Raw genomic sequence first — 57671 nt, 5'->3', positions numbered from 1 at the left:
GTATCACCCGGACGGAAGGAAGGTACGTCCTGCTTCATCTGCTCTTGTTCAATTTGCTTAATGATGTTGCTCATAATTTAATCTCTTATCCTGGGTAAACTGATATTTGGAGGCTTACGCCATCCCATCATGTATTTGCTGCTGTTGTGCGTGCTCTTTTCGGAACTCCGCCAGCAGCTTTGCTTGCTCTTCAGTCAGAGCCAGGTTTTCCAGAAGTTCAGGTCTTCTAAGCCAGGTGCGGCCCAGCGACTGTTTCAGACGCCAGCGACGTATCTCGGCATGGTTACCCGACAGCAGAACCGCCGGAACCTCCATGCCTTCTAACACCTCAGGACGGGTATAGTGTGGACAATCCAGCAACCCATCGGCAAAGGAATCTTCCGTTGCCGAAGCCTCATGCCCCAGTACGCCTGGAATAAACCGGGCAACCGAGTCAATCAGCGTCATTGCTGGTAACTCACCACCGCTGAGCACGTAATCGCCGATAGACCACTCTTCGTCGACTTCGGTTTGGATCACACGCTCATCGACCCCTTCGTAGCGCCCGCACACCAGAATCATTTTCTGATTCGTTGCCAGTTCGCTGACGCCCGCTTGATCAAGCTTGCGTCCCTGAGGTGACAGATAGATCACCTTTGCGCCTTCACCCGCCGCGGCTTTCGCTGCGTGGATGGCATCCCGCAAGGGCTGAACCATCATGAGCATCCCCGGTCCGCCGCCGTAAGGACGATCGTCCACGGTACGGTGCCGGTCATGAGCGAAGTCACGTGGACTCCAGCTCTGGATGCTCAGCAGGCCATTTTTAACGGCCCGGCCAGTTACCCCGTAATCGGTAATGGCGCGAAACATGTCAGGAAACAGGCTAACTATACCAATGAACACAAGCCAATCCCCATCGTGCCGTGCCTACCGTTTATCCGGAGGTTTAAAAACCAGGATCCCAATCTACTTCGATTGTGCGAGTAGTGAGATCGACTTTCTTGATAACCTGTCCATCGAGGAACGGAACCAGCCGCTCCTTGATACCAAACGCATCTTTCAGATTTGCCTTGATGACGAGAACGTCATTTGACCCGGTTTCCATCATATCGATGACTTTCCCCAGGGCGTACCCCTCTGTAGTCACTACCTGGCAGCCCATAAGGTCTTTCCAGTAGTAGTCACCCTCAGTGAGCGGCGGCAACTGCGACGAATCCACGACAATTTCACAATTAGTCAGCGCATTCGCAGCATCACGGTCATCAATGCCTTTCAGCTTAATGACGATGTCCTGATTGTGGTGACGCCAGCTTTCCAGCTCGACCATCTGCCACTTACCGGCCTTCTGGATAAACCAGGGCTGGTAATCAAAAATGCTTTCAGCGTCTTCAGTGGAGGAAAACACTCTGAGCCAACCACGGATCCCGTAGCAAGAACCCATTTTTCCCAATACGATCGGTTCAACAGGTGCTTTAATGCTCATCATGACCACCGTGACAGATTAAGCTGCTTTGTTTGCTTCTTTGATCAGCGTAGCAACGCGATCGGAAACGGTAGCGCCCTGGCCAACCCAGTGAGCGATGCGATCCAGATCCAGGCGGGTGCCTTCTTCTTTTTCGCTAGCGATCGGGTTGAAGAAACCAACGCGCTCAATGAAGCGACCGTTGCGTGCATTACGGCTGTCAGTAACAACAACCTGGTAGAACGGACGCTTTTTAGCGCCGTGACGAGCTAAACGAATAGTTACCATAACATCCTCTTGTGTGAATAAAACACCAGGCCCCGTCGAGGAACGGAGCCCGGTGTCATATTAAAAGCCCGAAAATTTTACTCGTTTCCCGGCAAAAAGCAATCAATACATCGAAATCGCAGGCAAGTAAGCCAGGCCATATCAGCGCTTCGGGAAACCTGCGGGCGGCATCATCCCCTTCATGCTACGCATCATTTTTGCCATCCCGCCCTTCTTCATCTTTTTCATCATGCGCTGCATGTCATCGAACTGCTTCAGCAGACGGTTGACGTCCTGCACCTGCATGCCGCAGCCCGCCGCGATACGGCGCTTGCGGGAGCCTTTGATGATGTCCGGGTTGGCGCGCTCTTTCAGCGTCATCGAGTTGATGATCGCCTCCATACGCACCAGAATTTTGTCGTCCATCTGGGATTTAACGTTGTCCGGCAGCTGGCCCATGCCCGGCAGCTTGCCCATCAGGCTGGCCATGCCGCCCATGTTCTTCATCTGCTTGAGCTGCTCAAGGAAGTCGGTGAGGTCAAAGCCGTCGCCCTTCTTCAGCTTGTTCGCCAGCTTCTCTGCCTGAGCGCGGTCTACCTTGCTCTCGATATCTTCGATCAGCGACAGCACGTCGCCCATACCGAGGATACGGGAGGCGATACGATCCGGGTGGAACGGCTCCAGGGCTTCAGTTTTCTCACCCACGCCGAGGAACTTGATCGGCTTGCCGGTGATGTGGCGAATAGAGAGCGCCGCACCGCCGCGGGCGTCACCGTCGACCTTGGTCAGCACCACGCCGGTCAGCGGCAGCGCTTCGTTGAACGCCTTCGCCGTATTGGCGGCGTCCTGACCGGTCATGGCATCGACCACGAACAGCGTCTCTACCGGATTAATGGCGGCGTGGACGTGTTTGATCTCGTCCATCATCGCTTCGTCAACGTGCAGACGACCGGCGGTATCCACCAGCAGCACGTCGTAGAACTTCAGCTTCGCCTCTTTCAGCGCCGCGTTAACGATATCAACCGGTTTCTGCGCCACGTCGGACGGGAAGAAATCGACGCCGACCTGTTGAGCCAGGGTCTCAAGCTGTTTGATCGCCGCCGGGCGATAGACGTCGGCAGAGACCACCAGCACCTTCTTCTTGTGCTTCTCGCGCAGGAACTTACCTAGCTTACCGACGCTGGTAGTTTTACCCGCACCCTGCAGGCCCGCCATCAGCACCACCGCAGGCGGCTGCGCGGCCAGGTTAAGCACCTGGTTCTCTTCGCCCATCGCCGCAACCAGCTCGCCGCGTACGATTTTGACGAACTCCTGACCTGGGGTCAGGCTTTTGTTAACTTCATGACCAACCGATTTTTCTTTTACGCGGTTAATGAACTCGCGTACAACCGGCAGGGCGACGTCCGCTTCCAGCAGTGCCATTCGCACTTCGCGCAGCGTCTCTTTGATGTTCTCTTCGGTGAGGCGTCCACGGCCACTGATATTGCGCAACGTGCGCGACAAACGATCGGTTAAATTATCAAACATTGTCTTTCACCTGGGGTGGAAACGGTTGGCCGCCTGAGCGACACATAAATACGATTTTGCGGCAGTATAACATGAAGCCGCTGCTGTTGGGATGCAAGGGTTGGAGGTAAGGTCGCGTAACGCTATACTGCCTCTCTTCTATCTACTGCAACTATCGACATCACTATGCCCGTTTTTGCCCTGCTTGCGCTTATTGCTTACTCCGTCAGTCTGGCGCTGATTATTCCCGGCCTGCTGCAAAAAAACAGCGGCTGGCGACGGATGGCTATCATCTCTGCGGTCATCGCCCTGGTGAGCCATGCGCTGGCCCTGGAGGCGCGCATTTTTCCCGACGGCGATACGGGACAGAACCTGAGCCTGCTCAACGTCGGCTCGCTGGTCAGTCTGATGATCTGTACGGTAATGACTATCGTGGCCTCGAAGAATCGCGGCTGGCTGCTGCTGCCTATCGTCTACGCCTTCGCGTTGATTAACCTGGCCTTCGCCACCTTTGTACCTAATGAGTTCATCACCCACCTCGAAGCGACGCCGGGCATGATGGTGCACATTGGCCTGTCGCTGTTTGCCTATGCAACGCTGATTATCGCTGCCATGTACGCCCTGCAGCTGGCGTGGATCGACTACCAGCTGAAGAACAAGCGCCTGGCCTTCAGCAGCGAGATGCCGCCGCTGATGAGCATCGAGCGCAAGATGTTCCACATCACCCAGATCGGCGTGGTGCTGCTCACCCTGACGCTCTGCACCGGCTTGTTCTACATGCGTAATCTGTTCAGCATGGAGAACATTGATAAGGCGGTGCTCTCAATCATTGCCTGGTTTGTCTATATCGTTCTGCTGTGGGGGCACTATCATAAAGGATGGCGCGGCCGCCCGGTGGTCTGGTTTAACGTGGCGGGCGCAGGCCTTCTCACGCTGGCCTACTTTGGCAGCCGCGTTGTTCAGCAGTTTGCTGGCTAAGCACACCCGTTAAGACGTAAGGAACTCTCTTGGAACACATCTCCACCACCACGCTGATTATCACGCTGATCGTCATGGTGGTGATCTCCGCCTACTTCTCCGGCTCTGAAACCGGCATGATGACGCTGAACCGCTACCGGCTGCGTCACATGGCGAAGCAGGGCAACCGCGCAGCAAAGCGCGTTGAAAAATTGCTGCGCAAGCCTGACCGTCTCATCAGCCTGGTGCTGATCGGCAACAACCTGGTTAACATCCTCGCCTCCGCTATCGGCACCATTGTCGGAATGCGTCTCTACGGCAACGCCGGGGTGGCGATTGCGACCGGGGTACTCACCTTTGTGGTGCTGGTCTTTGCCGAGGTGCTGCCGAAAACTATCGCCGCGCTCTACCCGGAAAAGGTCGCCTTCCCCAGCAGCGTTCTGCTCGGGCCGCTGCAGATCGTCATGATGCCGCTGGTGTGGCTGCTCAACACCGTGACCCGCCTGCTGATGCGCATGGTAGGCATCAAGGCCGACGTCGTGGTGAGCAGCGCCCTGAGTAAAGAGGAGCTGCGCACCATCGTGCATGAATCGCGCTCGCAGATGTCACGCCGTAACCAGGATATGCTGCTGTCGGTGCTGGATCTGGAGAAGGTCAGCGTTAACGACATCATGGTGCCGCGCAATGAGATTGTCGGTATCGATATCAACGACGACTGGAAATCCATTGTTCGCCAGCTAACCCACTCTCCGCATGGGCGCATCGTGCTCTATCGCGAATCGCTGGACGACACCATCAGCATGCTGCGGGTGCGCGAAGCCTATCGCCTGATGACCGAGAAGCAGGAGTTTACTAAAGAGATGCTGCTCCGGGCGGCGGATGAGATCTACTACATCCCGGAAGGCACCCCCCTCAGCGTTCAGCTGGTGAAATTCCAACGTAACAAGAAGAAGGTTGGGCTGGTGGTAGATGAGTACGGCGACGTGCAGGGCCTGCTGACGGTGGAGGATATTCTCGAAGAGATCGTGGGCGACTTTACCACCTCAATGTCCCCTACCCTCGCAGAAGAGGTCACGCCGCAAAACGATGGCTCGGTGATCATCGACGGCACCGCCAACGTGCGCGAGCTAAATAAAGCCTTTAACTGGCAGCTGCCGGAAGAGGAGGCGCGCACCATCAACGGCATGCTGCTGGAGGCGTTAGAGGAGATCCCCGCCGCAGGCACGCGGGTACGTATCGCCCAGTACGATATCGATATTCTCGACGTGCAGGACAACATGATTAAGCAGGTGAAGGTGCTGCCGGTTAAACCGCTGCGGGAGAGCGTGACAGAGTAAAAGATGTAGGCCGGGCAAGGCATGAGCCGCCGCCCGGCATAGCAGCCTCAGCACAGTAACGCCCGGTGGCGCTTCGCTTACCGGGCCTACAAATTACACCGTGCTTACTGTGGTGCTGATTAGCCCTTCGCTTTCGCGACGGTGACCATCGCGGCGCGCAGGGTGCGGCCGTTCAGGGTGTAACCCTTCTGCATCACGCCCAGTACGTTGCCTGCTGCAACATCTTCAGATTCAACCATGGCAATCGCCTGGTGAACGTTCGGATCCAGCGGCACGTTGGTGTCGGCAACCACGTCAACGCCAAACTTGCGCACGACGTCCAGCATCGACTTCATGGTCAGCTCGATACCTTCCACCATCGGTGCCAGCTCTGGGTTAGCTTTATCCGCCACTTCCAGCGCGCGATCCAGGCTGTCGATCACCGGCAGCAGCTCATTGATAAACTTCTCCAGCGCAAACTTGTGCGCCTTCTCAATGTCCAGCTCGGTACGGCGACGCAGGTTCTCCATCTCCGCTTTGATGCGCAGGACACCGTCACGCTCGCGATTTTGCGCCTCAACCAGCTGTGCTTCGAGGTTCGCAATTTTCTCATCGCGCGGATCCACCTGCTCAACAGAAGCGTCAGGCTCTACTGCCTCAACCTCTTCATGCTGCTCCGTGATAATTTCTTCCGGGGCTTGCCCCTCAGGCGTTTTCTGTTCTTTACTACTCATGAATTTCTCCGCGTTTTTTTGCATTGATCTCGCTAACTTCGCTTATTATGGGGATCAGTTTTACGGTTTCAAGAGAAGCCTTAAGATTGTCACCCTTCATTTGGCAAAAGGACTCCAGATAATGAGTACTCATTTCACGTGTATTGGGATTGTCGGCCACCCGCGTCACCCTACGGCGCTGACCACACATGAGATGCTCTGGCGCTGGCTGTCCAGCCGGGGATATGACGTTATCGTTGAGCAGCAGATTGCCCAGGAGCTAAAGCTCACCAACGTGCGCACCGGCACGCTGGCGGAGATTGGCCAGCAGGCGGATCTGGCGGTGGTGGTCGGCGGCGACGGCAATATGCTCGGCGCGGCCCGCACCCTGGCGCGTTACGATATTAAGGTCATCGGTATTAACCGTGGCAACCTCGGCTTTCTGACCGATCTCGATCCGGACAACGCCCAGCAGCAGCTGGCGGACGTGCTCGAAGGGCACTACATCAGCGAAAAGCGCTTTTTGCTGGAGGCGCAGGTGTGCCAGCATGACTGCCAGAAGCGGATCAGCACCGCCATCAATGAGGTGGTTCTCCATCCGGGCAAGGTAGCGCATATGATCGAGTTTGAGGTCTATATCGATGAGGTGTTTGCCTTCTCCCAGCGCTCGGATGGCCTGATCATCTCCACCCCCACCGGCTCTACGGCCTACTCGCTGTCTGCGGGCGGCCCAATTCTGACTCCGTCGCTGGACGCCATTACCCTGGTACCGATGTTCCCGCATACGCTCTCAGCTCGCCCGCTGGTAATCAACAGCAGCAGCACCATTCGCCTGCGTTTCTCCCACCGGCGTAACGATCTGGAGATCAGCTGCGACAGCCAGATTGCGCTGCCGATCCAGGAGGGCGAGGATGTGTTAATCCGCCGCTGTGACTACCATCTCAACCTGATCCATCCGAAAGATTACAGCTACTTTAATACCCTGAGTTCCAAACTCGGCTGGTCAAAAAAATTGTTCTGAAATCGACGGCGGGTGCTTTACTGGATATAAAACCTGTTTATACTGTACGAAAACACAGTTATGGTTTTTCATACAGGAAAGCGGCTATGCTGGCACAACTGACCATCAGTAATTTTGCAATTGTTCGCGAGCTGGAAATTGATTTTCACAGCGGCATGACCGCCATTACTGGCGAAACCGGCGCGGGTAAATCCATTGCCATCGATGCGCTCGGGCTGTGCCTCGGCGGGCGTGCGGAAGCGGACATGGTTCGCACCGACGCCGCACGCGCCGATCTCTGCGCCCGCTTTTCCCTGAAAGATACCCCGGCTGCCCAGCGCTGGCTGGAAGAGAACCAGCTAGAAGATGGCCGTGAGTGCCTGCTGCGCCGCGTCATCAGCAGCGACGGCCGCTCCCGCGGCTTTATTAACGGCACGGCGGTGCCGCTCTCCCAGCTGCGCGAGCTGGGCCAGCTTCTCATTCAGATCCACGGCCAGCACGCGCATCAGCTGCTGACCAAATCCGATCACCAGAAAACCCTGCTCGATGGCTATGCCGGTGAGTATGCCCTCACCCAGCAGATGGCAGAGCACTACCGCCTGTGGAACCACAGCTGCCGCGAGCTGGCCCAGCATCAGCAGCAGAGCCAGGAGCGCAGCGCTCGCGCCGAGCTGCTGCACTACCAGCTGAAAGAGCTGAACGACTTCAGTCCGCAGCCGGGCGAGTTTGAGCGCATCGACGAAGAGTACAAGCGTCTCGCCAACAGCGGTCAGCTGCTGAGCACCAGCCAGCACGCCCTGACGCTGCTCGCCGACAGCGACGACGCCAACCTCCAGAGCCAGCTCTATACCGCGCGTCAGATGGTCACCGAGCTGGTGGGCATGGACAGCAAACTCTCCAGCGTGCTCGATATGCTGGAAGAGGCCGCCATTCAGCTGAGCGAGGCCAGCGACGAGCTGCGCCACTACTGCGACCGCCTCGACCTCGATCCGAACCGCCTCTACGAGCTGGAGCAGCGTATCGCGAAGCAGATTTCGCTGGCGCGCAAGCACCACGTCACTCCGGAAGAGCTGCCGGCGCACTATCAGGCACTGCTTGATGAGCAGCAGCAGCTTGACGATCAGGCCGACTCCCAGGAGACGCTCTCCCTGGCGGTGCAGAAGCACCATCAGCAGGCGCTGGCCACCGCGCAACTGCTGCATGCGCAGCGAGTGAAGTATGCCCAGGAGCTGGGCGGGCTAATCACCGAGAGCATGCATGCCCTGTCGATGCCGCACGGTCGCTTCCACATTGACGTCAGCTTTGACGAGCGTCACCTGACGCTGGAAGGCGCGGACCGCATTGAGTTCCGCGTGACCACCAACCCGGGCCAGCCGATGCAGGCCATCTCGAAGGTCGCCTCCGGCGGTGAGCTGTCGCGTATCGCTCTGGCGATCCAGGTGATTACCGCCCGTAAGATGGAGACCCCGGCGCTGATTTTCGATGAGGTTGACGTAGGTATCAGCGGCCCGACCGCGGCCGTAGTTGGTAAGCTGCTGCGCCAGCTCGGCGAGTCCACCCAAGTGATGTGCGTAACGCACCTGCCGCAGGTGGCGGGTTGTGGTCACCACCACTTCTACGTCAGCAAAGAGACCGACGGTGCTATGACAGAGACGCACATGCAGCCGCTGGATAAAAAGGCGCGGTTGCAGGAGCTGGCGCGTCTGCTGGGCGGTAGCGAAGTCACCCGGAACACGCTGGCTAATGCGAAAGAACTACTCGCAGCCTAAACTTTTCGGCTAATTCCGGGTCATAGTGAGACATAAAATCGCCGCTGGATCCAATAGCAGAGGTTTCAAACTCGCTAAAGGTCTATTATTATCGGCATATTACAAATGAGCCGCGTACTACCAGGCCCGAAAAGGAACCAAATCACTATGCGCTGTAAAACGCTGACTGCTGCCGCAGCGGTTCTTCTGATGATGACTGCTGGCTGTTCCACTCTGGAGAAAGTGGTTTACCGCCCAGATATCAACCAGGGGAACTATCTGGCACCTAACGACATCTCTAAAATTCGTATTGGCATGACGCAACAGCAGGTTGCCTATGCGCTGGGTACCCCGATGATGAGCGATCCGTTTGGTACCAACACCTGGTTCTACGTGTTCCGCCAGCAGCCTGGCCATGAGGATGTCACGCAGCAGACGCTGACCCTGACCTTTAACAGCAACGGTGTGCTGACCAACATCGACAACAAACCGGCCCTGACCAACTAGGTTCCGCCAGGTAAAAAAACAAAAAGCGCTCAGTGAGCGCTTTTTTTGTGCCAGCAAGGACGCTATTCGTCGTCCGCTTTTTCTGCGCGCTTACGCCGCAGCTCTTTCGGATCGGCAATCAGCGGGCGATAGATCTCTACCCGGTCACCATCCTGCACCGCGTCGGCCAGCTTTACCGGACGGCTGAAGATACCGACTTTGTTTTTCGCAAGATCGATATCCGAGCGCAGCTCCAGCAGGCCAGAGGCGTTAATCGCCTCTTCTACCGTTGCCCCTTCGCTCAGCGTCACGCGCTGCAGGTACTGCTTCTCCGGCAGGGCGTAAGCCACTTCAACGCGAATCTCATCCGGCACTGTAAACCTCTTTGGCGCGATGGGTAAACGCCTGCACCATGTTTGAGGCCAGCTCTTTAAACACGCGGCCGAAGGCCAGCTCGATCAGCTTGTTGGTGAATTCAAAGTCCAGATTGAACTCGATACGGCAAGCATCCGGACTCAGCGGCGTAAACCGCCAGCCACCCATCAGCTGCTTAAAGGGACCATCCACCAGCTGCATGAGAATGCTTTGGTTGCTGGTAAGTGTGTTACGGGTGGTGAACGTCTTACTGATGCCCGCCTTCGAGACATCAACGGCAGCCGTCATCTGCGTCGGGCTTGCCTCCAGTACCCGGCTGCCGGTACAGCCTGGCAAAAATTCCGGGTAGGACTTTACGTCGTTCACTAATTGATACATCTGTTCTGCGCTGTAAGGCACTAAAGCAGTTCGGCTTATCTGCGGCATAGCGTTATCCTGAGGTCTACACCTCATAAATAATAACATTTCCTGCCCAGGAAAGGAAAACGCAAAGCCAAACTCATGCTAATATAACGCGTTACACCTCGCAGGATAGATGGGGTATTTTTCAACAGCTGATTACCGACGATTTACGATACTTATGACAAAGAAAAAAGCACATAAACCGGGTTCCGCTACCATTGCGCTAAACAAGCGCGCCCGTCACGAATATTTTATCGAGGAAGAGTTTGAAGCGGGCCTCTCTCTCCAGGGTTGGGAAGTGAAGTCCCTGCGCGCCGGGAAGGCAAACATCGGCGACAGCTATGTGATCCTGATTGAGGGCGAAGCCTACCTGTTCGGGGCCAACTTTACGCCGCTGAGCGTTGCCTCGAGCCACGTCGTCTGCGACCCTACTCGTAACCGCAAGCTACTGCTCAACCAGCGCGAGCTGGACACCCTCTATGGCCGCGTAAACCGCGAAGGCTATACCGTTGTCGCCCTGTCGCTCTACTGGAAAAATGCCTGGTGCAAAGTGAAGATCGGCGTCGCCCGCGGTAAGAAACAGCACGACAAACGCTCCGATGTGAAAGAGCGCGAGTGGCAGGTAGATAAAGCCCGCATTATGAAGAACGCCGGACGCTAATCTCTACGCTTGCAGCACCTCCCTCTCCGCTGGGGAGAGGGTGTGCGTACAACGGATTATCTAGCGCTCGCGTAGCGCCTCGTTGACCTTGTTCAGCGGCTTGATCAGGTAGTCCATCACCGATTTCTGCCCGGTTTTAATCTCTACGTTCGCCACCATGCCCGGCAGGATCGGGAAGCGCTGGCCACTCTTGTTTTGTAGCTCGGCACTTTTGGTCCGCACATAGACGCGGTAGTAGAACTGATCCCGACGCACCTCATCCTGTAGCGTATCCGGCGACACCACCTCCACCTGGCCGGTCAGGTTACCGTAGATTGACGAGTCGTAAGCCGTGACCTTCACCGTCGCGGGCAGGCCTGGACGGATATAGGCGATATCCCGCGGGTTAATGCGCGTCTCCACCAGAAGCTGATCCTCCAGCGGAACAATCTCCATTAGCTTGCCACCCGGCTGCAGGACGCCGCCGACGGTAGTGACCTGAATGTCTTTGACGATGCCGCGCACCGGTGAAAAGAGCGTAGCGCGATCCACCTGATCTGCCTTACCGCTCATCGCCTGGATCTGCGCGTCGAGATCGGCATTGGTTTTCACCTGCTCCTCGCGGGCACGTACCGCAAACTGATTTCGCGCCTCGTCGATTTTGCCCTGCAGCTCGGTGGCCTGTCGCTGGAGGCGGATCACCTCCACCTCGCTTGCCGCCCCCTTCGCCACCAGCGGCTGGGTCATGCGCAGCTCCGACATCACCAGCTGATACGTTTTCTTCAGGTTGGCCACCGTCTCGTTCAGGTTGCGCCGCCGGGACTCATACAGCTGACGCTCACGCGCCACCAGATCCGGCTCACGCATCGACTCTTCGCTAAAGCGCAGCGGCTCCCCGGTCAGCTCCGAGCGCAGGCGCTCGCTGGAGGCCCGTAGCGCACGTACCCGGGCCGCCGACTCGCCGTAGTTAGATTGAAAACGGGTGGGATCGAGACGGGCCAGCATCTGCCCGCGCTCGACGATATCCCCCTCGCGCACCAGCATCGCGCTGACGATACCGCCGTCGAGGCTCTCGATCACCTGAGCGTGGCTTGATGGCGTGATCTTGCCGGTGCCTACCGTCACCTCATCCAGAATGGCCCACCATGCCCATACTACGAAGATCAGCAGCCCCGCCAGTGCCAGCCAGATCACCGACGAGTAGAACCGCCCCTGACGGGCGAGATCGTCCTGCATACTCAGTTGACTCATTACTCGCTCCTCAGGCTACCGATGCCACGTTGCTGTTGCGCGCCGCCTGCTGCAGCAGGGTGTCGCGCGGCCCGTCGGCAATCACCTTGCCGTTCTCCATCACCACAATCCGGTCCACCAGGTTCAGCAGCGCCGGGCGGTGGGTCACCAGCACCAGGGTGCGTCCGGTGAGCCACTGCTGGAGCTGGCGGATCACCCACGCCTCCAGCTGCTCATCCATTGAGGCGGTGGGTTCGTCGAGCAGAACAATCTGCGGGTTACGCACGATCAGGCGGCTGAGCAGCACCATCTGCCGCTGACCGCCGGAGAGGCCGCGTCCGCCCTCGTTGATCAGTCGGTCGAGGCTGGCGGCATCCTGCTGCACCATGCCGATCGCCCCGCTGATGCGCAGGGCCTGGATCAGCTCCGCCTCGGTGGCGTGGGGGTGGCCCAGCATCAGGTTCTGCCGCAGGGTGCCGAAAAAGAGGCGCGAATCCTGGGAGAGATAGCCCACCTGGCGGCGAACATCCATGGGATCGATGTGCGCCATGTCGACGCCGTCGATAATCATCTTGCCTTTGCTGGCCTGGGCCTGGCCCGAGAGCAGCTTTAGCAGGGTCGATTTACCCGCCCCGGTCTTGCCAAGGATCGCCACCCGCTCGCCGGGCTTGATCTCCAGACCGTCGATCTGCACCGCCTGATCGCCCTTCTCGGGATCGTAGCTGTACTGCACCTTCTGCGCCTGGTAGTGACCGGCCAGCACCGGACAGTGGGCCATCTTCTGGTCGGCGCTCTTATCCAGCGGCTTCTTGAGCAGATCGTCGAGGCCGTTCATCGCCATTTTGGCATGCTGCCAGCGGGAGAAGACCATGGTCAGCTGCATCAGCGGCGCGATGGTGCGCGACGAGAGCAGGCTACAGGCTACCAGCGTACCGGTCGTAATGTTGCCTTCCATGACCAGATAGCAGCCGAAGACCAGCATCCCGGCATAGGTGATCTGCTGGACGGTAGAGGCCCAGCCGCTCAGGCGTGCACCCCAGACGCGCTGCTTCATGCCGATGTTAGCCCCCACGGCATGGGTGTGCTCCCACTGACGCTGAAAATAGGGCTCGGCCTGTAGGGCTTTAATATCTTCAACACCCTCGATGGACTCCACCAGCACCGCGTTGCGGATCGCGCTCTCACGCATCCCCTCTTTCGCCAGCTTCGCCATCGGCCACTGGACGAGGATCCCAGGGATCACAATCAGCGGAATGGCGATCAGGGGGATGATCACCAGCGGGCCGCCCACCAGCGCCATGATGCCGAGGAACAGCAGTACAAACGGGATATCCATCGCCGCGCCGACGGTGGTCGAGGTGAGCAGCTCGCGCACCTGGTCGATCTCACGCAGCTGGGAGATGAACGAGCCAGTAGATTTGGGGCGAGAATCGTTCTTGATCGCCATCGCCCGGGCAAAGAAGAGCGAGGAGACGTTGAGATCGATATGTTTGCCCATGATGTCGGAGACGTGGGTACGCGCCAGGCGGATCATAAACTCCAGCAGGGCGGCGAACAGCACGCCGATAAACAGCACCCACAGGGTGGGGATCGACTGAGCGGGAATGACGCGGTCATAGACCTGCATCGAGAAGAGGATCCCCGCCAGGGCCAGCACGTTGCCCAGCACCGAGGCCAGGGCGATCTCCGAGAGCTTGCGCTTGGCATGGCGGAAGTGCCGCCAGAACCAGTGCTCCTCCCAGGGACGGGTAAAGTCGTCGATGCGAGAGTCGCGCCCGCGGGCGGCGATGCCTAACATCACCACCTCCGGCTTGACGCGGGTCAGCAGCGTCTCCAGCGCCTCCTCGCGCACCAGATCGCCCCCCTCGCTGAGCCAGTAGGCCACCAGCCCGTCAGCGTCGATAGTCTCCAGCAGCATCAGCTCGCCGGACTCAAGTTGAACGATGACCGGCAGGTTCTGCGCGTTCCAGCGCATCTTCTCCAGCTCCACCACGCGCACCTGCAATCCCATCAGGCCACTTAATCTCTCCAGCCGCGCGTTAAGCGGCAGACTCTCAAACCAGCGCATCTGCTGGCGTACGGCAGGCGCGTCCGCTGGCAGGCCAAATCGCCCTGCCGCACGCACCATGACATTGATCCAGCTCTCGGTATCCGGCTGTTGCATAACTACTCCTTGGCCGTTAGCGCTTAAAGTGATGGCAGGGTATCGCCGATGGTGCGGCTACGCTCAATGCCTAACATATCCAATAGATTATCTGCGGCGGCCGCATAGCGTACCGCGGCATCCCAGGCGTCATAGCGGGCGGTAATCGACGCGGTATCGGCCTGAAACACGTCCTGCTCAATGCTGAGCAGATCGTTAAGGCTGCGTTTGCTCAGGCGATACTCATCGCGGTAGACCCCCCGGGCGCGATCGGCGCTCAGGTACTGGGCATCCCCTGCCCGCTGACGCTGCTGCGCCCCGGTGAGGTCGGCCCACGCGGTAGCGGCGCGCTGGTTGATCTCCAGCTTGCTGGCCTCCACCTGCGCCCGGGCGCTGGCTCTGTCCCCTTCGGCGGCATCAACGCGGGCGCCCACGGCCCCGCCCTGGTAGATAGGGGCATCCACCACCAGCTGCACCTGGTCATCCCAGTAGCTGTCGTCGTCGTTCTGATAGCGCGTCCTGCCCGCCTGCACCGAGACCGTCGGCCAGTGCTGGGCCTGGGCCTGGCGAATGCGATCGTCCGCCGCCAGCTGTCTCGACTGGGCGCTGCGCACCGCATTGCTGCGTTCGTAGGGGAGCGAATTAAGGGTAATTTTCTGCTTCATCAGATCTTCAGGCAGATCGGGGAGCGTGTCCGACATCACGCCGGTGAGCACGCTCAGCGCCGCCTGGGCAGAGCGGGTCTGCGCCTCGTACTGGGCGAGGGAGGCGTTCAGCCCGGCAATGCGCGTTTGCGCCTGTAGCACGTCGGACTGGGAGCTTAGTCCCGCCTCTGCGCGCAGATCCGCCATCTCCTGCACGCTCTGCAATGAGACGATATTTTTGCGCGCCGCCTCGGCCAGCGCCTGGTAGCGCTTAACCTGTAGATAGGTTTGCAGCGTCTCCATCCCTACCTCATTGAGTGAGTTATAGAGATCGTAGCGGTAGGCGTCGGAGAGGTTATGTTGCTCATCGATGCTGCCGCCGGTTTTACCAAAGTCGTAGATCAGCTGCTTAAGGCTGACGCCGCCGGAGCCGTTATTGTTGAGGGAGCCTGCCGAGTCGTTGCGGTGCGAACGCCCAACGTTACCTTGCAGGGATATCTGGGGAAACCAGGCGCTCTGCGCCTCGTCGAGATTGGCCTTTCCAACATGGATCTGCGCCGCCGCCTGGGCAATTTTGGGGTTGCGGGCGAAGGCACGTAAAATTGCTTCTTTGATGGTCAGCTGCGCCTGGAGCTGCTCTCCGGGTGCGGCCTGCCAGTTAAACTGCTCTTCTCCATATGCTGAGGTCATCACGCTCGCTCCGAGCGCGGCCAGCAGAACAACATACAATGCCTTTGCTTTCATCTATCCACCCTGACTGTCCCTGGTGATATTTTTATAATCTTTTATGCCTCATCCCTGAGGCATAAAGGACAGGGATAACGCTATACCATATTGACGTGCAGCCCTTGCTGGACCAGCACATCGCCTAACGTCGTGTTTTGTGCACTGTTGTGATAGACATCGAACTGCATTCCGTCCACTTCGCGCTGTCCGCTGATGGCCCAGATGTCGTTCGCCCCATGCACCAGGTTCACCTGATCGCCGTTACTGCCTTTAATTACCAGATCGTCTTCCGGCTTATCGGTCACCGTCAGCGCTTCGTTCAGATCGAGCGTCAGGCTGTTAGTACCCGATTTACCAAGGTCGATGATCTCGATGTTGTGAACACGGCTCGCGGTATCAATAAGGTTAAGGATCATATTGACGCCATCCAGCACCAGGGTATCGGTGCCCGCCCCGCCGTTGATATCGATAAAGCCCAGCGTCGAGAGATGGATCGTGTCGCTACCCTCGCTACCCTGCACGCTGTCACCGCTCTGCTGCGTTCCGTCAGCCAGCGTGATGCTCAGGCCGCCAATGGTGAAGGCATCCTCAGCCGTCGCGCTCTGGTCGCTGGCGTCAGCGGTATTCTCCTCACTACTGGTCGCCGCAACACGGCTCACGGCGGCAGGCGCGGTGCTGCTCTCCTCCGTGGTCTGCTGGGTGGTATCGCTGCTCTCTATCGCGCTTGCCGACAGCAGCGAGAAGCTGGTGGCTTCTGCTGCCAGGGCCTGCGCACCGACTGGCGGTGTGGTGGTGGGGTTGCTGCCGTTGAGGCCAACGTTCAGGTATCCCACGTTCCCAGCAGCATCTGCTGCATAGAGATTGAGGACGGTGCTTAGCGATAAAATCCTTGCTAAATCAAGCCCTACATCAAGCGTAGTTGACCACCTGCCATCTGCACCGGTTATTGCCGTCGCCTGCGCAAGATTGAGCAGGTTCAGGTGCACCAACGCGCCCTGACCGAGGTTGTTTGAGGTCCCGCTGATGGTCAGCTTCGCCGAGCCGAGCAGGCCGGTAAGCACGCCACCCAGTAAGCCCAGCAGGTTGGTAACCGGGTTGATAGCCAGCGTCGGCTGGGTCAGCTTGACGCTAACGTCCGCCTCGGTTGCCGTGGTGTTACCTACCCGGTCCGTTACCGCTACGCCGACCTTCAGCGCCCCAGTGGCGAGGTTTTGCAGCACCGAGTTGCTGACCGTGGCCGTCCAGTTACCCGCCGCGTCGACGAGAGCGTTGATCGGCGTCCCACCAAGGGTAACGACAACCGACGCCCCTGCCGGTACACCGCCGATTTTACCGCCGATGACCTGGCCCGACGCCGCCTCATTAATGTTGAGGTAGCCGTCGTTACCAAATAGCGAAGTCAGCGAGATGGTCGGCAGGTTGTGAGTGATCACATCCAGCAGCGAGGTGGCGGTGGCGTTTTTGCCTGCCGGGTTGACCAGGCTGGCGTTCACCGTTAGCGTCCCATCCAGCAGCGCCGCAAGGTCGGTTTTTGGCACCGAGACTGACCAGTTGCCGTTGGCCGCCACCGTTGACTGGTAGGTTTTACCGCCAAGGGAGACGTTGACCAGCGAACCGGCCGCGTTGGTACTGGTCCCGGTAATCACCTGCGCGCTGAGGATCTCCGCCGCGTTCAGACCGTTGCCGCCGAACAGGGTGTTGATCAGCAGCGACGGTGCCTGCTGGATAGCGACCGTCAGATCCTGTGCGGTGTTAGCAACGTTACCGGCCACGTCGCGGGCGGTGGCGGTGACCTGCAGCAGGCCGTCAGCCAGTCCTTGTAAGGAGGCAGTCGGCACCGGCAGCTGCCAGGTCCCGTTGGCTCCCACGGTGGTGGTCAGACTCAATGGCCCGATTCTGACGTCGATAATTGTTCCGGCCGCCAGGTTACTACTGGTGCCCGACAGCAGCGGCGTAGAGAGCAGATCGCCCAGATCCAGCGTGCCGTTACCAAATAGCGGATTCAGGCCCAGGGTTGGCAGATTCTGTACGATGGCATTCACCACCTGGTTGCCGGTCACCACGTTGCCCACTGTATCCACCACGCTGGCGGTAACGTTGAGCGCACCGTTAACTACGCTACCCGCTAACGCGCCTGCTGGCACCGTTACCGACCAGACGCCGTCAACGACGTTGCCGACAAAGTTCTGGCCCGCCATGCTCAGGTTAACGACCCCGGAGGCGAGGCCAGCCGCCGTACCACTGATGGTCTGCGCTACGTCAAGATCGGCAAGGTTGATGTAACCATCGTTACCAAACAGCGTGTTGATCACTACCGTCGGCAGGTTAGCCAGGCCTACCCGCACCTCGACCGGGGCGGCGATCTGCGCGCTGTTGCCGTCCGGGGTGACAATGGTCACCTGCGGCTGGAAGGCACCGTCCAGCAGGCCGGTCAGATCGGACGGAGCCAGGTTGATAGAGAACGCACCGCCCGCCGCGACCGAGCCGAGGAAGGTTTTACCTGCCACCTGCACCTCGACGCGGGAGCCTACCGGGGCGTTGCCCACGACGCCGCTGATAGTCTGGTTCAGCAGCGAGTCGGCTACGTTGAGCACGTTGTCGGTAAACACCGCCAGGCTGTTAAGCACCGGAGCCACCAGATCCACCTTAATCAGCGCGGTCTGGCTCGCTGGGTTGCCGTACTGGTCGAGGGCGCTGATGGTAATCGGTACGTCCCCCGAACCAACGCCTTGCAATAGAGCCTGAACCGCTGCCGGCAGGTTCACGGCCCAGCGACCGCTACCGTCAACGTTGGTGGTAAAGGCCTCTGCATCACCGATCTGGATAGTCAGCTGCTGTCCGGCCAGACGCGTTGAGGTGCCGCTCAGGGCTGCGCCCAGCAGCTCAGGGATGCTCAGCACGCCGTCGCTAAACAGCGGGTCAAGCCCAATGGTTGGCAGGGCACGCGCAACGTTAAAGCTGGCGCTGGTGTTGACCACATTGCCAAAGGCATCGGTGATCGCCAGGCCCACGCTCGCCTGACCATCCGGCAGGGTATTAAGCAGCGTATCCGGCAGCACCGCTGACCAGGTGCCGGTAACGGTATCGACCACCGCATCGATCGCCTGCCCACCGAAGTTGACCACCATTCCCGTGACGTTTGCCGCGTTGTTGAGCGTCCCGGTCAGAGTCTGGGCAACGCCGCTCTCCACGCTGTTAAGCACGTTGTCCGCCGTCATCAGGATATCGCCCACCACCGGCAGGTCGGTCAGCGCCAGGCCAACATCAACAATCTCCTGACGGGTATTACCGTTGGCGTCGATGACGTCAAACTGCAACGCAACGGTGTCGGTGAGCAGTCCCTGCCACAGGGTCGGCGGCAGGTTGACGGAGAAGCGACCGTCCGGACCCACCAGCAGATCGTTGATGGTGATATCCGTGCCTACCAGCGTCAGGTTGACCCGCGCGCCCCGGTAGTCGCCGCTGACCTGCCCCGTCAGGGTCTGGGTAATCAGCGACTCGGCTACGTTCAGGATGCCATCGCCGAAGAAGAGCGAGTCAAAGAGCACGCCCAGCGTCGGGTTGAGCGCCACGTTCAGCGCAACGTTGTTGGTGGAGACATTACCCGCGCTATCCCGTGAAGTGATGCTGATCACCTGCGCGCCATCGGTCAGGGTAGAGAAATCGATATTTGGGAAGTTATAGCGCCAGTTCCCCTGCTCATCGACCTGCCCGGTCCAGCTGATAGGCCCAAGCTGAATGGTCACCTCGTTGCCCGGATCGCCGGTCCCCTGCAGCAGCAGCCCCGTCGCCGCACTGACGGTGTTGAGCACCGCCGGAACGCCCAGGGCATCAACGTAGAGCAGCGGCGCGCTGGCATCGACCGTTATTGGCTGGGTGGTACTTTGCGGGTTGCCTGCCGCATCGGTAATGGTGGCCGTCAGCGGATAGGTACCGTCGGCCAGTCCTGCAACGTCGCTCTGCGGAACGGTTACCGCCCATTCGCCCTGAGGATTGACCGTCGCATAGTAGGTTTTACCGTTGAGGGTTACCTGCACGTCGCGGCCCGGCTCGCTGGCAGTCCCGCTGATGGTCTGGCTCAGCCCCTTCTCATCAATATTGACAACGTTATCGCCAGCAAAGCTGTTCAACGTGATGGTTGGCGCAAGGGTATCGACGACAAACGCCTGCGCTGCGGTAAAGCCTGGCGTGGTCACGCTCTCGACGCCAAGGGTATGTGGTCCGTCACCCAGCAGCGCGCGTGGCACGTTAAAGGCCCAGCTGCCATCTGGTGCAATGGTCGCTGTGCCAATCACGGTTCCATCCAGCACGACGTTAACTGTTCCCGTCACGTTAGTTGCCCGGCCACTGATTGGCAGGGTATCGTTAGAGAATTCGTTGGCGTTAACGAGGTTATCGCCCGCAATAACGTCCAGCGTCAGGAAGGCTGGCGGCGGGGTGAGCTCGACCGTCAACGTACCGCCATCGATCGATACCAGGTTACCAGCACGATCCGTGGCCTGAACGGTGATAGTGCCCGCCGTCAGCCCAGCCATATCCGCAGGCGTCAGCTGCAGCGTCCAGCTGCCGTCCGCCTGAATAGTGGTGTTAAAGCTGCGACCGTTCGGGAAGGTAACCTGCAGCGGCGACCCGGCTTCAAGGTTGGTTGAGGTTCCGGCAATGGTCTGTACCGTCTGGCTCTCGTCGTAGGTCAGGACGTTATCGCCCGCAAACGGCGTTGTAACCGCCAGTCCCGGCTGATCGATCAGGATAGTGACCGGTGCGCTGGTGCTATTTGTGTTACCCGCCCCGTCAATCACCGTGACCTGCACAGTCTGATCCCCGCGTGCAACCCCTGCCCAGTCGGCAGCGGTCAGCGGCAGGGACCAGGTGGTGCCGTCTACCGGCACGTTAGCAAAGAGCTTGCCACCCACCGTCACGTTAACTTGCGTTCCCACCGGGTAAGGCGAGGTAAAGCTGCCAGCAATGGTATTCGTGCCGCTCGCCTCATCAACGTTGACAATGTTGTCGCCAAACAGCGGCGTAGTAATGGTCACATTCGGCGGGGTCAGCGCCACCTGATACGTTACCGGGGCAGTAGCACTGTTGCCGAACTGATCTTCGGCATAGATCACCAGCGTGTGCGGCCCCTGGTCCAGCGACTGCAGTGAGCCAGCCGGCAGGTTAACGGTCCAGGTACCATCCTCCAGCACGGTTGCGGTATACGGCGTGCCGTTAACGTCAACGCGGATAGTGACATACTGGTTAGGCCCGATCACTTGGGTAGAGCCGGTGATCTGTGTAGCCCCAGCCGCTTCGGCGATGTTGAGAACGTTATCGCCAAACAGCGGATCAGCAATTGGCGCTGGCAGTGAAGTACGCACCTGGAAACTGCCCGCATCGGTATCAGTATTCCCCGCGCGGTCGCTAACGGTCACCTCGAAGGTTGGGGTGGTGTTATTTGCCAGATCTTGCAGATCGTCAGCTGGCAGGGTGATGATCCAGTCGCCGTTCTCCTGCACCGTCTCGGTATAGGTCTGCCCGGTGCTCAACGTGACGCTGACAGTTTGTCCCGGACCGGTGACCCCGGTATTGCCGCGCAGCAGCTGATCGCTTTGCGACTCGGTGAAGTTCAGCGTGCCATCGCCAAACGGCGTGACAAACTGGGCCTGCGGCAGGGCATCAACAATCGCCTCAAAGCTGCCCTGCCCGATAATTTGGTTACCGGCAACATCGGTAACAATAATGTTTACGCTCAGGACGCCATCCGGCAGCGCCTGCAGCTGTGCTGCGGTCAGCGGCAGCGTCCAGGTTGCCCCGTCTACCGTCGCGGCAACGGCCGGACCGTTGTTGATGCTGACCAGCACGCTGCCCACCTGCCCTGCGGGCACGCCCGTTGAACCGGTAAGCGCCGAGTCAGCCTGCGTCTCGGCAAAGTTCAGGATGCCGTCGGTAAAGGCGGTATTCAGCGCTGGCGGCGTCAGCGCATCGGTACGGACGATAAACTCCTGCGCTGGCGAGGTGGAGACGTTGCCCGCCCGGTCAGTAATCGTCACCGTCATGGTATGGGTGGCGTCAGTAAAGGCGTTAAGCTGCTCTGGCGTTAGCGGCACCGTCCAGTTGCCGTTAACGTCTACGGTACCGACAAACTCCTGCAGGCCATCCACTACGATCCTCACCTGCTGGTTTGGCCCGGCCTGGCCGGTGGAGCCGGTAATTTGCGCCCCGGTATTAGCCTCCTGCTGGTTAAGATAACCATCACCAAACAGCGTCGGCGGCAGCTCTGCCACCGGTCCAACGCGTACCACGTCGAGGCTGGTGCTGGCCGTCGCCGGGTTACCAAACGCATCAAGCGCCGTTACCGTAACAGGCAGGATACCGTTACCCGCCAGCGCGCCGCCCGGTACGGTCACGGCCCAGGTGGCACCGGTTACGGTGCCAGTGAAGAGCTGCCCACCAATGTTAACCTGTACTGCCGTGCCGGTTGGCAGGCCGCTAACCGTCCCTGTCAGCGTAGTCCCCGCCGCCAGCTCTGCCGAGCTGACGATATTATCGCCAAAGACAGGGTTGAGCGTAATGGCTGGGGCATTCTGGGTATTGACGTTAATCGACACCGGCACAGGCTGAACATTGCCCTGCGGATCGGTGACGCTGAAGTTTAGCTGTGAGGTGCCCTGCGGCAGCGACTGCAAATCCGCCGCCGGAATAATCATGCTCCAGCCACCGTTATCGTCAATGACTGCTGCAATGGTTTTGCCGTTAATGGGCAGTAGCACCGTCAGGCCCGGCGTACCGGTCCCGGTGATGGTTTGATCCAGCAGCGACTCGGCGATATTGACCCGGTTATCTTCCAGGAAGGAGCCTGCGGTCTGCACGGTAAGCAGCGGCGGCGTCAGATCGACGCCAACGGTATGCGTAGCCTGGGCACTGTTCTGCGCCGCATCCACCGCCGTGGCGGTGACGGTATAGGTGATGCCGTCCGCGAGGGTCTGCACCACCGGCTGCGGCACGACAAACTGCCAGCTACCGTTGCTGCCTACGGTCGCGCTGTAGGGCGCGCCAGCAAAGGTGACGCTGATCACCGTACCCGCCGCCAGATTGGTCGACGAGCCGCTAATGATCAGGTCACGACCCTGCTCCTGAATATTGACGATGTCATCCTGCGCCACGGTATTGACGGTCAGCGTCGGCTGAGAAGCCGGGGTAGCAGCAAAGGTCACGTTCTGTGCCCCGGTCGCCACGTTGCCAGCGAGATCGCTCACCTGTACGCTAATGGTTTGCGTCCCGTCGGCCACCGCCGCCAGCGCCGTAGCCGGAATATCCAGCGTCCAGCTGCCGTCTGCCTCAACGTCGGTGGTGTAGGTCTGACCGTTCAGGGTGACGGTGACCGTCCGTCCCTCCTCCACGCGTGTGGTGGTGCCGCTGACCGTCAGCGGACTCTGTGCCTCCAGCGCGTTGACAAAGTTGTCGGCCGCGACGGTATTCACCGCAATCAGCGGGGCATTTAGCGGCGAGGCATCGAGGGTAAAGCTGCCTGGGATGATAGTGGTATTCCCCGCCGGATCGGTGATCCTCGCCGAGATAGCCACCGGACCGTCAGCAACGTTCGCCAGCGCCCCGGCAGGCAGCGTAATGCTCCAGGTCCCGTCCGCCTGCAGAATCGCATCGTAGTTCTGGCCGTTGACCAGCACGATCACCGCCTGCACGTTCTGGGCATCGTATGGCCCACCGGTACCGCTGATCACAATCGGCCCGCTGGCTTCACTGCCGTTGACGATGTTATCCGCCGTCACGTCATTGATGGTCAGCAGCGGTGATACAGTATCGACATTCAGCGGTGCGGTCTGGGTACTCTGGTTGCCCACCGCGTCCGCGACGGTCACCGTCACCGTATGGGAACCCTGTCCCAGCGCAATGATTTGCGCTGGGGTCAGCGGCAGCGTCCAGTTGCCGTTGGCATCCACCGTGCCGCTTATTGGCGCGTTGTTATCCAGCTGGACGGTGACGCTCTGGCCTGCGCCACGGCTGCCGGTGGTCCCGGTCAGCGCACCACCTGCCGCTGCTTCCAGGGCGTTGATCGTGCCATCGCCAAACGGTGTGTTAATGGTCGCCAGCGGCAACTGCTGGGTGACAATCAGGAACTGCTGCTCGCTGGAAAGCGCTACGCCGTTAACATCCACCGAGGAGACGGTCACGGTTGCCGTACCGTCGCTGATGAGCGCGGCAGCGGCATTCGGTACGGTCACCGTCCAGAAACCGCCTGCGTTCACTACGGCCTGGTACTGCTGTCCATTGAGGGTCACAGTAACCGGCGTTCCTTCGGCAATGCGTACTGAAGTGCCGCTAACGGTAATGCCATCGCTGATATCCGCCAGGCTGAGGGCGTTATCCCCTTCTACCGGGTTGATGAGCAGCGCACTGGCGGTAGAGTCCACGGCGAAGTCAACGTTCACTGGTGTAGAGACGTTGCCCGCGCTGTCCGTTACCGTCACCGTCAGCTGCTGAGGGCCGTCGCCGAGGCCGCTCAAGGCTGCGGCTGGCACCGACACCGACCAGCTACCGTCGGCGCTAACCACCGCGCTGAGCGGCTGACCATTGATAGTAAGGGCCACCGTTGCGCCCGGTTCGGCGGGCACGGTGCGGCCGGTCAGGGTAAAGCCGTTTGCCAGCTCGGCAGGATCGAGCACGTTGTCGCGGGTCACCGGATCGACCACCAGGTTCGGCGGTGTGGCGTCCAGGTTCACGCCCCGGGTAACGGTCGTTACGTTGCCTGCCGCATCGGCCACGGTCACGGTATAGGTGACCTGTCCGTCAGGCAGAGCCGCCAACGCGCCGGCAGGCAGCGTCACCACCCAACTGCCCGGCGTTACGCCAGGCAGTGCCGTGTAGCCGACACCGTTGACGTTCACGGTAACCTGGGTGGCATCAGGCGAGGTGATATTGATGGCTTGATTGCTCTGCACCTCCGTGCCGTTGAGCGTATCCGTACCGTTGATAGGCTGGACGGTCACCTCCGGCGGCAGCTTATCCACGGTGAACGGGATAGTCTGCGAGGCGTCATTGCCTGCGGCATCGGTGACCGTGACGTCAAAGGATGCAGCGCCGTCCGGCAGGGTAGTCAACGCCCCGGCAGGCAGCACAACCGACCAGCTACCGTCCGTAGCAACGGTACCGACGTACTGCTGGCCGTTGAGGGTAGCGACAACCGTCTGCCCTGGGCCGGTAACTCCCGTATTACCGGTCACGAACTGATCCAGCCCTGACTCAGCAAGATTAACCACACCGTCACCAAATGGCGTATTGACCACCGCCTCAGGCAGGTCGTTAATCATTACCGTAAAGATATGACTGTCGATAACGGCGCCGTCAGGACCGGTGGCAGTGGCCGTGACCACGGCAGGGCCATCCGGCAACGCCAGCAGATCGGCGGATCCTACCGTGACCTGCCATGCACCGTTCGCACCAATAGTCCCCGTGTAGGTTTGACCATTGAGCGTTACAGTGACAACGGTATCTACCGGCAGTCCGGCGCTGTTGCCGTTGATAACCAGATCGCTACCCGCTTCATCAAAGTTCAGGTAGTCATCGGTGGAGATAATGCTGATCGCCACCGCATCAACGGTAGTATCAACGGTAAAGGTATGTTCGACTGAGGTCGTCTGGCCGTAGCCGTCGGTCACGCTGACGCTCAGCGTGTTAGTACCGTCCGAAAGCTTTTGCAGCTCTACGGCGGGCAGAGTTACGCGCCAGCTGCCGCCTGCATCCACGCTGCCCTGATAGCTGCCCGATCCGAGGGTAACGATAATCACGCTACCCGGCTCGGCATTGGTTACCGTCCCCTGCAGGATCTGGTCGACCCTGAGCTCAGCTGCATCCAGATCGTTACCGTCGGTCAGCGCCTGGACAGTGAGCGCTGGCAAGGTGGTTTTCACATCAATATTTTGCGTGACGGTCTGAGTGTTCCCCGCCACATCGGTCAGCGTTACCGTTAGTGGGTAGCTGCCCTGGCTCAGCTGCAACAGGTCAGTAGCCGGAAGCGGCAGCTGCCATTTGCCATCCGAACCCACGGTGGTGGTGTAGGTATTGCCGTTCAGGGTGACCGTTATCGGCTGGCCGCGTTCGGCAACCGAGCTGATACCGTTCAGAACCTGATCCTGTCCCAATTCCTGGGCGTTGAGTTTGCCATCCGCCGTTAGCGGCAGCAGGCTGAGCGCTGGCAGGCTGGTGTCAACCTGCGCGGTGCTGGTCAGCGGGGAACTGTTGCCCGCGGCATCGCTGGCGTTAACGTTAATGGTCAGCAGCCCATCCGGGATCGCCTGCATATCGCTGGCCGGAACGGTGACGCGCCAGTTGCCATCACCGTCCACCAGCGCCTGATAGGTATTTCCTGCCAGCTGTACGCTGACGCTCTGCCCGCTACCGGAGACGCCGGTGTTACCGCTCAGGATCTGATCCTGACCTTTCTCTACGCTGTTAAGATAGCCATCACCAAACGGCGCATCGATGGTCGGGATCGGCAGATAGTGGATCTGCACGTTCAGCGTATGGGTATCGCCTGCCGACTCCACGCCCTGGGTGACGACTGCCTCTACGGTGTTGGGACCGTCAGGCAGCAGCAGCAGATCGGCTGAAGGGATCTGTACGCTCCAGTTACCTGCGGCATCAATGGCGCTCACGGCATACTCTTTGCCGTTAAAGCGGACCACAATATTGACGTCTGGCCCAGTCACCGTCGTCACACCACGCACTTCAAGCGGACTCTGCGCCTCGCTGGCATTCAGGTAGTCGTCAGTTGAGAGAATGGCAATGGCGATGCCGGTCTGGGTACCGTCAACGTTGATGGTTTCGGTGCGTACTACCGGCGTACCGTTGGCATCGTTTACCGAGACGGTGAGCGGATTATCTCCCTGTGCCAGTGAGGAGAGGTCGCCCGCTGGCAAAATGGTTTTCCAGCTACCGTCACCCATAACCTCCGCATAATAGGTTTTATTGCCGAGAGTAATGGTGACCACCTGCCCCGCCGGGATATTCACGGTTTGCCCGGAGAGCGTCTGGCTCAGCAGCAGCTCGGCAGTATTGAGGATGTTATCCCCCGTTACCGGATCGACAATAACCTGTGGGCTGGTGAAGTTCGTGGTGAAATCTGTTTGCCCGGTAGTGATGTTGCCCGCCCGGTCAACGATCTGATACTCCACAGTGTAGGGCTGGCCATCCTGCAGCTGTTGGATGTCGCCCTGCGGAATGCTCAGCTGCCAGCGGCCAAGGCTATCCACCGTAGTGGTGTAGCTCTGACCGTTCAGCGTTACCGTCACCACGCTGCCCTGATCTTCGCTGCTGGAGAAGCCGCGCACGATTTTGTCAGAGCCTAGCTGGGAGCTATCGAGCGTATCGTTTGGTACGAAGGGAGTCAGCTGCAGCGCGGGCGGAACGGTATCCACCCAGAGATCCATTGAGGTGCTAACGGAGCGACCTTCACTGTCAGTCAGTACCACCCTCAGCACCCGCAGGCCCTGGGGCAATGACTGAAGAATGTCAGCGGGCATTTCAAGGTTCCAGCTGCCATCGGCGTTGACCTGGGTGGTCCAGGTATATTGCTCAACGGTGACGACAATCTGGCTTCCGGCATTCTCTGCTTCTGTGCCACCGCTCAGTATCTGGTTAGCACTGACCTCTTGCTGATTCAGCATATTGTCGCCAGTGAGCGGAGCAACCCACAGCGTGGAGACAGGCGGCGTCGTCTCGCCACCATCGTCAGGAGGCGTGGTTCCACCGTCGTCCGGCGGCGTGGTTCCACCATCGTCCGGCGGCGTAGTTCCGCCATCGTCCGGCGGTGTAGTTCCGCCATCATCCGGCGGTGTGGTTCCGCCATCGTCCGGCGGTGTGGTTCCGCCATCATCCGGCGGCGTAGTTCCGCCATCATCTGGCGGCGTGGCTCCGCCATTGTCCGGTGGAGTCCCATCGATAGGCGGAAGGACGCCATTATCCTCCGCCTCCTGGCGATTGCTGCCGCTACCGCCTCCTCCCGCAGCTGCTGCAATACCGACAATACCTCCGACTGCGGCTACCCCACCCAGTACGGCTAATGCAGAGATCCCGCCTGCGCCTACAAGAGAATCTACAGATGCTTCAGAAAGTGCCGGCACGATTGCCTCTGCCGTAGCAGGCGCGGCGGCGTCAGCAAAGGGGAAGACAGCGTGATGTGAACCCAGATTGTCTTCAAAAATCAGCTCGCTGTGTAAGCCATTCTCATCAAGCACAAAAAAGCGTTGATAGCGTACTGTCGTGCCGTCGTTCATATGGACGATCAGGTCATTCCCTTCACGCTGATAATAATTAACGGACTCTGGAGAAGCATTAATACGTACAATGCTTGTTTGCGTCAGATTGACAACGCGATCGGCATTTTGGGCATATTGGCTAACGACATCACCAGTTCTTTGATTTATAATATCCACTGATCCAGTAGGGCTAATTGGGGGAGCCATATAATGTCCTCTTGCTATTTAGGGCGCTATTTTGTGCATTTGCCAGCCTTATTTTTGGCGTAGGGGTGACGCGGCCAAAATAAAATGGCAGAAATTAGTCATATTGCCGATAACGAAGCGATATCTTTATAAGCTATTGATTTTCAGTGATTTTATACCTTTTACCTAACCGAAACGCAGAAATCATCTCATTCAAATATATAATCAATACTCTGAAATTAGGCAAACTCTCAAGACACAAAATTTCACAATTTTTTAAATACAGAATATATTCTTAACAAAGCAGCTGTTATTTAAGTGCCACTTAAATAGTACAGCCTGTAAATAAATATAATTTCAATAATTAACATGACCTATAACGCCAATATGACGATATATCCTATATGGTAGATATTGAATATATTCTCCCTGCCTGCAAAGGCTGAATAATCACGATAAAATAACGGCAACTGAGCCTTGCAGGCCTGATAAGCTGCGCTTGCTCATACTTCAACCGATTGAAGCTCATGCGAATGTTGTAGCGATATGGACTGGTGCGCCGATGGGAAAACCTGTTATACTGTAGTCAACACATTGGGGCTGATTCTGGATTCGACGGGATTTGCGAAACCCAAGGTGCATGCCGAGGGGAGGTTTGCCTCGTTAAAAGCCTCAAAAAAATAGTCGCAAACGACGAAAACTACGCTTTAGCAGCTTAATAACCTGCTTCGAGCCCTCTCTCCCTAGCCTCCGCTCTTAGGACGGGGATCAAGAGAGGTCAAACCCAAAAGAGATCGCGCGGATGCCCTGCCTGGGGTTGAAGCGTTAAAACTAATCAGGCTAGTTTGTTAGTGGCGTGTCTGTCCGCAGCTGGCAAGCGAATGTAAAGACTGACTAAGCATGTAGTGCCGAGGATGTAGAAATTTCGGACGCGGGTTCAACTCCCGCCAGCTCCACCAAATAAAACAAGGGGTTACGTGAAAACGTAGCCCCTTTTTTTTGGTAGTGGCGGTAAAAGACGACAGATGGTTTGAGTGATGGCAATGATGTAACACTATGCTAAAGACGTTCCCACTACCTTTTCGCTGCCCGTTCGGCATTGCTCCGGATAGTATAGGTACGATTGAGTACTCGACTTTTTCTCCGTACCCACCATGTAGTTGCCCTGCTGTGCTTCTGACTGTTTCTTGGTTTTGTGCTCTTACGTCTATGCCTCACTACGGTAGGTTCTTTTTCTCCGGTTGGCGGGCATGTGATCCGCTGGCAATAACGACATTCCCCCCTCCCCGGCGGCGATCTTATGCCACGACTTTTCTCGTCGGGTGTTCGGGGTTTGACAAAAATCACTTTCAAAAAAGATTTCTTATCTTTAGCGTCCCAGGGCTTCCCGCTGTAGTACTGTGTTTTTCTCATTTGTTGATACACATACATAACTAATCAGCATGGTTTTCATTCTGTTAAAATCAAGAATTATGCTATTCCTCTGATAAATATTGATTTTCTATAACGTTTACCTATCAATATCCAAATTTACTAATAACCTATAAATTGTTATAGTTCATCGTTATCAACAACTTACTAAGATATGTTTATAAATGAAGAGATCATTAGAAACTTTTGTCAACAGTTATAAATGTGTAAATATTCGCGCATATCCTTTCGATATTATATTCTCATTATTGATTATTTATTTCTCAAGCCATTCTATCGAGGCTTTAAATCATAATGGACATCTCAAGTCAACACTCGACTTAGCACTTCGTTTTATTTGGTTGTCATCTCCTCTCTTATTTTTGTATGTATTGCTAAGATTAATGTTTCTTCCATTATTTTTATGTGCTTACTTGGTATATGGCACAAGTATAATGCTGTCCTTTATAAACAACACAAAAATGGCATTAACTGGAGAGCCTTTGTCATTTAATGATGTTGTATTGGGTACCAATTTAAGTGTGGCTGGCAGATACCTTAGTCTGACATCCATTAGCATTGTTATTAGTGCACTTATTATTGCAATTGCTTCTGTGTTTTTAAGCAAAAAAATAATTACAACAAAAGGCAATTATGTGACATTACTATTGTTAATTATTTTAATTTTGCCTTTTTCATTTTATTCATACATTAACGTACTATTTGGCCCAAATGGCAAATTGGCTGAAGGTATGAATATAGCCTCGTCAAAACTTAACATTATGTACATGCAGTGGAATTGGAATGATAATGTGACTTATAATGGTCTGCCGATGCATTTAATCCAAACCAGCGTAAGAAAGTCTATACCAAATTCAACAAGCGAAGAGCGATTAAGATATTTGCAGGAAAAAAAATCCATCTTTTTATCTAATGCAAAACACAAAACCATTATCTATATTTTATGTGAGGCATGTTGGTACAATCAAAAACACTTCCGAGATGGTTTTAAGCCTCTGATTGATGAGGGATACGTCGAGTTACGAGCAACGTCACCAATCTATGGTGGTGGAACTGCAAATGCTGAATTTGAAATGTTGACTGGTTTACCAAGCAACTCCAGGAAGCTAACAGGGATCATATATCAAGAATATTCAAGTGCATTTAAATCTCATGCTGACACATTACCCAACTCTTTAAAAGAAAAAGGTTACAAGACGTTTGCTGCACATAATTTCCATAAAAACTTTTGGAATAGGGATAAAGTTTATAATAAATTTGGCTTTGACAATTTCTTTGGCCTTTCTGACATGGATGCTTTACCTCCAGAATATGCCAGCACAAAAAAAGCCTGGCAGTGGCAACCAGATGATTATCTACTTTACAGTGCTGCATTAAAAGCTATTAAAAACTCAGATTCTGAAAAGAACTTCTTAAGTTTGATTACCATGTCAACTCATGGCCCTTATCAACACATTAATGACTATGGAGAAGGTGTTTATACTTACCAAATTAATGAAGCGATTGAAAGGCTTTCACAGTTTTCAATGCAGGTAGAAAAAATAGATCCAGATGCTGTAATTGTTGTCTATGCCGACCATAAGCCAGCTCTTAATAAATATTTTTTTGAAAATAAAGTATTTCCAAAAAACATCTTCAGTAAAATTGGCGAAGAAAAAGATGACGACTTCGTGTTTAAGACTAATGTAACACCTGTCGATTTTGGTGATGTCCCAATTCTTATTAAATCAAAAGATAAAGAGGCGCTTCAAATTATGGTTAATGAAGCAAACGGAAAGCCTTTTTTTTGCGTGACCTCATTATTGGATAAATACTTCATTCAATCTGGCTTGGTATCATTTAACTACAATATGGAGCATGTCTGCGGAACTAAAGAAAATGTTAATTATGAAGAGCTTATTAACATGACTCCAGAGTGGATTTACTCTATGTCATTGTTCCAGAATTAGATTTTTGAAAGTTCATAGGTATAGCAACCGTGATCGCAGTGGCTGCTGATGCATGTTGATACAGCAGCCCTCATTGTGGCCTATAACTCTCTGCAGCACAGGCTACTTGATGTCCGGTGCGATGGTAGCATTAATCGCTATCACTACGTCGATATAATCCAGCACTCAATGAGCAGAGTCTAGAGTAAGGGCAGATCTCCAGTAAAAAATATCATTAAGCCCTCCAGGCTTTTTTGCCTTTATACTCCATACCTTCTCTCACACAGGTAAAGCCAATGCTCCTTGCCCAGCTATCAGACATCCATGCCGCGCCGGACAACGACAATCTGTCCCGCCTGGCCTGCGCTCTTACCTGGCTGGATACGCTCCAGCCGGACGTACTGGTGCTGACCGGCGACCTGGTTGATGACGGCTGGCTTGCAGGATATCAGGCAATTGCAAAGCTGCTGGATAGCAAACCCTGGCCCGTGTTTATTTTGCCGGGCAACGCTGATTGCCATGAAATGATGCGTGCCGTCTGGAACAATCAACCCTGGTCAGACACAGGCGCAATGCATTTCGTTAAAGAGATATCGGGCATGCGCCTTATAGGTCTCGATACCACTGTCAACGGTGCAGCCGCTGGCAGCGTGCTCGAACATCTTTCCTGGCTTGAGAAGCATCTGGCAGCCGATACCACCCTGCCTGCAATACTGTTTTTGCACCATCATATCTTTAAGAGCGGCATTCCTGCTTTGGATAACATCATGTGTAGCGGACATCGAGAGCTTGAGCGCCTTTTAAAAAATGCCCCTCGCCCACTAGTTGCTATTACAGGCGGGCACGTACATCGCCCAATGATGAGCAATGTTGCGGGCATCCCTGCTTTTATCTGCGGATCAATCTGCCCTGCTAATCCTTTATGGTTGGGAGGCGAAAGCGTACCTCCGGTTTACGATCCCCCTTCGTTAATGATCCATCGGTTTACCGACGGCACGCTTGTTAGCCACCATGTTTCCGTGTCAGCTTCCACCGTGCCAGATGAATACATAACCACGTTAAAATAATTATCAAAAAATTATTAATTCAGCATAATCTATTTATTATTGCGCCCATTCTTTTCTTTCATTTGTTACAAACTATAGTATATCCACCTTCAATATCTCCAAAAAGGATAACAAGAAGAATGGAACTTCATAAAATAAAAAAGCCTCTCGACTCGATTAACACTATCTTATCTCACTTTCCTGTTTCGCAACCCTGCCTGCTTGAGCCAGGACAGACGCTGCCGGTGAAAATGCGGAAAGAAGGGTCAACAAGGAAAATTTATTTTCTGCTTAACGGTGCCATGATTAGCTCAATGGGTGAAAACGAAAAGAAGCAAAACTTAGGTATTGTAATGAGTCCATCAATCATTGGCCTCGGGCAACTTGCCCCGGCAGGTGCCATTGCTCAGCATGAGGCTATTGCGCCCTGTATGGTTGACTCAATCAATGTCGACGATTTTTTAAAGGTTATTGAAGAGAAGCAGCTATGGCCTGACGTTGTTAATATTATGGTAACTATAATTAACTCTCTGGCCGCACGCACTGCAACGTCAGGACTACAATCAGCCTATGAGATTATTAGAACCTACCTCATCTATATGGATAGTGAGACAGCGTGTACTATTAAAGAGCGTTATACAGTCGTAAAATATATGCAAACGTTCTCCAGACTATCGAGAAGTATCATTCTGAAGATCCTTTCAGAACTTAAGGCCGGTGGTTTTATTGAGATGGAAAAGGGTAAGCTTATTCGTATCAACAGAAATCTGCCTGACCGATTCTGATGTTCCTGCTGAGGGGGCCTAACAGTTACTCAGCACTATTCAACAAAAATCTTAGTTCCGCTGGGTTAAATGAGTGATATATTTTCACACATTAAACCCAAGGAGAGCCCATGGCGGAATTTGATGTAATAGCGCAGGATTTGCTTGAACGCGCACGCACTGAAGAGGAGCAGCAGAAGGCTCAGGACAGGAAGCTGCTTGACCAGGTGCTGGCCATCTATGGTCAAAAATATGTGGCGGAGCAGCTACGAAAGCTGGGCAAGAGCGAGTGGAGCCGGGAGACCCTCAACCGCTGGGTGAACGGTAAGAGCGCGCCAAAAAACCTGACGGCGCTGGAGGCTGAGCTGCTGCAAAAGATGCTGCCCTCCCCTCCGGCACACCATCCTCACTATGCCTTTCGCTTTATCGATCTTTTTGCCGGCATCGGCGGCATTCGTCACGGCTTTGAAGCTATCGGCGGACAGTGTGTGTTCACCAGCGAGTGGAATAAAAACGCGGTCCGTACCTATAAAGCCAACTGGTTCAATGACGAAGCGGCACACCGGTTTAATCAGGATATTCGCGAAGTCACGCTCAGCGCTGATAAAGACGTTTCTGAAACGCAGGCCTATGCACATATTGATGCCGCTATCCCCGATCATGATGTGCTGTTGGCGGGTTTCCCCTGCCAGCCGTTTAGCCTGGCAGGCGTCAGTAAAAAGAATGCGCTTGGCCGGGCGCACGGCTTTGAGTGCGAGGCGCAGGGTACACTCTTCTTTGACGTGGCACGGATTATCAAAGCGAAAAAGCCTGCTATCTTCGTGCTGGAAAACGTAAAGAACCTAAAGAGCCACGATAAAGGTAAAACCTTCGCTGTCATCATGGCGACGCTGGATGAGCTGGGCTATGAAGTTGCTGATGCAGCCGCAGTGGGTAAAGACGATCCCAAGGTTATCGACGGACGGCATTTTCTGCCCCAGCACCGGGAGCGCATTGTGCTGGTCGGTTTCAGACGCGATCTGGGCATCCATAACGGTTTTACGCTGCGCGACGTATCCCGTTTCTACCCTGAACGTCGCCCGACCTTTGGTGAGCTTCTGCAGCCGGATGCGGACAGCAAATACATCCTGTCAGAAAAGCTGTGGCACTATCTGTGGCACTACGCCAAAAAACATCAGGCAAAGGGTAACGGCTTCGGCTTCGGACTGGTCGATCCAACGCGTGCAGAGAGCGTGGCACGTACTCTGTCGGCTCGCTACTACAAAGATGGTTCGGAGATTTTAATCGATAGAGGATGGGATCGGGCACTTGGCGAAGCTGACTTTACTAATGCTGATAACCAGCTGCGGCGGCCCAGGCGCTTAACGCCGAGGGAGTGTGCTCGCCTTATGGGGTTTGAAAAACCAGGGCAGCAACCGTTTCGTATTCCGGTTTCTGATACCCAGGCCTACCGCCAGTTTGGCAACTCCGTCGTGGTCCCGGTTTTCGCAGCCGTAGCACAGCTGCTGAAACCCTACATTGTGGAAGCGGTTAAAAAACGTTAACAACGCTCTAAACACGGGCAGGCACCCTGCCCGTAAGCCCCGCTACGGACGGGACTGCACCCAGAAGGCGTGAATCAAACCCGGGATGTAACCCAAAAGAGTCAGAATGATGTTCAGGATGAACGCCATACCAAAGCCCTTGCCAAGCAGGACGCCCAGCGGAGGCAGAATAATCGTCAGTACAATTCGCCAGAAACCCATAATTACTCCCGTGTAAAATTTATCCAGGTGGCTGTATAAAAAGAGATTTTCTCTTTAAGCGTAGCTATTTTAAGTCACTCTGCCACTTTCGCCCCGTGCTTTTACCCTCTTTTACTTACCCTTAAACTTTGGCTTAATCTGTCTTAAGGTATTGAACGATAGTTATAATCGATCTTATTCATTTTCTCAGGCCGGTGGTCTGGCATATAGTGAATGCATCAAAAGAGAGGAGAGAGAGTATGTTTTCAATTGGTGATTATGTTCAGCCCCGCATCGGCGGCCAGAAACTTAAAGTGGTTGAAGTCAATGATGACCAGATTGTTGCCGTACCGGCCAGCAATGAGCAGGGTGAAAAGGTAACGATTAAGGCAGCTGATGTCACTCTGTATAAAGAAGAGGGCAACTTCGGCGTCTGCTAAAGGTCTCCCTTTTACGGTGGGCAACGGCTCACCGTACCCCTTCCTCTTAACTGCCTGATAAATAAATCCTTATACCCCACCCCCAACAAAAATAACGCAGCGGATAAAAAACAGTCAGCCGCAGAGAATGTTATCGACAAAAGCGTGATAAATAAAAATTTTACGCTAGTTGTGCGTTGACAGGTAGAGATATAATCTATGCACAATCAAAGCCGCACCGTAAAACGCTGGCAAAACATTCCCTTTTACTGTTTTTATACAGGAGCATTAGCATGTTCTCTCCGCAGTCTCGCCTGCGTCACGCCATGGCAGACACGTTTGCGATGGTTGTTTACTGTTCAGTCGTGAACATGCTAATTGAGATATTTCTTTCGGGAATGACGTTCGAGCAGTCCCTCTCCTCGCGGCTGGTGGCGATCCCGGTCAATATCATCATTGCATGGCCCTATGGCCTCTACCGTGATGCGTTTATGCGCCTCGCCCGGCGGTACTCTCCCGCTGGCTGGGTTAAAAACATGGCGGATGTGCTGGCGTATGTGACTTTTCAGTCGCCGGTGTACGTGGCGATCCTGTTAACGGTAGGCGCTGACTGGCATCAGATCGCTGCTGCCGTCAGTTCAAATATCGTGGTTTCAATGGTGATGGGCGCAGCCTACGGCTACTTCCTTGACTACTGCCGTCGCCTGTTCCGGGTCAGCAGCTATCATCAGGCTAAAGCCTGATGGCGTGGCGAGTCAGGCCGACTCGCCAAATAGTCCGGTCAGATAGCGCTCCAGCGCCATACGTGAACTAAAACCATGCGGAATACCGTAGTGCTCCTGCGCATCACCACCTAAATAGAGCGGAAAGTGCTGATAGTGATCGCTGGTTTTAATATCTGAAGCCGGTTCAGCCAGCGACTGGCTGCGCTCTTTCAGCGTCGGGTGAATGACCAGCGCCGTGCGCCCCATCCGCGCTTCGCGATTTACATACACATAGTTATCTCCGCGACGGTAGCCATAGGCTTTTGGCGTCGCGATGTCCATGGTAAATCCCGCCTTCTCAAGAACGCGTGCCACCTCATCGGGTCGTAAATACATATTTTTTCCTCGTCATCAGCTACTGCTGCGCCACCTTACAGTATTGAGCATTAGCAACGCTTTCGGAAAAGTCCATAAACGACGCATCAAGTCGTGATTCGCGTCAGAGGTTAAAATTTTGCGCTACACTGACTATTACATCGAAATCAAGGGAGGATCATATGCTTAGAAGACCAAACCGTAACGACGTAGATGCAGGCGTAGACGATATTAATAATGATGTCAGCCAGCTAGCGGACTCTCTGGAGGCGGTATTGAAGTCCTGGGGAAGCGATGCAAAAGATGATGCAGACGGTGCCCGTAGTAAAGCACAGGCGCTGCTGAAAAAGACGCGAGCCAAGCTGCATGGCCGTAACCGTGTCACGCAGGCCGCAACCGATGTAGCAGGCTGTGCGGACAGCTTTGTAAAAGACAGGCCATGGTGCAGCGTAGGTGCTGCCGCTGCCGCCGGTATTTTCCTTGGCGCGCTGCTAAGCCTTCGTCGATAAATACCCCTAACCCCGTGAGCTAACCCTTACGGGGTTAATTTTATCCCGCATATTATCTCTCGTATAACTGCCCTACCCACTCCATCGCCTTCTCTGCGGACGTAATATTTGTAAAGCTCATCAGGATCCCGCTCCGCCCAGGACGTGTGCTATGCCAGTCGCTCAGTGCCTGTACCGCCAGCCCCCTCTGCTGCGCCCGCGCAACAATGCTTTTGTCATCACCGTCAAGCTCCACCACCAGCTGAATGCCGCCGCTCTGGGGCACCACGTGAAATCCATAGTGAACAAGCGCCGCTTCCAGCCAGGCGCGTCGTTGAGCATAGTGCAGCCGCATTTTTTTCAGATGACGCCAGAAGTGTCCCTGCTGAATAAAATCCGCAAGTGCATACTGCCACAGGGTAGGAACGCTGCACTGGGTGCTGTTTACTCGCTGGCGAAATGCCGCTACCCTGGCGGCAGGCACGACAATCCACGCCGTGCGTAAAGCCGGAAACAGAGATTTGCTAAACGTACCGGTGTAGATCACCCGCTGCGGTGCATCAAGGCTCTTTAGCGGCGGCAGCGGCCTGCCGTGATAACGGAACTCGCTGTCATAATCATCTTCAATAATCCACGCTGAATTATCCGCCGCCCACGCCAGCACCTGCCTACGCCGGGGCAGCGACAGCGCAACGCCCAGTGGGCTTTGATGGGCAGGCGTGAGCAATGCAAAACGCGCCTGTGGCCAGCGATCCATTGCAGCATCGATATCCATCCCGTTCTGGTCCACCGGCACAGGAAGACGCTTTACCCCCTCACCATCAATAGCTGGATAGATCAACGGAAAACCGGGATCCTCTACCCACATACCATCCCCTGGGCTGGCCAGCGTTTGCAGGATTAGGCTCATCGACTGCGCATAGCCAGAGGTAATAAATATCTGCTCCGGCTGGCACTCAATGCTGCGGGAGAAGCGCAGATAGTCAGCGATAGCCTGGCGCAAAATGGCCTCCCCCGCCGGATCCCCGAGCGTAAGATCGAAGCGCGACTGAGTGCGCAGGCGTCTGCTGGTCAGCCGCGCCCACAGCGCGCGCGGGAAGAGATCCAGTGCGGGCAGTCCCATCTGAAAGGGTTTTGGCTCATGTTCACCGCCGGACTGTACGACGGGCGTCTCCGCCACCGCCGCAGGTGAGGTCTGGCTTACAAAGGTACCGGCCTGCCCGCGCCGCTCCAGCCACCCCTGCGCCACCAGCTCCCCGTAAGCCTGCTCAACCGTTGTGCGTGAGATGCCGTTCTCCTGAGCCCATGTCCGGCTCGACGGCAGACGGCTTCCGGCTTTCAACTCTCCTGAAGTAATGGCGGCCTTAAGCTGCCGGGCAATTTGCTGATAGCGTGCATCCATTATGGTCTGCCTTTTTAATCAAAATATGGCTCTCCAGAGCAGACCATCATAGTGCTACATTTTCGCCATCTTAACGAGGAGAAGAGTCATGACCCAGCTACTACGCCAGCCTTTCTATGAACTTAGTCCAGCCATCTATAACGGCCTTATTCAGGCCGGCCAGGCGCTGGAGCAGTGCTCGCTTGATAACACGTTTATTGAGCTTATCTACCTGCGCATTTCGCAAATCAACGGCTGTGCATTTTGTCTCGACAAACACAGCCGGGCGCTACGTAAAGCAGGCGTTGAGCAGGCAAAACTCGATGCGCTGGCAGGGTGGCGTATCAGCCATCACTTCAGCGATAAAGAGCAGGCGGCGCTGGCGTGGGCAGAGTCGGTCACCCATATTGCCGACAGCCACGCGGAAGAGAATGTTTACCAGCCCCTGCTGACGCATTTTAGCGCCGAGCAGGTGAGCGATCTGACCTGTGCCATCAGCCTGATGAATGCCTTTAACCGCCTCGCCGTTGCCATGCGCCTGTAATTTCAGCCAAAAACCGCCCGTCCCCGCTGAACACTTCGGCGGGGCATAAATCATCCCTAAAACCTATATATAGCGTAGTTGATAATTTTTATAACTACATCTAGTATTCCTGTAAGCAAGAACAACATATCCCGGTGCGATTTTTCGCGCCGACCTGCCATTATAGATGGGAATACGAATCATGCGCATTACTATTTACACTCGAAACAACTGTGTCCAGTGTCACGCCACAAAACGGGCCATGGAGAGCCGCGGCGTTGAGTTTGAGATGGTGAATATCGACCTCGATCCGGAAGCCGCCGACACGCTGCGTGAGCAGGGTTTTCGCCAGCTACCGGTAGTGATTGCAGGCGAAACCAGCTGGTCCGGCTTCCGTCCGGATATGATTAACCGCCTGCTGCCCGCCTCCCGCGTCGCCAGCGCATGAGCACCCTCGTCTACTTCTCCAGCAGCTCGGAAAATACGCAGCGCTTTATTGAGCGTCTCGGGCTGCCGGCGGTGCGCATTCCGCTTAACGAGCGCGAACGCATTCAGGTGGACGTTCCCTACATTCTGATCGTTCCCAGCTACGGCGGCGGCGGTACGGCAGGCGCGGTGCCGCGCCAGGTGATCCGCTTTCTGAACGATCCACAAAACCGGGCGCTGATCCGCGGCGTCATTGCTGCTGGCAACCGTAACTTCGGTGATGCCTATGGCCGTGCCGGGGATGTGATTTCCCAAAAATGCAGCGTCCCTTACCTCTACCGTTTTGAACTGATGGGCACGCAGCAGGATCTCGATAACGTGCGAAAAGGAGTGAGCGAATTTTGGCAACGACAACCGCAGAGCGCGTGATGCAGGCCGCGCCGGACTACCATGCGCTGAATGCCATGCTGAATCTGTATGATTCATCTGGTCACATTCAGTTTGAGAAAGATCGGCAGGCGGTGGAGGCGTTTCATACCGCGCATGTGCTGCCCAACACCGTGACCTTTGCCAGCCAGCAGACGCGGCTGGACTATCTGGTGAACGAGGGCTACTACGACGGCAGCGTGCTGGCGCGCTACGGCCAGGGATTTGTCATCGATCTCTTTGCCACAGCCCACAGCCGCGGTTTTCGTTTCCAAACTTTTCTTGGCGCATGGAAATTCTACACCAGCTATACGCTAAAAACCTTCGATGGCAAGCGCTACCTGGAGCACTTTGAGGATCGGGTGGTAATGGTTGCCCTGACCCTGGCCCAGGGTGATGAGGCGCTGGCCCGTCAGCTTACCGAAGAGATGCTCTCGGCCCGCTTCCAGCCCGCCACCCCTACCTTTTTAAACGCTGGCAAGCAGCAGCGCGGGGAGCTGGTCTCCTGCTTCCTGCTACGCATTGAAGACAATATGGAGTCGATTGGCCGGGCGGTGAACTCGGCGCTCCAGCTCTCCAAGCGCGGCGGCGGGGTAGCCTTTCTGCTATCGAACCTGCGCGAGGCGGGTGCGCCAATCAAGCGGATTGAAAACCAGTCTTCCGGCGTCATCCCGGTGATGAAGATGCTGGAGGATGCCTTCTCCTACGCTAACCAGTTGGGCGCACGCCAGGGGGCAGGCGCAGTCTATCTGCACGCCCACCACCCGGATATCCTGCGCTTCCTCGATACCAAGCGGGAGAACGCCGATGAGAAGATCCGCATTAAAACGCTCTCGTTAGGCGTGGTGATCCCGGACGTCACCTTCCGGCTGGCGAAGGAGAACGCCCCGATGGCGCTCTTCTCCCCCTACGACGTGGAGCGTATCTACGGCAAACCCTTTGGCGATATCGCGATCAGCGAGCACTATGACGCGCTGGTCGCTGACGATCGTATTCGCAAGACCACCATTAACGCGCGCGACTTCTTCCAGCGGCTGGCGGAGATCCAGTTCGAGTCGGGCTACCCGTACATCATGTTCGAGGATACGGTAAATCGTGCTAACCCGATTGCCGGGCGGATCAACATGAGCAACCTCTGCTCGGAGATTTTGCAGGTCAACAGCGCCTCGGAGTATGACGAGAACCTCGACTACGCCCGGATCGGGCACGATATTTCCTGTAACCTTGGCTCGCTGAATATCGCCCATACCATGGACTCGCCCAACTTTGGCCGCACCGTGGAGACCGCCATTCGCGGGCTAACGGCAGTGTCGGACATGAGCCACATTCGCTCCGTGCCCTCGATTGAGGCAGGCAACGCCGCGTCGCACGCCATTGGCCTCGGGCAGATGAACCTGCACGGCTACCTGGCCCGGGAGGGCATCGCCTACGGCAGCGAAGAGGGGATCGACTTTACCAACCTCTACTTCTACACCGTGACCTGGCATGCGCTGAACACCTCCATGATGCTGGCCCGCGAGCGTGGACAGCGCTTTGCCGGATTTGAGCAGTCGCGCTACGCCAGCGGCGACTACTTTACACAGTATATTGAGGAGAGCTGGCAGCCGAAAACCGAGGCCGTGCGCGCGCTGTTTGCCAAAGCGGGGATCGTTCTGCCGACGCAGGCGATGTGGCGTCAACTGCGTGACGATGTGATGCGCTATGGCATCTACAATCAGAATTTGCAGGCCGTACCGCCTACCGGCTCTATCTCATATATCAACCATGCGACCTCCAGCATTCATCCCATCGTGTCGAAGATTGAGATCCGCAAAGAGGGGAAAACCGGACGCGTCTACTACCCTGCCCCGTTTATGACTAACGATAACCTGCATCTCTATCAGGATGCCTATGAGATCGGCCCGGAAAAGATCATCGATACCTACGCGGCGGCCACGCGCCATGTCGATCAGGGCCTCTCCCTGACCCTCTTCTTCCCGGATACCGCCACTACCCGCGATATCAACCGGGCGCAGATCTATGCCTGGAAGCAGGGCATCAAAACGCTGTACTACATTCGCCTGCGTCAGCTGGCGCTGGAAGGCACCGAAATTGAAGGCTGCGTGTCATGCGCGCTGTAAGGAGAAGAGGATGAGCCGTTTATCACGGGTTAGCGCCGTTAACTGGAACACTATTCAGGACGATAAGGATCTGGAGGTCTGGAACCGGCTGACCAGCAACTTCTGGCTGCCGGAGAAGGTGCCGCTGTCGAACGATATTCCCGCCTGGCAAACGCTAAGCCACGCCGAGCAGCAGCTAACGATCCGCGTCTTCACTGGCCTGACGCTGCTGGACACCATTCAGAACGGCGTCGGCGCACCGGCGCTAATGGCAGATGCCATTACGCCCCACGAAGAGGCGGTGATGTCCAACATCAGCTTTATGGAGGCGGTGCACGCCCGCTCCTACAGCTCAATATTCTCCACCCTCTGCCAGACCAGCGACGTGGACGCCGCCTACGCATGGAGCGAGGAGAGCGCCCCGCTCCAGCGTAAGGCGCAGATTATTCTGCAGCACTACGCCGCCGACGCGCCGCTGAAGAAGAAGATCGCCAGCGTTTTTCTGGAGTCGTTCCTGTTCTACTCCGGCTTCTGGCTGCCGATGTACTGGTCCAGCCGGGGCAAGCTGACCAACACCGCCGATCTCATCCGGCTGATCATTCGTGATGAAGCGGTGCACGGCTACTACATTGGCTATAAGTACCAGCGCGGGCTGGAAAAAGTGGATGCTGGCGAGCGGGAAGCGCTGAAAAATTTCGCCCTCGATCTGCTGATGGATCTCTACGATAACGAGCTGGCTTACACCGAGGCGCTCTACGCGGGAACCGGCTGGGAAGAGGAGGTGAAAGCGTTTCTCTGCTACAACGCCAATAAGGCGTTGATGAACCTCGGCTACGAGGCGCTGTTCCCACCGGAGATGGCCAACGTGAACCCGGCTATTCTGGCGGCGCTGTCACCCAACGCCGATGAAAACCATGACTTTTTCTCCGGCTCCGGCTCCTCCTACGTGATGGGCAAAGCGGTGGAAACCGAAGACGCGGACTGGGATTTTTAATTGCTATTTCGGCGGCCCCTATTTCGGCCCGGGCCGCCAGGATATTTCCCAAAACCGTCATTCATATTACAAATTTATTTCTTTGTAGCTTACTGTTAACCCCTGCTAATTATTCCTCTGAATTGTCTAAATTCGGAGTAATTTCCGTTGCCGTAACAAAAAAATTGCGCCCCTCGCATATCGCCGCCAGGCCCTTATATCACTGGAAGTCGCGCCGTTCGCGGTTCGGCAATTTCCATGCCAGAGTGCAATTGAGGGTTGTCTCAGATTCTCACTGTGCTAGGGTATAGCCCGGTCATTATTTCCATCAGGATTGTTATTGATATAAATAAATACGGGAACCTTTTTATTGCATGGCAATTAAACTCGAAGTAAAGAACCTCTATAAAATATTTGGCGATAACCCGCAGCGGGCGTTCAAATATATCGAAAAAGGACTTTCGAAAGCACAAATTCTGGAAAAAACAGGGCTATCCCTTGGCGTTATCAACGCCAGTCTGGCCATTGAAGAAGGCGAGATCTTCGTCATCATGGGGCTCTCCGGTTCGGGGAAATCGACCATGGTTCGCCTTCTCAATCGCCTGATTGAACCCACCCGCGGCCAGGTGCTGATTGATGGCGTCGATATCGCCAAAATCTCCGACGCCGAACTTCGCGAGGTGCGCAGGAAAAAGATTGCGATGGTCTTCCAGTCATTCGCGCTAATGCCACACATGACCGTACTGGACAATACGGCGTTTGGTATGGAATTAGCGGGAGTGCCTGCGGGCGAGCGCCAGACTAAAGCGCTGGATGCGCTGCGTCAGGTAGGGCTGGAGAATTACGCCCACGCCTATCCGGATGAACTCTCCGGCGGCATGCGTCAGCGTGTGGGCCTTGCCCGCGCCCTGGCGATCAACCCCGATATTCTGCTGATGGACGAAGCGTTCTCTGCTCTCGATCCGCTGATCCGTACCGAGATGCAGGACGAGCTGGTGAAGCTCCAGTCCCGCCAGCAGCGCACCATTGTCTTTATCTCCCATGACCTCGACGAAGCCATGCGCATCGGCGATCGCATCGCCATTATGCAGGGCGGTGAAGTGGTGCAGGTCGGCACGCCGGATGAGATCCTCAACAACCCGGCCAACGACTACGTGCGTACCTTCTTCCGCGGGGTGGACATCAGCCAGGTCTTTAGCGCCAAGGATATTGCCCGCCGCAGCCCGGTTGGCCTGCTGCGTAAAGCCCCCGGCTTCGGCCCGCGCTCGGCGCTGAAGCTGCTGGAGGACGAGGACCGCGAATATGGCTACGTCATCGAGCGCGGCAACAAGTTTGTCGGTACGGTCTCCATCGACTCCCTGAAGGCGGCGCTCAGCCAGCAGCAGGGCATCGACGCGGCATTAATTGACTCTCCGGCTCCGGTCGACGCAGAGACGCCGCTTAGCGAACTGCTCTCCCATGTAGGTCAGGCACCCTGTGCCGTGCCGGTAGTGGGTGAGGAGCAACAGTACGTCGGCATCATCTCAAAACGGATGCTGCTGCAGGCTTTAGATCGCGAGGGGGCAAACAATGGCTGATCAATCTAATCCGTGGGGAACCACCGAGGCGGCGGACAGCGCCGCACAAACTACTGCTACACAGTCCGCAGACGCCTGGGGCACGCCAGCTCCTGCGCCGACGGACAGCGGCAGCGCAGACTGGCTGACCAGCGCCCCGCCTGCGCCGGAACACTTCAATATCATGGATCCGTTCCACAAGACGCTGATCCCGCTGGATAGCTGGGTCACTACCGGCATCGACTGGGTGGTTACCCACTTCCGTCCGGTGTTCCAGGGCATCCGCGTACCGGTGGACTATATCCTTAACGGCTTCCAGCAGCTGCTGCTGGGCATGCCTGCCCCGGTCGCCATCGTGGTCTTTGCGCTGATCGCCTGGCAGTTCGGTAGCGCGGGCATGGGGATCGCCACCCTGGTGTCGCTGATCCTGATCGGCGCGATCGGTGCCTGGTCGCAGGCAATGATCACCCTGGCGCTGGTGCTGACCGCCCTGCTCTTCTGCGTGGTGATCGGCCTGCCGCTGGGGATCTGGCTGGCGCGCAGTCCGCGGGCGGCGAAAATTATCCGTCCGCTGCTGGATGCAATGCAGACGACCCCGGCGTTTGTCTACCTGGTGCCGATCGTCATGCTGTTCGGTATCGGTAACGTGCCGGGCGTGGTGGTGACCATTATCTTCGCCCTGCCGCCGATCGTACGTCTGACCATCCTGGGGATTAACCAGGTGCCGGAAGATCTGATCGAAGCCTCACGCTCGTTCGGGGCCAGCCCGCGCCAGATGCTGTTTAAAGTGCAGCTGCCGCTGGCGATGCCGACCATCATGGCCGGTGTGAACCAGACGCTGATGCTCGCCCTCTCGATGGTGGTGATCGCCTCGATGATCGCCGTAGGCGGCCTCGGCCAGATGGTGCTGCGCGGTATCGGCCGTCTCGATATGGGCCTTGCCACCGTGGGCGGCGTCGGGATCGTAATCCTGGCGATCATCCTTGACCGCCTGACCCAGGCCGTTGGCCGCGACTCCCGTAGCCGTGGTAACCGTCGCTGGTATACCTCCGGCCCGGTTGGGTTAATCACCCGCCCTTTCATTAAGTAAGTTCTTGCCCGGCGGCGCTACGCCTGCCGGGCCTATAAGCCCTCCATAATTAAGGAACAACGATGCGACATAACGTACTTATTGCCACAGCGTTTGCCACCCTTGTCTCAACCAGCACTTTCGCCGCTGACCTGCCAGGCAAAGGCATTACCGTTCAGCCGGTGCAGAGCACCATCTCCGAAGAGTCATTCCAGACCCTGCTGGTCAGCCGCGCCCTTGAGAAGCTCGGCTACACCGTGAATAAAACCAGCGAAGTTGACTATAACGTTGGCTACACCTCTATCGCCTCTGGCGATGCCACCTTCACCGCCGTTAACTGGCAGCCGCTGCATGACGACATGTACGCCGCCGCCGGTGGTGATAAGAAGTTCTACCGCGAAGGCACCTTTGTTTCCGGTGCGGCTCAGGGCTATCTGGTTGATAAGAAAACCGCCGAGAAGTACCACATCACCAATATTGAACAGCTGAAAGATCCAAAGATCGCCAAACTGTTCGATACCAACGGTGACGGTAAAGCCGACATGATGGGCTGCTCGCCGGGCTGGGGCTGTGAAGCGGTGATTAACCACCAGAACAAAGCCTTCGATCTGGAGAAAACCGTTGAGGTTAGCCACGGTAACTACTCCGCGATGATGGCCGACACCATTGCCCGCTTTAAAGAGGGTAAGCCAATCATCTATTACACCTGGACTCCATACTGGGTGAGCGACGTGATGAAGCCGGGCCGCGACGTCGTCTGGTTACAGGTGCCGTTCTCCTCTCTGCCGGGCGAGCAGAAGGATATCGATACCAAGCTGCCGAACGGCATGAACTATGGCTTCCCGGTTAACACCATGCATATCGTAGCCAACAAAGCCTGGGCAGAGAAAAACCCGGCGGCGGCGAAGCTGTTCTCCCTCATGAAGCTGCCGCTGGCGGACATCAACGCCCAGAACGCAATGATGCACGCGGGTAAAGCGTCAGAAGCGGATATCCAGGGCCACGTCGATGGCTGGATCAAAGCCCACCAGCAGCAGTTTGATGGCTGGGTAAAAGAGGCGCTGGCCGCTCAGCAGTAAGTTCTCCCTCCCTCACCAGCCGGTGGGGGAGTATTTTTTCAAGCGCACGAACCGACACACGATCCCTCCCCACGCTCCGGCGGATTCGTTATGATAAATAATCATTTATCTGACGATCTTCTATCCATGACTAAATCTACCCATCCGCTCAGCCCCGCGCTGATCGTGCTTATGTCCGTGGCTACCGGTCTCGCCGTTGCCAGTAACTACTATGCCCAGCCTCTGCTTGATACCATCGCGCGCGCCTTTTCACTCTCCTCCAGCCAGGCCGGTTTTATCGTGACCGCCGCCCAGCTCGGCTACGCGGCGGGTCTACTGCTGCTGGTGCCGCTGGGGGATATGTTTGAGCGCCGCACGATGATCGTGGTGATGACCCTGCTCGCGGCGGGCGGCATGTTAATCACCGCCTCCAGCCAGTCACTGGGAATGATGATCTTCGGTACCGCCCTCACCGGCCTCTTTTCCGTCGTGGCGCAGATCCTTGTGCCGCTGGCCGCGACGCTCGCCACACCGGCGAAGCGCGGCAAGGTGGTAGGGACCATTATGAGCGGCCTGCTGCTGGGGATCCTGCTGGCGCGCACCGTGGCCGGGTTGCTGGCGAATCTCGGCGGCTGGCGTACGGTCTACTGGGTGGCGAGCGTCCTGATGGTGGCGATGGCCTTTGCCCTCTGGCGCGGCCTGCCCAAGGTCAAGCAGGACAACCACCTCAACTACTTCCAGCTGCTCGGCTCGGTGTTCTCCCTCTTTACCCGCGACAGGCTGCTGCGCACCCGCGCCATGCTGGGCTGCTTCACCTTTGCTAACTTCAGCATCCTTTGGACCTCTATGGCCTTCCTGCTCGCTGCCCCGCCCTTTAACTACTCCGAAGGCGTCATCGGCCTGTTCGGCCTGGCAGGCGCGGCGGGCGCGCTCGGCGCACGTCCAGCGGGTAGCCTGGCGGATCGCGGTAAATCGCACCTGACCACCACCTGGGGACTGCTGCTGCTCCTGCTGTCGTGGATCGCCATCTGGTTCGGCCACGCCTCGGCGCTGGCGCTGATCGTCGGTATTATCGTGCTGGATCTCACAGTACAGGGCGTTCATATCACCAACCAGACGGTGATCTATCGCGTTAAGCCAGAGGCACGTAACCGTCTCACTGCGGGCTACATGACCAGCTACTTTATTGGCGGCGCGGCCGGGTCGCTGATCTCCGCCAGCGCCTGGCAGCACGACGGCTGGCGCGGCGTCTGCCTCGCGGGCAGCATAATGGCGTTGCTCAATCTGCTGGTCTGGTGGCGTGGTTATCATCGGCAATCGGCTACGGAGTAGCCGTTCATTGACCTTTTGTTGACTTAGGTAACGGCGGGGGTGGTAAGGTATCCCCCGCTTGGTGACGGTTTCAGTTCCTGAATGTATATCCACAATTAATACATTTACTTTATTTGTCACTATCGTTACTATATCGGCTGTAACTAATGAGGTCATGCCCAAAATGGATAGTTCGTTTACGCCCATTGAACAAATGCTAAAATTTCGCGCCAGTCGCTATGAGGATTTCCCGTTTAACGAGATCCTCCTCACCCGTCTGTGCATGCACATGCAGGGGAAGCTGCTGGATAACCGCAATAAGATGCTGAAAGCTCAAGGGATTAACGAGACGTTATTTATGGCGTTAATTACGCTGGAGTCTCAGGAAAACCACAGCATTCAACCCTCTGAGCTGAGCTGTGCGCTGGGTTCGTCCCGTACTAATGCGACCCGTATCGCCGATGAACTGGAAAAGCGCGGCTGGATCGAGCGCCGTGAGAGCGATAACGATCGCCGCTGCCTGCATCTGCAGCTGACCGATAAAGGTCATGAATTTTTACGTCAGGTACTGCCTCCGCAGCATAACTGCCTGCATCAGCTCTGGTCCTCGCTTACCGTTGAAGAGAAAGAGCAGCTTGAGAAGATTACCCGTAAGCTGCTGACGCGCCTGGATGAGATGGATGAACAAGACGTCATCCTCGAGGCGCTGCGCTAACGCGACGATCCGCACGACAATCCTGATTAAATAAGAAATTGCCAGGCCAGCACAGCGTGCTGGCCTTTTGGTGAACAGGTCGGCTCAGCCGATGTGAAATAATAAGATCGTGGAGAACAAACATGAGCGCAAATGCGGAGAGTCAAACCCCGCAGCAACCGGTCAACAATAAGAAGGGTAAGCGTAAGCGCATCCTGATTATTTTGGCTTTGCTCTTTATCGTTATTGCCGTGGCATATGGGATCTACTGGTTTTTAGTTCTGCGTCATCACGAAGAGACCGACGACGCTTACGTGGCAGGGAACCAGGTACAAATCATGGCGCAGGTGTCCGGCAGCGTGACGAAAGTCTGGGCCGACAACACCGACTTTGTGAAACAGGGTGACGTGCTGGTCACGCTGGATCCTACCGACGCTCAGCAGGCATTCGAGAAAGCGCAGACCGAGCTGGCCTCCAGCGTGCGCCAGACCCGCCAGCTGATGATCAACAGCAAGCAGTACCAGGCCAATATTGAGGTGCAGAAGACCGCCCTCGCCCAGGCGCAGAGCGATCTCAACCGCCGCGTGCCGCTTGGTACCGCCAACCTGATTGGCCGTGAAGAACTTCAGCACGCTCGCGACGCCGTGGCCAGCGCCCAGGCCCAGCTCGACGTAGCGGTTCAGCAGTATAACGCTAACCAGGCGATGATCCTTGGCACTCGCCTGGAAGATCAGCCTGCGGTGAAGCAGGCCGCGACCGAAGTACGCAACGCCTGGCTCGCCCTGCAGCGTACCAGGATCGTCAGCCCGATGACCGGCTACGTCTCCCGTCGTGCGGTACAGCCTGGCGCGCAGATCAGCCCCTCAACCGCGCTGATGGCGGTAGTCCCGGCCTCTGGCCTGTGGGTCGATGCCAACTTTAAAGAGACTCAGCTGGCGCATATGCGCATTGGCCAGAGCGCGACCGTGGTCAGCGATATCTATGGCGATGAGGTGACCTACACCGGTAAGGTGGTCGGTCTTGATATGGGTACCGGCAGCGCCTTCTCGCTGCTTCCGGCGCAAAACGCCACCGGGAACTGGATCAAAGTGGTTCAGCGTCTGCCGGTGCGTATTGAGTTGGATGCCAACCAGCTCTCTCAGCATCCGCTGCGTATTGGCTTGTCGACGCTGGTCACGGTAGACACCAGCAACAGCGACGGTCAGGTGTTGGCCAGCCAGGCCCGGACCACACCAGCCTACGAGAGTAACGCGCGGGAGATCGGCCTTGAGCCGGTGAATACCCTGATTAACGATATCGTGCAGGCCAACGCGGGCTAACCCTGATGAGCGCTACGCAACCGAGAAAACCGCTGGAGGGGGCGCAGCTGGTCATTATGACCATTGCGCTGTCGCTGGCGACCTTTATGCAGGTGCTGGACTCCACCATCGCCAACGTGGCGATCCCTACCATTGCCGGTAACCTTGGCTCATCCCTGAGCCAGGGGACGTGGGTAATCACCTCGTTTGGGGTGGCAAACGCCATCTCCATCCCGATCACTGGCTGGCTGGCGAAGCGCGTCGGCGAGGTAAAGCTGTTCCTCTGGTCAACTATCGCCTTCGCCATCGCCTCCTGGGCGTGCGGAGTCTCGACCAGCCTTAACATGCTGATCTTCTTCCGCGTATTGCAGGGGATCGTTGCCGGTCCGCTGATCCCGCTATCGCAAAGCCTGCTGCTCAGCAACTACCCACCGGCGAAGCGCTCTATCGCGCTGGCGCTGTGGTCAATGACGGTCATCGTCGCACCGATCTGCGGCCCGATCCTGGGCGGCTACATTAGCGATAACTACCACTGGGGCTGGATCTTCTTTATCAACGTGCCGATTGGCATCGTGGTGGTGATCATGGCGATGCAGAGCCTGCGCGGTCGGGAAACCCGCACCGAGCAGCGGCGCATTGATGCCGTCGGGCTGGCGCTGCTGGTGATTGGCATCGGCAGCCTGCAGGTGATGCTCGACCAGGGGAAAGAGCTGGACTGGTTCAACTCCAGGGAGATCATCATCCTGACCATTGTGGCGGTGGTGGCGCTAAGCTTCCTGATAGTCTGGGAGTTAACCGACGAGAACCCGATAGTCGACCTCTCGCTGTTTAAGTCGCGCAACTTCACCATAGGCTGCCTCTGTATCAGCATGGCCTACATGCTCTACTTTGGCGCGATTGTGCTGCTGCCGCAGCTATTGCAGGAGGTCTACGGCTACACGGCCACCTGGGCGGGGCTGGCCTCTGCGCCGGTGGGGATCATCCCGGTGATCCTGTCGCCGATAATCGGCCGCTTTGCCCACAAGCTGGATATGCGTCGGCTGGTTACCTTCAGCTTTATCATGTATGCGGTCTGCTTCTACTGGCGTGCCTACACCTTCGAGCCGGGCATGGACTTTGCCGCCTCGGCGCTACCGCAGTTCATCCAGGGCTTTGCCGTCGCCTGCTTCTTTATGCCGCTGACGACCATTATCCTCTCTGGATTGCCGCCTGAGCGTCTTGCGGCCGCCTCCAGCCTGTCGAATTTTTCGCGTACGCTGGCAGGTTCCATCGGCACCTCCATCACCACCACGCTATGGACCAACCGTGAATCGCTGCATCATGCCCAGCTCACGGAGTCGGTGAATCCCTACAACCCCAACGCTCAGCTCATGTATGACCAGCTGCAGGGAATGGGGATGTCACAGCAGCAGGCCTCCGGCTGGATAGCCCAGCAGATCACTAACCAGGGTCTGATTATCTCGGCAAACGAGATATTTTGGATGTCCGCGGGGATATTTGTGATCATGCTGGGGCTGGTGTGGTTTGCTAAACCGCCGTTTGGTGCAGGCAGCGGCGGCGGTGGCGCGCACTGATCGCTAAGTAAATTGACCGGACTGCGACAGGGATTGTCCGTCCTGATAAAGCCGTGCTCCTGAAATCGCTTCACCATAGTGAAAAGACAACAGGAGCACATCATGCTGAAAAACCCCGCACAAAAATACCAGCCCTACCCTCCTCTCTCCCTGCCCGATCGCACGTGGCCGGAAAAGCAGATTACCCATGCGCCGCGCTGGCTCTCTACCGATCTGCGTGACGGCAACCAGGCCCTGGCCGAGCCAATGGACGTGGCGCGTAAAATGCAGCTCTGGAACCTGCTGATCGACTGCGGCTTTAAGGAGATTGAAGTAGCCTTCCCTTCCGCTTCGCAGACCGATTTCAATTTCGTTCGCCAGCTGATTGAAAAAGAGCACATTCCCGACGACGTGACGATCCAGGTATTAACCCAGGCGCGCGAGGATTTAATTACGCGAACCTTCGACGCGCTGCGCGGTGCCAACCGGGCAACGGTACATCTCTACAATGCCACTGCGCCGCTGTTTCGCCGTCTGGTATTCGGTATGGAGAAGGCGCAAGTTATTGAACTTGCGACCCGCAGTACGCGCCTGATTCGTAAGCTGTGCGAAGAGAACCCGCAAACGCGCTGGCAGTATGAGTATTCGCCGGAAACCTTCTGCTTTACCGAGCCAGAGTTCGCCCTGGAGATTTGCGAAGCGGTGGCGGCTATCTGGCAGCCCAGTGCCGAACGGCCAATGATTATCAACCTGCCCGCCACCGTGGAGGTGAATACGCCTAACGTTTATGCCGATCAGATTGAGTGGTTCTGCCGCCATTTCAGCCAGCGCGAGGCGGTCTGTATCAGCGTCCATCCGCATAACGATCGCGGTACGGGGGTGGCGAGCGCCGAGCTGGCAGTGATGGCCGGGGCGGATCGCGTGGAGGGCTGTCTGTTTGGCAACGGCGAGCGTACCGGCAACGTCTGTCTGGTGACGCTGGCGATGAATCTTTATAGCCAGGGCGTCACGCCGGGGCTGGATTTCAGCGATATGACCCGCGTGGTTGAAGTGGTTGAAAGCTGCAATCAGCTACCGGTGCACCCTCGCCACCCCTGGGCCGGACGGCTAGCCTATACTGCCTTCTCGGGTTCGCACCAGGATGCGATTAAAAAAGGATTCGACGCACGCCAGCCTGGTGAACGCTGGGAAATGCCCTATCTGCCTATCGATCCGCAGGATATCGGCTGCACCTATGAGGCGGTGATCCGCGTCAACAGCCAGTCGGGCAAGAGCGGCAGCGCGTGGCTTATTGAGCAGAATCATGGCCTGACGCTGCCCCGCGCCCTGCAGCAGGACTTTAGCCAGCACGTGCAGCGGGAGGCCGACGAGGGCGGCAAAGAGATGACGCAAAATGCGCTCTGGCAGCTTTTCCGCAGTCGCTACGGGCTGGTGGCAGCGCCGCGCTTCCGGCTGCTCAGCTACAGCAGTGAGAGCCAGCAGGATGGGCTGTTACGTTTAACCGCCGCCGTCTCGAACGACGGCGAAACGCGACAGCTTGAAGGGCACGGCAACGGATTGCTCTCTGCCGCCGCCAGCGGGCTAGCTTCGTGGGTAGCGCAGCCGTTTGTAATAAAAGATTATCATGAGCACACCCTGGGCGAGCGCAGCGACAGCCGCTCGGTCGCCTATATTCACTGTCTGTTTCAGGATGGCAGCAGCCGCTGGGGCGTCGGCATCGATAACGACGTTGCTCGTGCGTCGCTCCAGGCGCTGCTAAATACGCTGGCCTAACGAAAATAGTCGCTGGGTGAAACGCCCATCACCCGGCGAAACATGGCGGTAAAGGCGCTATGGCTGCCGTAGCCGGTATCCAGTGCCACACGCAGCACCGACTGCCCCTGCGCCAGGCGCAGCAGGGCCTCCATCAGGCGCGCCCGGCGTACCCACTCTCCGAAGCTTAACCCCGTCTGCTGCTGAAAGTGGCGGTTGAGCGTGCGCTCGCTCATATTGGTCAAGCTTGCCGCCAGGGTCGTGGTCCACTCCCGGGCAGGCTCTTCACCGATCTGCTGACAAAGGGTGCGCAGCAGGTCGCTTTGCGGTTCGGGAAGATGAAACGGCAGCGCCTGCATCACGCGGATCTCATCAAGGATCAGCTCATAGACGCGCTCATCGCGGCTGCCCGGCGTGTAGCGCTCGGCCAGATCGAACGATGAGACAATCAGCTCGCGCAGCAGAGGAGAAATTTGCACGATTTGGCAGGACGCAGGCAGGTCAGCGCGTGCTAAAGGATCGATAAATAGCGTGCGGGCGGCAACGTTGCCGGTAATACGTAACGCATGCTGCGTCGCGGCAGGGAGCCAGACGCCCCGCCCTGGCGGTACCACCCAGCAGCCTGCTGCGGTCTCAACCCTGACCACACCGCTCAGGCTATGCAGCAGCTGCGCGCAGTCGTGCTGATGCCATGGTTCACTGTCGCCATGCGCATAATCATGGGCAAAGGGGATCAGCGGGCGGTGGGTAAAAGAGAAGGTCGTGGTGGTAGTCATTTTAATATGCCGATGCGCAAACGCCGGGCGGCACTGCGTTTGCCCGGCCTACACAGGACGCGGTGCCGTTTGTAGGCCCGGCAGGCTCGCCGGGCGTTCCATACTGCTAGATGTGCAGCTCTTGCAGCTTCTCTTTCGGCAGCGCCAGCGCGTCGTTGCTGTTGACGCGCACGTCGCGCTCCAGGATATGGCGGGCAATCTCCTGCGCCTCATCCAGAGAGTGCATCTGGTAGGTCCCGCACTGGTAGACGTTCAGCTCAGGGATCTGGTTCTGCTCTTTCACCTTCAGCACGTCGGCCATCGCCGCTTTCCACGCATCGGCAACACGCTGCTCGTCAGGCGTGCCAATCAGGCTCATGTAGAAGCCGGTACGGCAGCCCATCGGCGAGATATCGATGATCTCAACGCCGTTACCGTTCAGGTGGTCGCGCATAAAGCCCGCAAAGAGGTGCTCCAGCGTATGGATGCCCTTTTCCGGCATCACTTCTTTGTTCGGGATGCAGAAACGCAGATCGAAGACGGTGATGGTATCGCCGTGCGGCGTGTTCATGGTTTTCGCAACGCGAACAGCAGGGGCTTCCATACGGGTGTGATCGACAGTGAAGCTATCCAACAACGGCATTTTGTCACCTCCGGAGTGATTTTTTAAAAAATAAGTGAACTCTTTGAACGCATGCAAGTCTGAATATATGAAAGACGCGCATTTGTTATCATCATCCCTGTTTTCAGAGATGAAATTTTGGCCACAGCAATGTGGCCTTTTTCTTTTCTGTCTCTGTCAGGCGTGTCTTGCCAGCAGATCCTCAAACGACTCGCTATCCGCTGCCTCAATCTCCCGCTGGCGCGCCCAGGATGCATCGCGCTCTTTGGTGAAGTCCTCTTCCAGCAGAACCTCCAGCGGCTCTTCCCGCAGCATATCACGATACTGTGCCGCCAGCGCCTTGCCGGTGCCACCGATACCGCTTTCGAGCATCGAGTGCAGAATACGCGCCGAGAAGGTCAGCTCTGGGTTGTCAAAGCTCGCGACTAGCTGATCGCACACCTCTGCATAGGCGTTACCGCCGTCAATACCGTCGAGGGTCAGCGCGACGCGCTTAAGGTCGCGGAACAGATCTTTGCCGACGTCTTTCAGCGGGAACTGGGCGGTTTCACACCCGATGCCCAGCGTCAGGCCCGGCTTGCGCCCTTCCAGAATTACACGATTCCAGTTGGTGCGGGTGCAGAGTAGCTCGTCGCTGCTCATCTCTGGTGCATCGGCCAGTACGCACCAGACCATAAACAGATCGAGGAAGCGAACCTGCTGCTCGTCCACACCCACCGCCGAGAAGGGGTTAATATCCAGGGAGCGAACCTCAATGTACTCAATGCCGCCGCGCAGGAGCGCATCCGACGGCGCTTCGCCGCTGCGGGTCACCCGTTTTGGGCGCACCGGTGCATAGAGCTCATTCTCGATCTGCAGGATATTGGTGTTGATCTGCAGATGCTTGCCATCCTTCGTCAGCCCCATCTTCTCGTAGTCAGCGGACGGCGTTTTGATCGCCCGTTTCAATGCTGCCACATAACCCTCTAAATCGTTAAACGTAATACCGAGATTGCTTTGCGATTTATTGGTATAGCCGAGATCGCTCAGACGCAGCGAGGTAGCATACGGCAGGTAGTACATCCCCCCTTCCGTCTTTTCAAACGGCAGCGTGGTGGGTTTACCCTGCAGGAATGAGGAGCAGATAGCCGGCGACGCGCCAAACAGGTAGGGGATCACCCAGCCGAAGCGGTAGTAGTTGCGGATCAGTCGGAAATAGCCGTCGGAGACCGCCTCTTTGTCCGTACTGCCGCACTTTGCCTGCCAGAAGGCCATCGGCAGGGAAAAGTTGTAGTGTACGCCCGAGATGGTCTGCATCAGCGCACCGTAGCGGTTTTTTAACCCCTCGCGGTAGAGCGTCTTGAGACGACCAATATTGGATGTACCGTACTGTGCCAGCTCGATATCCTGCCCATTCTCAATGTAGCAGGGCATACTCAGCGGCCACAGCCGTTCATCCCCCAGGTTACGCACGGTGTAACGATGCACGTCGCGCAGCACCGTCAGCATATGATCGATATCGCCATCAACCGGGGTAATAAATTCCAGCAGCGCTTCCGCGAAATCAGTAGTGATCCATTTATGTGTCAGCGTTGCGCCAAGCTGCTCCGGATGTCCGGTTGTTGCAAGCGTGCCGTCAGCGTTAACGCGCAGCGTTTCGCGCTCCAGCCCTCGCATAATCCCTTTCAGGACATGAGGATTTTTTTCCAGCCAGGACAGCGCCTGTGATACGTCCGGGATCAAGTTGACCTCCCGCCTGTCGAAATCATTTCTAATAAGCATAATTGTAATGGTTGACGATCAAAGCGTATGACCAACCAATTAGTGCCACCACGTTATGCCTTGCAGGGTTGCGGCCGTCAGGACGGCGTAGCGTAGCCCCTTGCCAAGGCATAAAAAAAAGATAACTGGCCCCCACGCAATGCGCATCCATCCCGCAAGCAGGCACAGCAGATCACCGATAACAGGCATCCAGCTCAATAATAGCGTGGCTGCGCCATAACGTTTCAAATAGTGTTGGGCTTTTTCCTGCCAGCGTGACGTTTTACGCAGCGGAAAGAAACGTCCAAGGATAACGTTAGTCACCCCTCCAAGGCTATTACCTATTGTTGCTATTAACAAAAGTAGCCAGGGCTGACTGACGTCAGAGATTAACATGGCGACCAGCAGCACTTCCGAGCTGCCCGGCAGTAGCGTGGCGCTGAGAAAACTGCTGGTAAAAAGGGAAAAGAGTGACAGTACGTCGCTCACAGCTTACGCACGTCCACCGCATCCATTCCTGCCCGCCGTGCCGCCTCCAGACCAAAGTCAGCATCTTCAAACACCACGCATTTGGTGGGATCGACGCCCATCAGCTCGGCGCAGAGCAGGAAGGTATCGGGCGCGGGCTTGTGGTGCTCGACGTCGTCGGCGGCGACCACGGCGTCAAAGTACTGGCGCAGGTCAAGGTGAGCCAGCAGCGCTTCGGCAATGGCGCGCTCGCTGCCAGTACCTACCGCCATAGGACGACGACCGTGCCACGCTTTTACCACCTCGATCAGCGGCAGCGGCTCTACGGTGTCCAGCAGCATCGCCTTCACCGCCTCGGTTTTTTCCAGCGCCAGGGCATAGGGATCGAGATCGCCGTGGTTCCACTCAATTACCGCCTGCGCAATACGCCAGGTCGGCGAGCCGTTAAGCGCAACGATAGCCTGCTCATCAAAGCGCATGCCATAGTGCGCCAGCACGTCGTGCCAGGCTTTACGATGGGTAGGTTCGGTATCAAGGATGGTGCCATCCATATCGAAAATCAGACCGTCATAACGTTCGTACATCGCGTTCTCACACTGCGGATAACAGAACATTACTTTAACGTAACCAGGGCGTTTTGTCGCTGATGGCGGTAGGGAGTTAGGGGGTGAAACAGGAAGTTAAATTTGGATATGAAAAATGATGTACTTAGAAAGGAAAAAATCAGAGGGTTGCTTGTTATCTTAGAGAATATGGTGCATCCGGGAGGATTCGAACCTCCGACCGCTCGGTTCGTAGCCGAGTACTCTATCCAGCTGAGCTACGGATGCATCAGGGTGGTGCTTTACTGCTTTTTTCTAGAAGATGGTGCATCCGGGAGGATTACTCGGCTGCGCCTCGCCCTTCGGGCCGTTGCTGAAGCAACGTTATCCTCCCTGGTGCTTGCGATAACTTCGCATACCATGAAACAACAGCTTGGCTGTTATCTCGGAGAAGATGGTGCATCCGGGAGGATTCGAACCTCCGACCGCTCGGTTCGTAGCCGAGTACT

46 protein-coding genes, 1 tRNA gene and 1 other RNA gene (1 of these 48 running past the window's edge) are annotated in these 57671 nt (G+C 56.7%); 27 read left to right on the top strand and 21 right to left on the bottom strand.

What is annotated here, in order from left to right:
* The 5 genes from rplS to ffh all read right to left on the bottom strand — a co-directional run.
* Positions 1-74, bottom strand: the 5' portion of a protein-coding gene (rplS, locus tag RTM13_RS18780; RefSeq protein ID WP_006178051.1) for a 50S ribosomal protein L19. Its footprint begins 274 nt before the window's first position; 74 of the gene's 348 nt are visible here — the first part of the coding sequence; the start codon lies at positions 72-74; the stop codon falls past the left edge of the window.
* 40 nt (positions 75-114) lie between these two features.
* Complete coding sequence (gene trmD, locus RTM13_RS18775) at positions 115-882, bottom strand: tRNA (guanosine(37)-N1)-methyltransferase TrmD (RefSeq protein WP_042387508.1); 768 nt, start codon at positions 880-882, stop codon at positions 115-117.
* Positions 883-925: 43 nt separating this feature from the next.
* Positions 926-1465 (bottom strand): ribosome maturation factor RimM, encoded by a 540-nt coding sequence (gene rimM, locus RTM13_RS18770; protein ID WP_312214106.1) that lies wholly within the window; start codon positions 1463-1465, stop codon positions 926-928.
* 15 nt (positions 1466-1480) lie between these two features.
* The gene (gene rpsP / locus RTM13_RS18765) at positions 1481-1729 is read right to left on the bottom strand and encodes a 30S ribosomal protein S16 (protein WP_042387512.1); all 249 of its coding nucleotides are present in this window, start codon (positions 1727-1729) and stop codon (positions 1481-1483) included.
* A 141-nt stretch (positions 1730-1870) separates the two neighbouring features.
* A complete protein-coding gene (gene ffh / locus RTM13_RS18760; RefSeq protein WP_312214104.1) occupies positions 1871-3235 on the bottom strand; it encodes a signal recognition particle protein in 1365 nt (454 codons plus the stop codon).
* 165 nt (positions 3236-3400) lie between these two features.
* Between ffh and RTM13_RS18755 the strand changes: the two genes are divergently transcribed.
* Both RTM13_RS18755 and RTM13_RS18750 read left to right on the top strand, forming a co-directional pair.
* Positions 3401-4192 carry an inner membrane protein YpjD gene (locus RTM13_RS18755; protein ID WP_312214102.1) on the top strand — a complete coding sequence of 264 codons (792 nt, stop codon included), beginning with the start codon at positions 3401-3403 and terminating at the stop codon, positions 4190-4192.
* 29 nt (positions 4193-4221) lie between these two features.
* Positions 4222-5508, top strand: coding sequence for an HlyC/CorC family transporter (locus tag RTM13_RS18750; RefSeq protein ID WP_312214100.1), 1287 nt, complete (start codon positions 4222-4224; stop codon positions 5506-5508).
* Between the two features lie 119 nt (positions 5509-5627).
* Here RTM13_RS18750 and grpE read toward each other — a convergent pair whose 3' ends face one another.
* Complete coding sequence (gene grpE / locus RTM13_RS18745) at positions 5628-6221, bottom strand: nucleotide exchange factor GrpE (RefSeq protein WP_312214098.1); 594 nt, start codon at positions 6219-6221, stop codon at positions 5628-5630.
* 121 nt (positions 6222-6342) lie between these two features.
* On the opposite strand from grpE, the gene nadK reads away from it, so the two are divergent.
* The 3 genes from nadK (at position 6343) to bamE (ending at position 9455) form a co-directional block, all read left to right on the top strand.
* Positions 6343-7221: an NAD(+) kinase gene (gene nadK, locus RTM13_RS18740; protein WP_312214096.1), complete on the top strand. Its 879-nt coding sequence runs from the start codon at positions 6343-6345 to the stop codon at positions 7219-7221.
* A gap of 86 nt (positions 7222-7307) precedes the next feature.
* On the top strand, positions 7308-8969 hold the full coding sequence (recN, locus tag RTM13_RS18735) for a DNA repair protein RecN (RefSeq protein WP_312214094.1): 1662 nt from the start codon (positions 7308-7310) through the stop codon (positions 8967-8969).
* Between the two features lie 147 nt (positions 8970-9116).
* Complete coding sequence (gene bamE, locus RTM13_RS18730; protein WP_238081059.1) at positions 9117-9455, top strand: outer membrane protein assembly factor BamE; 339 nt, start codon at positions 9117-9119, stop codon at positions 9453-9455.
* A 62-nt stretch (positions 9456-9517) separates the two neighbouring features.
* On the opposite strand, the gene RTM13_RS18725 is transcribed toward bamE, so the two are convergent.
* Both RTM13_RS18725 and RTM13_RS18720 read right to left on the bottom strand, forming a co-directional pair.
* On the bottom strand, positions 9518-9808 hold the full coding sequence (locus RTM13_RS18725) for an RnfH family protein (RefSeq protein WP_312214092.1): 291 nt from the start codon (positions 9806-9808) through the stop codon (positions 9518-9520).
* A complete protein-coding gene (locus tag RTM13_RS18720) occupies positions 9798-10235 on the bottom strand; it encodes a type II toxin-antitoxin system RatA family toxin (RefSeq protein ID WP_312214090.1) in 438 nt (145 codons plus the stop codon). The genes RTM13_RS18725 and RTM13_RS18720 overlap by 11 nt, the downstream gene beginning before the upstream one ends.
* Positions 10236-10389: 154 nt before the next feature.
* On the opposite strand from RTM13_RS18720, the gene smpB reads away from it, so the two are divergent.
* The gene (gene smpB / locus RTM13_RS18715) at positions 10390-10872 is read left to right on the top strand and encodes an SsrA-binding protein SmpB (protein ID WP_312214088.1); all 483 of its coding nucleotides are present in this window, start codon (positions 10390-10392) and stop codon (positions 10870-10872) included.
* Positions 10873-10932: 60 nt separating this feature from the next.
* Here the strand turns inward: smpB and RTM13_RS18710 are convergent, their stop codons facing one another.
* From RTM13_RS18710 to RTM13_RS18695, 4 genes are all read right to left on the bottom strand, one after another.
* Positions 10933-12102 (bottom strand): HlyD family efflux transporter periplasmic adaptor subunit, encoded by a 1170-nt coding sequence (locus RTM13_RS18710; protein WP_312214086.1) that lies wholly within the window; start codon positions 12100-12102, stop codon positions 10933-10935.
* A gap of 10 nt (positions 12103-12112) precedes the next feature.
* Positions 12113-14245 carry a type I secretion system permease/ATPase gene (locus tag RTM13_RS18705; RefSeq protein WP_312214084.1) on the bottom strand — a complete coding sequence of 711 codons (2133 nt, stop codon included), beginning with the start codon at positions 14243-14245 and terminating at the stop codon, positions 12113-12115.
* Between the two features lie 23 nt (positions 14246-14268).
* On the bottom strand, positions 14269-15558 hold the full coding sequence (locus RTM13_RS18700; RefSeq protein ID WP_312214136.1) for a TolC family outer membrane protein: 1290 nt from the start codon (positions 15556-15558) through the stop codon (positions 14269-14271).
* 134 nt (positions 15559-15692) lie between these two features.
* A complete protein-coding gene (locus tag RTM13_RS18695; protein WP_312214083.1) occupies positions 15693-28058 on the bottom strand; it encodes an Ig-like domain-containing protein in 12366 nt (4121 codons plus the stop codon).
* A gap of 575 nt (positions 28059-28633) precedes the next feature.
* Here RTM13_RS18695 and ssrA point away from each other — a divergent pair.
* The 5 genes from ssrA (at position 28634) to RTM13_RS18665 (ending at position 34750) form a co-directional block, all read left to right on the top strand.
* Positions 28634-28996: a transfer-messenger RNA gene (ssrA, locus tag RTM13_RS18690) on the top strand.
* Positions 28997-29929: 933 nt separating this feature from the next.
* The gene (locus RTM13_RS18680) at positions 29930-31417 is read left to right on the top strand and encodes an LTA synthase family protein (RefSeq protein ID WP_312214081.1); all 1488 of its coding nucleotides are present in this window, start codon (positions 29930-29932) and stop codon (positions 31415-31417) included.
* 275 nt (positions 31418-31692) lie between these two features.
* Entirely contained in the window at positions 31693-32463 is a 771-nt protein-coding gene (locus RTM13_RS18675) for a metallophosphoesterase (protein ID WP_312214079.1), read from the top strand.
* A 119-nt stretch (positions 32464-32582) separates the two neighbouring features.
* Positions 32583-33227 (top strand): helix-turn-helix domain-containing protein, encoded by a 645-nt coding sequence (locus RTM13_RS18670; protein WP_312214077.1) that lies wholly within the window; start codon positions 32583-32585, stop codon positions 33225-33227.
* 110 nt (positions 33228-33337) lie between these two features.
* On the top strand, positions 33338-34750 hold the full coding sequence (locus RTM13_RS18665) for a DNA cytosine methyltransferase (RefSeq protein WP_312214076.1): 1413 nt from the start codon (positions 33338-33340) through the stop codon (positions 34748-34750).
* A 42-nt stretch (positions 34751-34792) separates the two neighbouring features.
* Here RTM13_RS18665 and RTM13_RS18660 read toward each other — a convergent pair whose 3' ends face one another.
* Complete coding sequence (locus RTM13_RS18660) at positions 34793-34951, bottom strand: YqaE/Pmp3 family membrane protein (RefSeq protein WP_103818182.1); 159 nt, start codon at positions 34949-34951, stop codon at positions 34793-34795.
* 239 nt (positions 34952-35190) lie between these two features.
* Between RTM13_RS18660 and RTM13_RS18655 the strand changes: the two genes are divergently transcribed.
* Together RTM13_RS18655 and alaE are read left to right on the top strand one after the other, a co-directional pair.
* Positions 35191-35370, top strand: a complete 180-nt coding sequence (locus RTM13_RS18655; RefSeq protein WP_312214073.1) for a hypothetical protein — start codon at positions 35191-35193, stop codon at positions 35368-35370.
* 272 nt (positions 35371-35642) lie between these two features.
* The gene (gene alaE / locus RTM13_RS18650) at positions 35643-36092 is read left to right on the top strand and encodes an L-alanine exporter AlaE (RefSeq protein ID WP_312214071.1); all 450 of its coding nucleotides are present in this window, start codon (positions 35643-35645) and stop codon (positions 36090-36092) included.
* Between the two features lie 12 nt (positions 36093-36104).
* Here the strand turns inward: alaE and RTM13_RS18645 are convergent, their stop codons facing one another.
* A complete protein-coding gene (locus RTM13_RS18645) occupies positions 36105-36449 on the bottom strand; it encodes a DUF2002 family protein (protein ID WP_312214069.1) in 345 nt (114 codons plus the stop codon).
* 161 nt (positions 36450-36610) lie between these two features.
* Here RTM13_RS18645 and RTM13_RS18640 point away from each other — a divergent pair, with 161 nt between their 5' ends.
* Complete coding sequence (locus tag RTM13_RS18640) at positions 36611-36937, top strand: DUF883 family protein (RefSeq protein WP_103818186.1); 327 nt, start codon at positions 36611-36613, stop codon at positions 36935-36937.
* A gap of 52 nt (positions 36938-36989) precedes the next feature.
* Here RTM13_RS18640 and RTM13_RS18635 read toward each other — a convergent pair whose 3' ends face one another.
* Complete coding sequence (locus RTM13_RS18635; protein ID WP_312214067.1) at positions 36990-38318, bottom strand: PLP-dependent aminotransferase family protein; 1329 nt, start codon at positions 38316-38318, stop codon at positions 36990-36992.
* 88 nt (positions 38319-38406) lie between these two features.
* Between RTM13_RS18635 and RTM13_RS18630 the strand changes: the two genes are divergently transcribed.
* From RTM13_RS18630 to leuA, 13 genes are all read left to right on the top strand, one after another.
* Entirely contained in the window at positions 38407-38841 is a 435-nt protein-coding gene (locus tag RTM13_RS18630; protein WP_312214065.1) for a carboxymuconolactone decarboxylase family protein, read from the top strand.
* Between the two features lie 181 nt (positions 38842-39022).
* The gene (nrdH, locus tag RTM13_RS18625; protein WP_312214063.1) at positions 39023-39268 is read left to right on the top strand and encodes a glutaredoxin-like protein NrdH; all 246 of its coding nucleotides are present in this window, start codon (positions 39023-39025) and stop codon (positions 39266-39268) included.
* Positions 39265-39675 (top strand): class Ib ribonucleoside-diphosphate reductase assembly flavoprotein NrdI, encoded by a 411-nt coding sequence (gene nrdI / locus RTM13_RS18620; RefSeq protein ID WP_103818190.1) that lies wholly within the window; start codon positions 39265-39267, stop codon positions 39673-39675. Before nrdH ends, nrdI begins: the two co-directional genes overlap by 4 nt.
* On the top strand, positions 39648-41792 hold the full coding sequence (nrdE, locus tag RTM13_RS18615) for a class 1b ribonucleoside-diphosphate reductase subunit alpha (RefSeq protein WP_312214060.1): 2145 nt from the start codon (positions 39648-39650) through the stop codon (positions 41790-41792). Before nrdI ends, nrdE begins: the two co-directional genes overlap by 28 nt.
* A 10-nt stretch (positions 41793-41802) precedes the next feature.
* A complete protein-coding gene (gene nrdF, locus RTM13_RS18610) occupies positions 41803-42765 on the top strand; it encodes a class 1b ribonucleoside-diphosphate reductase subunit beta (RefSeq protein WP_312214058.1) in 963 nt (320 codons plus the stop codon).
* A 353-nt stretch (positions 42766-43118) separates the two neighbouring features.
* The gene (gene proV, locus RTM13_RS18605) at positions 43119-44321 is read left to right on the top strand and encodes a glycine betaine/L-proline ABC transporter ATP-binding protein ProV (RefSeq protein WP_312214056.1); all 1203 of its coding nucleotides are present in this window, start codon (positions 43119-43121) and stop codon (positions 44319-44321) included.
* Positions 44314-45390, top strand: a complete 1077-nt coding sequence (gene proW / locus RTM13_RS18600; RefSeq protein ID WP_312214054.1) for a glycine betaine/L-proline ABC transporter permease ProW — start codon at positions 44314-44316, stop codon at positions 45388-45390. Before proV ends, proW begins: the two co-directional genes overlap by 8 nt.
* Before the next feature lie 62 nt (positions 45391-45452).
* Entirely contained in the window at positions 45453-46448 is a 996-nt protein-coding gene (gene proX / locus RTM13_RS18595; RefSeq protein ID WP_312214052.1) for a glycine betaine/L-proline ABC transporter substrate-binding protein ProX, read from the top strand.
* Positions 46449-46574: 126 nt separating this feature from the next.
* The gene (locus tag RTM13_RS18590; protein ID WP_312214049.1) at positions 46575-47759 is read left to right on the top strand and encodes an MFS transporter; all 1185 of its coding nucleotides are present in this window, start codon (positions 46575-46577) and stop codon (positions 47757-47759) included.
* A gap of 163 nt (positions 47760-47922) precedes the next feature.
* Positions 47923-48453 carry a transcriptional repressor MprA gene (gene mprA, locus RTM13_RS18585; protein WP_312214047.1) on the top strand — a complete coding sequence of 177 codons (531 nt, stop codon included), beginning with the start codon at positions 47923-47925 and terminating at the stop codon, positions 48451-48453.
* 122 nt (positions 48454-48575) lie between these two features.
* A complete protein-coding gene (emrA, locus tag RTM13_RS18580; RefSeq protein WP_312214045.1) occupies positions 48576-49751 on the top strand; it encodes a multidrug efflux MFS transporter periplasmic adaptor subunit EmrA in 1176 nt (391 codons plus the stop codon).
* Between the two features lie 5 nt (positions 49752-49756).
* Positions 49757-51304 (top strand): multidrug efflux MFS transporter permease subunit EmrB, encoded by a 1548-nt coding sequence (emrB, locus tag RTM13_RS18575; protein ID WP_312214043.1) that lies wholly within the window; start codon positions 49757-49759, stop codon positions 51302-51304.
* 102 nt (positions 51305-51406) lie between these two features.
* A complete protein-coding gene (gene leuA, locus RTM13_RS18570; protein WP_312214041.1) occupies positions 51407-53056 on the top strand; it encodes a 2-isopropylmalate synthase in 1650 nt (549 codons plus the stop codon).
* Here leuA and RTM13_RS18565 read toward each other — a convergent pair.
* From RTM13_RS18565 to RTM13_RS18540, 6 genes are all read right to left on the bottom strand, one after another.
* On the bottom strand, positions 53053-53811 hold the full coding sequence (locus tag RTM13_RS18565) for a helix-turn-helix transcriptional regulator (protein ID WP_312214039.1): 759 nt from the start codon (positions 53809-53811) through the stop codon (positions 53053-53055). The two genes, leuA and RTM13_RS18565, sit on opposite strands and share 4 nt — an antisense overlap.
* Before the next feature lie 106 nt (positions 53812-53917).
* A complete protein-coding gene (gene luxS, locus RTM13_RS18560) occupies positions 53918-54433 on the bottom strand; it encodes an S-ribosylhomocysteine lyase (protein WP_312214037.1) in 516 nt (171 codons plus the stop codon).
* Positions 54434-54589: 156 nt separating this feature from the next.
* Positions 54590-56134, bottom strand: coding sequence for a glutamate--cysteine ligase (gshA, locus tag RTM13_RS18555; protein ID WP_312214134.1), 1545 nt, complete (start codon positions 56132-56134; stop codon positions 54590-54592).
* 78 nt (positions 56135-56212) lie between these two features.
* Positions 56213-56641, bottom strand: a complete 429-nt coding sequence (locus RTM13_RS18550) for a YqaA family protein (protein ID WP_312214035.1) — start codon at positions 56639-56641, stop codon at positions 56213-56215.
* A complete protein-coding gene (gene yqaB / locus RTM13_RS18545) occupies positions 56638-57204 on the bottom strand; it encodes a fructose-1-phosphate/6-phosphogluconate phosphatase (protein ID WP_312214033.1) in 567 nt (188 codons plus the stop codon). The genes RTM13_RS18550 and yqaB overlap by 4 nt, the downstream gene beginning before the upstream one ends.
* Before the next feature lie 169 nt (positions 57205-57373).
* Positions 57374-57450, bottom strand: a tRNA-Arg gene (locus tag RTM13_RS18540).
* Positions 57451-57671: the final 221 nt, after the last annotated feature.

The sequence above is a fragment of the Pseudescherichia sp. genome (assembly GCF_031979925.1).
Taxonomy (GTDB): Bacteria; Pseudomonadota; Gammaproteobacteria; order Enterobacterales; family Enterobacteriaceae; genus Pseudescherichia.
Note: the sequence above shows the minus strand (reverse complement) of the source record. Positions and strands in the feature narration are given on the sequence as shown.

Coding starts and splice junctions, on each gene's coding strand:
- RTM13_RS18700 (WP_312214136.1), bottom strand. CDS start 15,558: ATGACCTCAGCATATGGAGAAGAGCAGTTTAACTGGCAGGCCGCACCC.
- yqaB (WP_312214033.1), bottom strand. CDS start 57,204: ATGTACGAACGTTATGACGGTCTGATTTTCGATATGGATGGCACCATC.
- RTM13_RS18645 (WP_312214069.1), bottom strand. CDS start 36,449: ATGTATTTACGACCCGATGAGGTGGCACGCGTTCTTGAGAAGGCGGGA.
- emrB (WP_312214043.1), top strand. CDS start 49,757: ATGAGCGCTACGCAACCGAGAAAACCGCTGGAGGGGGCGCAGCTGGTC.
- mprA (WP_312214047.1), top strand. CDS start 47,923: ATGGATAGTTCGTTTACGCCCATTGAACAAATGCTAAAATTTCGCGCC.
- bamE (WP_238081059.1), top strand. CDS start 9,117: ATGCGCTGTAAAACGCTGACTGCTGCCGCAGCGGTTCTTCTGATGATG.
- RTM13_RS18630 (WP_312214065.1), top strand. CDS start 38,407: ATGACCCAGCTACTACGCCAGCCTTTCTATGAACTTAGTCCAGCCATC.
- luxS (WP_312214037.1), bottom strand. CDS start 54,433: ATGCCGTTGTTGGATAGCTTCACTGTCGATCACACCCGTATGGAAGCC.
- proX (WP_312214052.1), top strand. CDS start 45,453: ATGCGACATAACGTACTTATTGCCACAGCGTTTGCCACCCTTGTCTCA.
- proW (WP_312214054.1), top strand. CDS start 44,314: ATGGCTGATCAATCTAATCCGTGGGGAACCACCGAGGCGGCGGACAGC.
- grpE (WP_312214098.1), bottom strand. CDS start 6,221: ATGAGTAGTAAAGAACAGAAAACGCCTGAGGGGCAAGCCCCGGAAGAA.
- ffh (WP_312214104.1), bottom strand. CDS start 3,235: ATGTTTGATAATTTAACCGATCGTTTGTCGCGCACGTTGCGCAATATC.
- rimM (WP_312214106.1), bottom strand. CDS start 1,465: ATGATGAGCATTAAAGCACCTGTTGAACCGATCGTATTGGGAAAAATG.
- leuA (WP_312214041.1), top strand. CDS start 51,407: ATGCTGAAAAACCCCGCACAAAAATACCAGCCCTACCCTCCTCTCTCC.
- RTM13_RS18665 (WP_312214076.1), top strand. CDS start 33,338: ATGGCGGAATTTGATGTAATAGCGCAGGATTTGCTTGAACGCGCACGC.
- proV (WP_312214056.1), top strand. CDS start 43,119: ATGGCAATTAAACTCGAAGTAAAGAACCTCTATAAAATATTTGGCGAT.
- RTM13_RS18660 (WP_103818182.1), bottom strand. CDS start 34,951: ATGGGTTTCTGGCGAATTGTACTGACGATTATTCTGCCTCCGCTGGGC.
- RTM13_RS18635 (WP_312214067.1), bottom strand. CDS start 38,318: ATGGATGCACGCTATCAGCAAATTGCCCGGCAGCTTAAGGCCGCCATT.
- RTM13_RS18640 (WP_103818186.1), top strand. CDS start 36,611: ATGCTTAGAAGACCAAACCGTAACGACGTAGATGCAGGCGTAGACGAT.
- RTM13_RS18675 (WP_312214079.1), top strand. CDS start 31,693: ATGCTCCTTGCCCAGCTATCAGACATCCATGCCGCGCCGGACAACGAC.
- RTM13_RS18720 (WP_312214090.1), bottom strand. CDS start 10,235: ATGCCGCAGATAAGCCGAACTGCTTTAGTGCCTTACAGCGCAGAACAG.
- recN (WP_312214094.1), top strand. CDS start 7,308: ATGCTGGCACAACTGACCATCAGTAATTTTGCAATTGTTCGCGAGCTG.
- RTM13_RS18680 (WP_312214081.1), top strand. CDS start 29,930: ATGGCATTAACTGGAGAGCCTTTGTCATTTAATGATGTTGTATTGGGT.
- emrA (WP_312214045.1), top strand. CDS start 48,576: ATGAGCGCAAATGCGGAGAGTCAAACCCCGCAGCAACCGGTCAACAAT.
- RTM13_RS18590 (WP_312214049.1), top strand. CDS start 46,575: ATGACTAAATCTACCCATCCGCTCAGCCCCGCGCTGATCGTGCTTATG.
- RTM13_RS18705 (WP_312214084.1), bottom strand. CDS start 14,245: ATGCAACAGCCGGATACCGAGAGCTGGATCAATGTCATGGTGCGTGCG.
- RTM13_RS18670 (WP_312214077.1), top strand. CDS start 32,583: ATGGAACTTCATAAAATAAAAAAGCCTCTCGACTCGATTAACACTATC.
- nrdI (WP_103818190.1), top strand. CDS start 39,265: ATGAGCACCCTCGTCTACTTCTCCAGCAGCTCGGAAAATACGCAGCGC.
- RTM13_RS18695 (WP_312214083.1), bottom strand. CDS start 28,058: ATGGCTCCCCCAATTAGCCCTACTGGATCAGTGGATATTATAAATCAA.
- rpsP (WP_042387512.1), bottom strand. CDS start 1,729: ATGGTAACTATTCGTTTAGCTCGTCACGGCGCTAAAAAGCGTCCGTTC.
- nadK (WP_312214096.1), top strand. CDS start 6,343: ATGAGTACTCATTTCACGTGTATTGGGATTGTCGGCCACCCGCGTCAC.
- RTM13_RS18710 (WP_312214086.1), bottom strand. CDS start 12,102: ATGAGTCAACTGAGTATGCAGGACGATCTCGCCCGTCAGGGGCGGTTC.
- smpB (WP_312214088.1), top strand. CDS start 10,390: ATGACAAAGAAAAAAGCACATAAACCGGGTTCCGCTACCATTGCGCTA.
- nrdH (WP_312214063.1), top strand. CDS start 39,023: ATGCGCATTACTATTTACACTCGAAACAACTGTGTCCAGTGTCACGCC.
- RTM13_RS18565 (WP_312214039.1), bottom strand. CDS start 53,811: ATGACTACCACCACGACCTTCTCTTTTACCCACCGCCCGCTGATCCCC.
- RTM13_RS18755 (WP_312214102.1), top strand. CDS start 3,401: ATGCCCGTTTTTGCCCTGCTTGCGCTTATTGCTTACTCCGTCAGTCTG.
- nrdF (WP_312214058.1), top strand. CDS start 41,803: ATGAGCCGTTTATCACGGGTTAGCGCCGTTAACTGGAACACTATTCAG.
- RTM13_RS18655 (WP_312214073.1), top strand. CDS start 35,191: ATGTTTTCAATTGGTGATTATGTTCAGCCCCGCATCGGCGGCCAGAAA.
- alaE (WP_312214071.1), top strand. CDS start 35,643: ATGTTCTCTCCGCAGTCTCGCCTGCGTCACGCCATGGCAGACACGTTT.